Annotated in this window: 48 protein-coding genes and 2 tRNA genes (1 of these 50 running past the window's edge); 29 read left to right on the top strand and 21 right to left on the bottom strand. The window is 52.6% G+C overall.

All coding sequences use genetic code 11. The features are described from left to right. Together rimI and Q4C79_RS02405 are read left to right on the top strand one after the other, a co-directional pair. Positions 1-127 carry the 3' portion of a ribosomal protein S18-alanine N-acetyltransferase gene (rimI, locus tag Q4C79_RS02410; RefSeq protein WP_303089438.1) on the top strand. 323 nt of this gene lie to the left of the window's left edge, so the window shows 127 of its 450 coding nt (coding positions 324-450); the start codon falls outside the window, past its left edge; it ends in the stop codon at positions 125-127. After that, positions 121-942, top strand: coding sequence for a uracil-DNA glycosylase family protein (locus tag Q4C79_RS02405; RefSeq protein ID WP_303089437.1), 822 nt, complete (start codon positions 121-123; stop codon positions 940-942). The genes rimI and Q4C79_RS02405 overlap by 7 nt, the downstream gene beginning before the upstream one ends. Before the next feature lie 129 nt (positions 943-1,071). On the opposite strand, the gene Q4C79_RS02400 is transcribed toward Q4C79_RS02405, so the two are convergent. The 6 genes from Q4C79_RS02400 to Q4C79_RS02375 form a co-directional block, all read right to left on the bottom strand. Next, positions 1,072-1,203, bottom strand: coding sequence for a hypothetical protein (locus Q4C79_RS02400; protein WP_303089436.1), 132 nt, complete (start codon positions 1,201-1,203; stop codon positions 1,072-1,074). 214 nt (positions 1,204-1,417) lie between these two features. Continuing rightward, complete coding sequence (locus Q4C79_RS02395; protein WP_303089435.1) at positions 1,418-2,407, bottom strand: peptide ABC transporter ATP-binding protein; 990 nt, start codon at positions 2,405-2,407, stop codon at positions 1,418-1,420. After that, positions 2,407-3,402: an ABC transporter ATP-binding protein gene (locus tag Q4C79_RS02390; protein ID WP_303089434.1), complete on the bottom strand. Its 996-nt coding sequence runs from the start codon at positions 3,400-3,402 to the stop codon at positions 2,407-2,409. Before Q4C79_RS02390 ends, Q4C79_RS02395 begins: the two co-directional genes overlap by 1 nt. Continuing rightward, positions 3,402-4,307 (bottom strand): ABC transporter permease, encoded by a 906-nt coding sequence (locus tag Q4C79_RS02385; RefSeq protein WP_303089433.1) that lies wholly within the window; start codon positions 4,305-4,307, stop codon positions 3,402-3,404. Before Q4C79_RS02385 ends, Q4C79_RS02390 begins: the two co-directional genes overlap by 1 nt. A 24-nt stretch (positions 4,308-4,331) precedes the next feature. Continuing rightward, positions 4,332-5,345, bottom strand: a complete 1,014-nt coding sequence (locus Q4C79_RS02380) for an ABC transporter permease (RefSeq protein WP_303089432.1) — start codon at positions 5,343-5,345, stop codon at positions 4,332-4,334. A 128-nt stretch (positions 5,346-5,473) separates the two neighbouring features. Further along, the gene (locus Q4C79_RS02375) at positions 5,474-7,114 is read right to left on the bottom strand and encodes an ABC transporter substrate-binding protein (RefSeq protein WP_303089431.1); all 1,641 of its coding nucleotides are present in this window, start codon (positions 7,112-7,114) and stop codon (positions 5,474-5,476) included. 378 nt (positions 7,115-7,492) lie between these two features. On the opposite strand from Q4C79_RS02375, the gene ppk1 reads away from it, so the two are divergent. Further along, positions 7,493-9,550, top strand: coding sequence for a polyphosphate kinase 1 (ppk1, locus tag Q4C79_RS02370; protein ID WP_303089430.1), 2,058 nt, complete (start codon positions 7,493-7,495; stop codon positions 9,548-9,550). A 216-nt stretch (positions 9,551-9,766) separates the two neighbouring features. Here ppk1 and Q4C79_RS02365 read toward each other — a convergent pair whose 3' ends face one another. The 3 genes from Q4C79_RS02365 to Q4C79_RS02355 all read right to left on the bottom strand — a co-directional run bounded on the left by Q4C79_RS02365 (position 9,767) and on the right by Q4C79_RS02355 (position 11,944). Beyond that, a complete protein-coding gene (locus tag Q4C79_RS02365) occupies positions 9,767-10,492 on the bottom strand; it encodes an amino acid ABC transporter ATP-binding protein (protein WP_303089429.1) in 726 nt (241 codons plus the stop codon). A gap of 2 nt (positions 10,493-10,494) precedes the next feature. After that, positions 10,495-11,286 carry a 16S rRNA (adenine(1518)-N(6)/adenine(1519)-N(6))-dimethyltransferase RsmA gene (gene rsmA, locus Q4C79_RS02360; protein WP_303089428.1) on the bottom strand — a complete coding sequence of 264 codons (792 nt, stop codon included), beginning with the start codon at positions 11,284-11,286 and terminating at the stop codon, positions 10,495-10,497. 247 nt (positions 11,287-11,533) lie between these two features. Then, positions 11,534-11,944 carry a YqaA family protein gene (locus tag Q4C79_RS02355; protein ID WP_303089427.1) on the bottom strand — a complete coding sequence of 137 codons (411 nt, stop codon included), beginning with the start codon at positions 11,942-11,944 and terminating at the stop codon, positions 11,534-11,536. Between the two features lie 193 nt (positions 11,945-12,137). Here Q4C79_RS02355 and iscR point away from each other — a divergent pair, with 193 nt between their 5' ends. The 7 genes from iscR (at position 12,138) to iscA (ending at position 16,205) form a co-directional block, all read left to right on the top strand. Next, positions 12,138-12,575: a Fe-S cluster assembly transcriptional regulator IscR gene (gene iscR / locus Q4C79_RS02350; RefSeq protein ID WP_303089426.1), complete on the top strand. Its 438-nt coding sequence runs from the start codon at positions 12,138-12,140 to the stop codon at positions 12,573-12,575. Between the two features lie 34 nt (positions 12,576-12,609). Continuing rightward, positions 12,610-13,824: an IscS subfamily cysteine desulfurase gene (locus tag Q4C79_RS02345; protein ID WP_303089425.1), complete on the top strand. Its 1,215-nt coding sequence runs from the start codon at positions 12,610-12,612 to the stop codon at positions 13,822-13,824. An 86-nt stretch (positions 13,825-13,910) separates the two neighbouring features. Continuing rightward, positions 13,911-14,684: a DUF695 domain-containing protein gene (locus Q4C79_RS02340; RefSeq protein ID WP_303089424.1), complete on the top strand. Its 774-nt coding sequence runs from the start codon at positions 13,911-13,913 to the stop codon at positions 14,682-14,684. A gap of 153 nt (positions 14,685-14,837) precedes the next feature. Then, a complete protein-coding gene (gene iscU, locus Q4C79_RS02335; protein ID WP_303089423.1) occupies positions 14,838-15,221 on the top strand; it encodes a Fe-S cluster assembly scaffold IscU in 384 nt (127 codons plus the stop codon). A gap of 22 nt (positions 15,222-15,243) precedes the next feature. Next, positions 15,244-15,510, top strand: coding sequence for a DksA/TraR family C4-type zinc finger protein (locus Q4C79_RS02330; RefSeq protein WP_303089422.1), 267 nt, complete (start codon positions 15,244-15,246; stop codon positions 15,508-15,510). A gap of 44 nt (positions 15,511-15,554) precedes the next feature. Then, on the top strand, positions 15,555-15,803 hold the full coding sequence (locus Q4C79_RS02325) for a recombinase RecA (RefSeq protein ID WP_303089421.1): 249 nt from the start codon (positions 15,555-15,557) through the stop codon (positions 15,801-15,803). An 81-nt stretch (positions 15,804-15,884) separates the two neighbouring features. Next, a complete protein-coding gene (gene iscA / locus Q4C79_RS02320; RefSeq protein WP_303089420.1) occupies positions 15,885-16,205 on the top strand; it encodes an iron-sulfur cluster assembly protein IscA in 321 nt (106 codons plus the stop codon). Between the two features lie 240 nt (positions 16,206-16,445). On the opposite strand, the gene clpX is transcribed toward iscA, so the two are convergent. Beyond that, a complete protein-coding gene (clpX, locus tag Q4C79_RS02315) occupies positions 16,446-17,714 on the bottom strand; it encodes an ATP-dependent Clp protease ATP-binding subunit ClpX (RefSeq protein ID WP_303089419.1) in 1,269 nt (422 codons plus the stop codon). A 507-nt stretch (positions 17,715-18,221) separates the two neighbouring features. Between clpX and Q4C79_RS02310 the strand changes: the two genes are divergently transcribed. Next, positions 18,222-19,172, top strand: a complete 951-nt coding sequence (locus Q4C79_RS02310) for a D-alanyl-D-alanine carboxypeptidase family protein (RefSeq protein WP_303089418.1) — start codon at positions 18,222-18,224, stop codon at positions 19,170-19,172. Between the two features lie 191 nt (positions 19,173-19,363). Here the strand turns inward: Q4C79_RS02310 and ppsA are convergent, their stop codons facing one another. Beyond that, the gene (ppsA, locus tag Q4C79_RS02305; RefSeq protein ID WP_303089417.1) at positions 19,364-21,763 is read right to left on the bottom strand and encodes a phosphoenolpyruvate synthase; all 2,400 of its coding nucleotides are present in this window, start codon (positions 21,761-21,763) and stop codon (positions 19,364-19,366) included. A 438-nt stretch (positions 21,764-22,201) separates the two neighbouring features. On the opposite strand from ppsA, the gene Q4C79_RS02300 reads away from it, so the two are divergent. Further along, a complete protein-coding gene (locus Q4C79_RS02300) occupies positions 22,202-23,020 on the top strand; it encodes a pyruvate, water dikinase regulatory protein (RefSeq protein WP_303089416.1) in 819 nt (272 codons plus the stop codon). Positions 23,021-23,223: 203 nt separating this feature from the next. Here the strand turns inward: Q4C79_RS02300 and rnr are convergent, their stop codons facing one another. Next, positions 23,224-25,704: a ribonuclease R gene (gene rnr, locus Q4C79_RS02295; RefSeq protein ID WP_303089415.1), complete on the bottom strand. Its 2,481-nt coding sequence runs from the start codon at positions 25,702-25,704 to the stop codon at positions 23,224-23,226. Positions 25,705-25,786: 82 nt separating this feature from the next. Here rnr and Q4C79_RS02290 point away from each other — a divergent pair. The 3 genes from Q4C79_RS02290 to Q4C79_RS02280 all read left to right on the top strand — a co-directional run bounded on the left by Q4C79_RS02290 (position 25,787) and on the right by Q4C79_RS02280 (position 26,380). Continuing rightward, positions 25,787-25,873: transfer RNA gene (locus tag Q4C79_RS02290), tRNA-Leu, on the top strand. 39 nt (positions 25,874-25,912) lie between these two features. Beyond that, positions 25,913-25,999 (top strand) — tRNA-Leu (locus tag Q4C79_RS02285). Between the two features lie 78 nt (positions 26,000-26,077). Further along, the gene (locus tag Q4C79_RS02280; RefSeq protein ID WP_303089414.1) at positions 26,078-26,380 is read left to right on the top strand and encodes a hypothetical protein; all 303 of its coding nucleotides are present in this window, start codon (positions 26,078-26,080) and stop codon (positions 26,378-26,380) included. A gap of 292 nt (positions 26,381-26,672) precedes the next feature. On the opposite strand, the gene Q4C79_RS02275 is transcribed toward Q4C79_RS02280, so the two are convergent. Beyond that, entirely contained in the window at positions 26,673-28,001 is a 1,329-nt protein-coding gene (locus Q4C79_RS02275; RefSeq protein ID WP_303089413.1) for a metabolite/H+ symporter, read from the bottom strand. A 228-nt stretch (positions 28,002-28,229) separates the two neighbouring features. Between Q4C79_RS02275 and glnD the strand changes: the two genes are divergently transcribed. The 6 genes from glnD to Q4C79_RS02245 all read left to right on the top strand — a co-directional run bounded on the left by glnD (position 28,230) and on the right by Q4C79_RS02245 (position 36,785). Then, entirely contained in the window at positions 28,230-30,785 is a 2,556-nt protein-coding gene (gene glnD / locus Q4C79_RS02270; RefSeq protein ID WP_303089412.1) for a [protein-PII] uridylyltransferase, read from the top strand. Between the two features lie 130 nt (positions 30,786-30,915). Next, the gene (locus Q4C79_RS02265) at positions 30,916-31,125 is read left to right on the top strand and encodes a heavy-metal-associated domain-containing protein (protein WP_303089411.1); all 210 of its coding nucleotides are present in this window, start codon (positions 30,916-30,918) and stop codon (positions 31,123-31,125) included. 11 nt (positions 31,126-31,136) lie between these two features. Beyond that, a complete protein-coding gene (locus Q4C79_RS02260) occupies positions 31,137-31,802 on the top strand; it encodes a YitT family protein (RefSeq protein WP_303089410.1) in 666 nt (221 codons plus the stop codon). Positions 31,803-31,951: 149 nt separating this feature from the next. After that, positions 31,952-34,111, top strand: a complete 2,160-nt coding sequence (locus tag Q4C79_RS02255) for a cation-translocating P-type ATPase (protein ID WP_303089409.1) — start codon at positions 31,952-31,954, stop codon at positions 34,109-34,111. A gap of 258 nt (positions 34,112-34,369) precedes the next feature. Then, positions 34,370-36,253: a YqiA/YcfP family alpha/beta fold hydrolase gene (locus tag Q4C79_RS02250; protein WP_303089408.1), complete on the top strand. Its 1,884-nt coding sequence runs from the start codon at positions 34,370-34,372 to the stop codon at positions 36,251-36,253. A gap of 241 nt (positions 36,254-36,494) precedes the next feature. Beyond that, a complete protein-coding gene (locus tag Q4C79_RS02245; protein WP_303089407.1) occupies positions 36,495-36,785 on the top strand; it encodes a PepSY domain-containing protein in 291 nt (96 codons plus the stop codon). An 87-nt stretch (positions 36,786-36,872) separates the two neighbouring features. Here Q4C79_RS02245 and trxA read toward each other — a convergent pair whose 3' ends face one another. The 6 genes from trxA to metZ form a co-directional block, all read right to left on the bottom strand. After that, on the bottom strand, positions 36,873-37,202 hold the full coding sequence (gene trxA / locus Q4C79_RS02240) for a thioredoxin TrxA (RefSeq protein WP_303089448.1): 330 nt from the start codon (positions 37,200-37,202) through the stop codon (positions 36,873-36,875). 90 nt (positions 37,203-37,292) lie between these two features. Continuing rightward, positions 37,293-38,834, bottom strand: coding sequence for an ABC transporter ATP-binding protein (locus Q4C79_RS02235; protein ID WP_303089406.1), 1,542 nt, complete (start codon positions 38,832-38,834; stop codon positions 37,293-37,295). A gap of 10 nt (positions 38,835-38,844) precedes the next feature. Beyond that, complete coding sequence (locus Q4C79_RS02230; protein WP_303089405.1) at positions 38,845-39,867, bottom strand: ABC transporter permease; 1,023 nt, start codon at positions 39,865-39,867, stop codon at positions 38,845-38,847. A gap of 21 nt (positions 39,868-39,888) precedes the next feature. Next, positions 39,889-40,947, bottom strand: coding sequence for a microcin C ABC transporter permease YejB (locus Q4C79_RS02225; RefSeq protein ID WP_303089404.1), 1,059 nt, complete (start codon positions 40,945-40,947; stop codon positions 39,889-39,891). A 71-nt stretch (positions 40,948-41,018) separates the two neighbouring features. Continuing rightward, a complete protein-coding gene (locus Q4C79_RS02220) occupies positions 41,019-41,225 on the bottom strand; it encodes a DUF2788 domain-containing protein (protein WP_303089403.1) in 207 nt (68 codons plus the stop codon). Between the two features lie 37 nt (positions 41,226-41,262). Further along, positions 41,263-42,432: an O-succinylhomoserine sulfhydrylase gene (metZ, locus tag Q4C79_RS02215; RefSeq protein ID WP_303089402.1), complete on the bottom strand. Its 1,170-nt coding sequence runs from the start codon at positions 42,430-42,432 to the stop codon at positions 41,263-41,265. A gap of 38 nt (positions 42,433-42,470) precedes the next feature. Here metZ and Q4C79_RS02210 point away from each other — a divergent pair, with 38 nt between their 5' ends. From Q4C79_RS02210 to Q4C79_RS02200, 3 genes are all read left to right on the top strand, one after another. Beyond that, the gene (locus Q4C79_RS02210) at positions 42,471-42,731 is read left to right on the top strand and encodes a hypothetical protein (protein WP_303089401.1); all 261 of its coding nucleotides are present in this window, start codon (positions 42,471-42,473) and stop codon (positions 42,729-42,731) included. A gap of 122 nt (positions 42,732-42,853) precedes the next feature. Beyond that, positions 42,854-45,043: a TonB-dependent siderophore receptor gene (locus tag Q4C79_RS02205; protein WP_303089400.1), complete on the top strand. Its 2,190-nt coding sequence runs from the start codon at positions 42,854-42,856 to the stop codon at positions 45,041-45,043. A 120-nt stretch (positions 45,044-45,163) separates the two neighbouring features. Beyond that, positions 45,164-46,936, top strand: a complete 1,773-nt coding sequence (locus Q4C79_RS02200; RefSeq protein ID WP_303089399.1) for an ABC transporter ATP-binding protein/permease — start codon at positions 45,164-45,166, stop codon at positions 46,934-46,936. Between the two features lie 283 nt (positions 46,937-47,219). Here the strand turns inward: Q4C79_RS02200 and cysM are convergent, their stop codons facing one another. Further along, positions 47,220-48,116 (bottom strand): cysteine synthase CysM, encoded by an 897-nt coding sequence (gene cysM / locus Q4C79_RS02195; protein ID WP_303089398.1) that lies wholly within the window; start codon positions 48,114-48,116, stop codon positions 47,220-47,222. 90 nt (positions 48,117-48,206) lie between these two features. Continuing rightward, entirely contained in the window at positions 48,207-49,628 is a 1,422-nt protein-coding gene (locus Q4C79_RS02190; protein ID WP_303089397.1) for an efflux transporter outer membrane subunit, read from the bottom strand. A gap of 732 nt (positions 49,629-50,360) precedes the next feature. Between Q4C79_RS02190 and Q4C79_RS02185 the strand changes: the two genes are divergently transcribed. The 5 genes from Q4C79_RS02185 (at position 50,361) to Q4C79_RS02165 (ending at position 57,166) form a co-directional block, all read left to right on the top strand. Continuing rightward, complete coding sequence (locus Q4C79_RS02185) at positions 50,361-52,550, top strand: TonB-dependent hemoglobin/transferrin/lactoferrin family receptor (protein WP_303089396.1); 2,190 nt, start codon at positions 50,361-50,363, stop codon at positions 52,548-52,550. 72 nt (positions 52,551-52,622) lie between these two features. Next, positions 52,623-53,663 carry a ChuX/HutX family heme-like substrate-binding protein gene (locus tag Q4C79_RS02180; protein WP_303089395.1) on the top strand — a complete coding sequence of 347 codons (1,041 nt, stop codon included), beginning with the start codon at positions 52,623-52,625 and terminating at the stop codon, positions 53,661-53,663. Positions 53,664-54,126: 463 nt separating this feature from the next. Continuing rightward, entirely contained in the window at positions 54,127-54,915 is a 789-nt protein-coding gene (locus tag Q4C79_RS02175; protein WP_303089394.1) for a hemin ABC transporter substrate-binding protein, read from the top strand. A 250-nt stretch (positions 54,916-55,165) separates the two neighbouring features. Continuing rightward, positions 55,166-56,107 carry an iron ABC transporter permease gene (locus tag Q4C79_RS02170; protein WP_303089393.1) on the top strand — a complete coding sequence of 314 codons (942 nt, stop codon included), beginning with the start codon at positions 55,166-55,168 and terminating at the stop codon, positions 56,105-56,107. Between the two features lie 312 nt (positions 56,108-56,419). Beyond that, the gene (locus tag Q4C79_RS02165) at positions 56,420-57,166 is read left to right on the top strand and encodes an ABC transporter ATP-binding protein (protein WP_303089392.1); all 747 of its coding nucleotides are present in this window, start codon (positions 56,420-56,422) and stop codon (positions 57,164-57,166) included. Positions 57,167-57,671: the final 505 nt, after the last annotated feature.

The following is a 57,671-nucleotide window of genomic DNA, read 5'->3' as shown; positions in this document are numbered from 1 at the left end:
TGCCGGCAATCAAGCGGCACAAACGCTCTACCGCCGCTACGGCTTTCACGAAAGCGGGCGGCGTCCCGCTTATTACCGTAGCGAAAACGGGCGTGAAGACGCTGTTATCATGGAGAAATTATGTTAAGCAGCCGCTATCTTTATCTGCACGAAGCCCTCGGCCTCGGCCCGATGTGGTTGAAGCGCGATGCCAAAGTGCTCGCCACTCCGCCTGCCGCCCGCACCGTTGATACCGTATCAGCCCCGATACCTGCTGCCGAACCGCCGCATGCGCCGCAAGCAACAGCCGAACACCGTGAACAAGCCACCCCTGCTGCACAAAACACACCCGCAGCCGTGCGTACCGCAGCCGCTCCTGTCAACAACGCCCGCGCCGCCGCCTTGGCCGCAGTCGGCAGCCACATTGGTGCGGCCGAAGACAAAAGCCAGGAAAACCAACCGGCCGCAAAAACCACTAATGAGCCGCTCCCTCCGGCACACGATATCGCCTATTACCTCGAAACGCTTGCCGGGCGCATTGCCCCGGCCAAACTGATGGTCGTAAGCATTTGCCCTTCTCCGCAAGACAAAGTTGCCGGCAAACTGTTTAGCGGCGCTACCGGCCAACTGCTCGACAACATGCTGGCCGCCATCGGGCTGGCCGCCGCGGATGTCCACAAAACCAGTTGGCTGGAGATGCCGACTTACGAAGCCGAGCCGCCGGCGGAAATCATTGAACGCGCCCTGCCGCGTATGCAAGCCGAATGCGCCTTAAGCCGGCCGCAAGCGCTGCTCCTGCTTGGTCGCTTCTTTGCCGCCGACGGGCGCAAGCCGCTGGTTGAAAGCTTGGCCGGACACTTACCGGTATTTTATGTTCCCCATCCCGCCCAATTACTGCGCCAGCCACAGCTCAAGGCCGATGCTTGGAGGGAGTTGAAAAAACTAAGAGATAAATTGAAATAGGCTCCGCTTCTATCAACAATGCCTGTCTGAAAAAGTTTTCAGACAGGCATTTTGACAAACAAAAACCGCTCGGAATACGGTGATTCGGAGCGGCTGCCTCTATCTATTTAAGTAAGTATAAGGTACGGCTTATTGCGCTTCAGGAGCACCGTTGTGTTTCGGCAGGAAACGTTCGATACCGAACTTCTTGCAGCCTACATAAACGAATAAAGCGAGATAAGCAGAGAAAGAGATAACGCCGATAACGGCGAAGATTGGCATGAATTTTTCGATCATTTTATTTAGTCCCATAAGTGTTTGTACAAGGTCTTTGCCTTGTTGTAATTGGGAGAATACCGTGATGTTTCCGGTTCTCCACCCCTTTTATATATACGCCGTTTTCTGCTTGGCGTTTAGTTTAGTATGAAACAATTTCAAAAAATTATCAAGCCATTTATCGGTGATTTTTACCTTTTATCGATTTATTACAACAGTTTTACACAGCGATCTCTTCCAGCCGCAAACAGGCCACTTTGCGCCCCTGCCATTCGCGCAGTTCGGGCACTTCCTGCGCGCAGCGAGCTTGGGCGTGCGGGCAGCGCTGGTGTAGGGCGCAGCCGCTAGGCGGATTGAGCGGGCTGGGCAGTTCGCCGGCGAGTTTGAGCTGCACTTTCTGCTCTTTCAAGCTCGGTGCGGCGGAAAGCAGCGCCTGGGTATAGGGGTGCAACGGCTTGGCGAATACGGTTTCGCTGTTGCCGTGTTCCACCACGCGGCCGAGATACATCACCATGATGTCGTCGGCCACATGCTCGACCACCGATAAATTATGCGAGATAAACACATAAGCCGTGCCGTATTGCTCCTGCAAATCCATAAACAGGTTGAGCACCTGCGCCTGAATGGAAACGTCGAGCGCGGAAGTCGGCTCGTCGGCCACCACGATTTTGGGGTTGAGCATCATGGCGCGGGCAAGGGCGATGCGCTGGCGCTGGCCGCCTGAAAACATATGCGGATAGCGCGAGGAATGCTCGGGTCGCAGGCCGACGGTTTTCATCATTTCCACCGCCCGCTCGTAACGCTCTTTTTTGCTCAGTTTGGTGTGGATGGCAAGCGGTTCCATCAGTTGGAAGGCGATGGTTTGGCGCGGATTCAGGCTGGCATACGGGTTTTGAAACACCATTTGGATTTCGGTGCGCATTGCTTTCAGACGGCCTGAACCCAATTTGGCGGTTTCGGTGCCGTTGATGGCCAGGCTGCCGGAAGTGGGCGTTTCAATCAGGGTGAGCTGGCGAGCCAGCGTGGATTTGCCGCAGCCGGATTCGCCCACCACCGCCAGCGTTTTGCCTGCCTGAAGCTCGAACGATACGCCGTTTAGGGCTTTCACCACTTTTTTCTCTTTGCCCAAGCCGCCGCCGACCGGATAGTGGCGGGCTAAATCGTGGGCTTCCAAAACGGTTTTTGCTTCAACGGTTTTTACTTCACTCATCAGGCGGCTCCCTTGGCTTGCAGTTCGGTTAGGCTGCTGCTGATGCAGCGTACTTTACCGTAGCGGCTGTTTAACACGGGCGGCGGGGTTTGGCAGGCTTCGCGGGCATAAGGGCAGCGTGGCGAGAGCAGGCAGCCGGCCGGGCGGTCGTATTGGCTGGGCACCACGCCGGGCAGCGATTTCAGACGGCCTTTTCCGTGTGAAAACTCGGGAATGGATTGCAATAAGGCTTCGGTGTAAGGATGGGCGGGTGTGTCGAATATATGCGGCACGCTGCTTTGCTCGACCACTTGGCCGGCATACATCACCGCTACATGCTCGGCGTGTTGCGCCACCAAGCCCAAATCGTGGGTAATCAGAATCATCGCCATCTTGCGCTCTTGTTGCAGGCGGTGGAGCAGATCCATGATTTGCGCCTGTACGGTTACGTCAAGCGCGGTGGTCGGCTCGTCGGCAATCAACAGTTTCGGCTCGCAGGCCAGCGCCATCGCAATCATCACGCGCTGGCTCATACCGCCCGACAATTGGTGCGGATAGGCTTTCAGACGGCCTTTGGCATCGGGAATTTCTACCAACTCGAGCAGCTCGACCGCCCGCGCCTTGGCCGCCGCGCCTTTCAGCCCCAAATGCGCCTTGAGCACTTCGGTAATCTGCATTTCGATGGTGAAGCTCGGGTTGAGGCTGGTCATCGCGTCTTGGAAAATCATTGAAATATCTTTGCCGATGATCTTGCGCTTTTCTTTGGCAGAAAGTTTCAGCATGTCTTTGCCGTCGAACAGCATTTTATCGGCCCGGATGGCGGCGGTATTGGGCAACAAACCCATCAGCGCCATCATCGACACCGATTTGCCCGAGCCGGATTCGCCCACCACCGCCAGCACTTCGCCCGACGATACTTCGAGGCTCACTGAATCGACCGCGCGAAAAGCGCGCGTGCCCTGCCCGAAAACCACTTGCAGGTTTTCGATGGTTAATAAAGGTTGTTTCGCTTCCATCACGACACCTGCTTCAGTTTCGGGTCGAGCGCGTCGCGCAGGCCGTCGCCCGTAAGGTTAATCGACAAGGCGGCGATAAAAATCGCCAAACCGGGGAACACGGCCATCCACACGTTGCTTTGGATATATTGCCGCGCATTGCCCAGCATCGCGCCCCATTCGGCGGAAGGCGGCTGCACGCCCAAGCCCAAAAAGCCGATGGCGCCCGCTTCGAGAATGGCGGTGGAAAAAATCATGGTGGCCTGCACAATCAGCGGCCCCATGCAGTTGGGCAGCACGGTAATCAGCATCAGGCGCGGCAGGCCGGCGCCCATCACACGGGCGGCGGTAACGTAGTCTTTTTGCAATTCCACCAGCGCGGTGGCGCGGGTGATGCGGATAAACGGCGGCATACACACCAGCGAAATCGCCAGCACGGTGTTGGTCATCGAGGGGCCGAGAATCGCGGCGATGATGATTGCCAGCAGCAGGCCGGGGTAGGACATCAAAATATCGTTGCCCAACATGATGATTTTACCAATCGTTCGCGGCCAAAAAGCGGCAATCATGCCCAAGGTAACCCCTACCAACATCGCAATCAGGGTAGCCGCCAGGCCGATCAGCAAGGAATAACGGCTGCCGTACAAAATACGCGACAAAGTATCGCGCCCCGCATCGTCGGTACCGAAAATAAATTCGGATGTGCCGCCAAACAAAATGGGCGGCAACTGTTCTTTGCCGGCATGCAGGATATTCGGATCATAAGGCGCGATCAGCGGAGCAAAAATGGAAGCCAATACCATTAACGCCAACACCAGCAGGCCGACGGTCGCTCCGCGGTTTTTGAGGAATGCGCTAACAAATTGCTGCCATTCGGAGGGCGGCGTCACGGCGGCGGCAACGGAATGATTGGTTTGTGCAGACATAAAAAATCCTTTGGAATACAGGTATCAAGCGTGGCGGATGCGCGGGTTAATCAAACCGTAAGTAATATCGACCAACAGGCTGATAAACATCAGCGCGGTCGCCACCAGCAAAATACCGTTTTGCACAATCGGGTAATCGCGGCTGAAGAAACCGTCGAGCAGCCAAGTACCGACACCCGGCCAGCTGAAGATGGTTTCGGTGAGAATCGCACCGGCCATCAGCGTGGCCATTTGCAGGCCTACCACAGTCACCACGGTAATCATGGTGTTGCGCAACACATGCACCAGAATAATCCGCGCAGGCGAGAGGCCTTTGGCTTTGGCGGTACGCACATAATCTTCGCCCAACACTTCGAGCATAGCCGAGCGCGTCATGCGGGCGATCATGGCCAACGGAATGGTGGACAACGCGATAGAGGGCAAAATAAAGTGTTTAACCACATCCCACAAAGCCCCCGGAACGCCCGACAAAGCGGCGCCCAACAGCCATGATCCGTAAACCGGTTCCACATCAATATACTTAATCACATTGATTACCCCCGATACCGGCAACAAACCGAGATAATGGGCAAAGATACCGGTAAGAATCGGGCCTAACAGATAAATCGGCATCGAATAGCCGGCCAGCGCGCCGCTCATCAGAATGTAGTCGAGCCAAGTACCCCGCTTTAATGCGGCAATGATGCCTAAGCTCACGCCGACAACCGTGGCGATAAGCATAGCGCATAAGGCCAACTCCAGCGTGGGAACGAAATGATGGAAAAAGTCTTCCAATACCGGCGTGCGGGTGCGGAAAGTTTGGCCGAAATCACCGCCGAGCACCTTCATCAGATAATCCCAATACTGCACGATAATCGGTTTGTCCAAACCCAAGCGCTGCATCATGGCTTCGCGTACGGCCGGATCAACCGAACGCTCGCCCATCATTACAGTAACCACATCGCCCGGCACCAGCCGTATCAGGGTAAAAGTAGAAATCGTCAAACCGATATAAATCGGCACCATTAATAAAATTCGTCGCAGAATATAAAGAAACATCGGCGTAACTCTTAAGATGATGATTGGGTTTGCGTTTTCTTTTCAGACAGGCATTTCGTTCAGGATGCCTGTCTGAAAAGAAAACACCGTCTGCCTGCGCATAGCAGCCAAACGGTGTCGTCCGAGGTTTATTCCACGCTCACGCCTTCGAAGCGCGTCGAACCCAAAGGCTCCAATACATAGCCTTTTACGTTTTTGCTCAACAGAGCGTCGGTAACCGAGTGGGCGATCATCATCGCCGGTTTTTGCTCGGCCATCACTTTTTGGGCGGTCATGTAATAAGCGGTACGTTGCTCTTTGTCGTTCGTTTCACGCCCGCTAACCACGGCTTTATTGAACGCTTCATTACAGAACTGGCCGTAGTTGCTGCCGCCGACTGCCTGGCAGCTGAACAGATTGCCGAACCAGTTATCCGGATCGCCGTTATCGCCGGTCCAGCCGATCAGCATGGTTTCGGCCTCGCCTTTTTTGGCGCGGGTCAAATATTCGCCCCATTCATAAGTAACCAACTTGGCGTTCACGCCCACTTTTGCCCAATCGGCCTGAATCATCTCGGCCATCAGCTTGGCGTTGGGGTTGTAAGGACGTTGTACCGGCATATACCACAATTCAAGCGTTTGGTTTTCGGCGCCCGCTTCTTTCAGCAGCGCTTTGGCTTTTTCAGGATCATAAGCCGACGGCTTCAACGCGGCATCCACGCCCCACTGGCTGGGCGGCAGCAAACCGGCCGCACGCACACCGGCGCCTGCATAAACCGCTTTCAAAATCGCATCTTTGTCCACCGCCAAATCCAAAGCCTCGCGTACTTTGGCATCGCCGAGTTTGCCTTTTTTCACGTTAAAGGCCAGATAGCCGGTGTTGTAACCTTGTGCCGATTCAACGGCAACTTTGCTTGATTTTTTAGCCGCTTCCACTTCGGCCACTTTGTTGTAACGCGACAAATTGCACTCGCCGGCTTCCACTTTCTGCGCGCGCACGCCGGAATCTTTGGTGATGGCGAAAATCAGATTATCGATTTTCACCTGATCTTTATTCCAATAATCGGGGTTTTTCACGTAACGGATTTGTTGGTCTTTCTGATAAGACTTCAGCATAAACGGACCGGTACCGACCGGTTTGGTATTGATATCCGCCTGTTTGCCTGCTTTTTCCAACTGGCCGGCATATTCGGCGGACAAAATATAAGCAAACGGCATGCCGAGGTTTTGTACGAACGGCGCATTCACTTTCTTCAAGGTGAATTTAACGGTATGGTCGTCCACTTTTTCGACGGAAGCCACATCTTCGGTCAAACCCATATCGGAAGCATAGGGGAATTCGGAGGGATAAGCTTTGTTATAGGCGAAATCTTTGTTCAGCATCCGCTGGAAGGTGAATACCACGTCATCGGCATTAAAATCACGGGTAGGCTTGAAGGAATCGGTAGTTTGGAATTTCACGCCTTTGCGCAAATGGAAAGTATAGGTTTTGCCGTCTTCGGAAACATCCCATTTTTCTGCCAAACCCGGTTCGATGTCGGTACTGCCGATTTTGAATTGAACCAAGCCGTTATAAATCGTATGCGCCGCCGCATCGAAGGTTGTGCCGTCGGTATATTGGCCGGGGTCGAAGCCGCTTGGGCTGCCTTCCGAGCAATAAACGAAAGTAGCGCTGCCGCCGGAACCTCCCGAGCTGCCTGCCGCCGCATCCTGTTTCTTCTCACCACCGCAAGCGGCCAAGCCTAAAGTAAGCGCCGCCAAGGCGGTTAATTTGAATAATGGTTTTTCCATTTTACTATTCCTTCCGATTGTTTATTAGAGTTTGCTTACACAGCCAGCCATAAAGCTGCCTTTTGTTTACAATTCATTACGGTCTCAAAAATATATCCTTTAAATTCGGCGATAGCAAGCATTTTTTTGCGTGATTACAGGATACTACAAATCTTCCTGCCCCAAACCTTCACCTATTACTTCTGTCTTTGATTTAATGCAAATGCCTGTCTGAAAATAACCCAACGAAAAATTATGCAAGCATATTGGTTCGTCATCTTAAACAGGCCGAAAAACACGGTATACTTAAAGATTATTTGCTTAGGCGTGTTATCGACAGGCCTAGAATATTATCGAAAAAACTTTAATTTATTTAATATTTAATTTAGAGGAATCGTCATGCCGCAGTCCAACCGTCTTCTTTGCCGCGAATTAAGTCTTTTAGCCTTTAACCGCCGCGTATTGGCACAAGCGGAAGACAAAAGGGTACCGCTATTGGAGCGTTTGCGTTTCCTCTGCATCGTCTCTTCCAATCTCGACGAATTTTTTGAAGTGCGTATGGCCTATCTGAAACGCGAGCATAATCTGCGCCCGCAGTTGATTCTCGACAGCGGTATGACGCCCGCTGAGACCATACTGGCCGCCAGTGCCGAGGCTCACGCCATTATTAAGGAGCAATACGCTCTCTTCAATCAGGAACTGTTACCGGCGCTGGCCGCCGAAGGCATTCATTTCTGCCGCCGCCGCACTTGGACGCCCGAACAACGTACTTGGCTTGAGCGATATTTCGACGACGAACTGCTGCCCATTCTCACCCCCATCGGCCTGGATCCTTCGCACCCCTTTCCCCGCCCGTTGAACAAATCCCTGAATTTCGCCATCGAGTTGGAAGGCACAGACGCCTTCGGTCGCGCCTCTGGCATGGCTATCGTACAAGCGCCGCGCATCCTGCCGCGCATCATCAAACTTCCGCAGGAGTTGTGCGACGGACAAGATTGTTTTGTCTTTTTATCTTCCATCGTGCACGAATATGCCTATAAGCTGTTCCCCGGTATGCAGATTAAAGGTTATTACCAGTTCCGCGTTACCCGTGACAGCGATTTGAGTGTCGATGAAAGCGATTTGAAAAACCTGCGTACTGCCATTCAGAGCGAATTGCGCGACCGTGATTATGGCGACGGCGTACGGCTGGAAGTTTCCGAAAACTGCCCTATGCACATCACCGCCTATTTATTGAGCCACTTTAAACTCGACCCTTCCGCCCTTTATCAGGTAGACGGCCCCGTCAATCTGGTTCGGCTGATGACGGTTCCGGATATGGTCGAGCGTGCCGATTTGAAATTTCCGCCCAAAACCGCCAGCATTCCCAAGCAGTTACGCAAAAGCCTGTCGGTATTGGACGCCATCAGGGAACAAGACATCCTGCTGCACCATCCTTATCAATCGTTCCAGCCGGTAGTCGACTTTATCCGCGAAGCCGCACACGATCCCGATGTGGTCGCGATTAAAATGACGATTTACCGCACCGGTTCCAATTCAGAACTGGCCGCATCACTGATGGCCGCCGCCCTTGCCGGCAAACAAGTTACCGTGGTGGTAGAGCTGATGGCGCGTTTCGACGAAGCCAACAACGTCAACTGGGCGCAGCAACTGGAAAACGCCGGCGCGCATGTGGTTTACGGCATATTCGGTTACAAAGTGCACGCCAAAATGGCGCTGGTGGTACGTCGCGAAAACGGCCGCCTGAAGCGATACACCCACTTGGGTACCGGTAACTACCACCAAAGCACTTCCCGTATCTATACCGACTTCGGCCTGCTCACCGCCGATGAAGCGATTACGGCTGATGTAAACACTTTATTTATGGAAATCACAGGCTTGGGGCAACCCAAACGCTTGCAAAAAGTGTATCAAAGCCCGTTTACCCTTTATCCGATGCTGATAGCCGGCATCCGCCGCGAAATCGAACATGCCAAAGCCGGTAAAAAAGCACTGATCCGCGCCAAACTCAATTCATTGATTGAGCCCACCATCATCGAAGCACTTTACGAAGCCAGCGCTGCCGGCGTGGAAATCGATTTAATCGTGCGCGGCATGTGCGCACTGCGCCCGCAGGTAGAAGGCCTGTCTGAAAACATTCGCGTACGCTCGATTATCGGCCGCCAGCTCGAACACGCCCGCGTATATTATTTCTATAACGACGGCGAAGAAAACCTCTATATTTCCAGTGCCGACTGGATGGGACGCAACTTCTTCCGCCGCATCGAAACCTGCACACCGATTGAAAATGAAGAAGCCAAAATCCGCGTGCTGCGCGAAGGTTTGATTATGGCGCTGGAAGACAACCAAAAAGCTTGGGAAATGCACGGCGACGGCAGTTACACCCGCATCGAATGCGGCGAAGGCGTCATTCCCGTTGATTTGCAAGAAGATTTATGGGAGAAATACGGACAATAGGCTGATATAGCGGATTAAATTGATTTTCGATACAAGGCAGCAAGCTGCAGACAGTACAAGTAGTACGGCAAGGCGCAGCAACGCCGTAGCGAAAGTTAAGTTAATCCCCTATACAATAAAACCGGTCTGTACAACGCCATACCCCACCTTCCCCTCAACACAAAATGCCTGTCTGAAATATTTTTCAGACAGGCATTTGGTTTTTAATACAGTAACTTAGTGCTTAATCTGTGCCAGAAACTGCTTGGCACGATCGGTTTGCGGATGATTAAAGAAGCTTTCCGGGTCTGACTCTTCCAAAATCTGGCCGTGGTCGACAAAGATAATGCGGTCGGCCACTTCGCGCGCAAAACCCATTTCATGGGTCACACACATCATGGTGATACCGGTTTTGGCCAAGTCTTTCATCACCTTCAATACCTCGCCCACCATTTCCGGATCAAGCGCCGAAGTCGGTTCGTCGAATAACATCACGCGCGGCTCCATGGCCAATCCACGCGCAATCGCTACACGCTGCTGCTGGCCGCCCGACAATTCGCTGGGCAAAGCATCTTTTTTATGCTTCAAACCCACTCGGTCAAGCAACTCCACCGCCTTTTTCTCAGCGTCGGCCCGGCTTTGCTTCTTCACCTTCATCGGCGACAAAATAATGTTTTCCAACACCGTCAAATGCGGATAAAGATTAAAGTGCTGGAACACAAAGCCCACTTCGGTACGGATTTTGTTCAAATCGGTTGCCGGATCGGCCACATTCACGCCGTCTACCCAAATTTCACCCTGCTGGATCGGCTCAAGCTGGTTGACGGTACGGATAAGCGTAGACTTGCCGCTACCCGATGGGCCGCAAACCACCACCACTTCACCCGCTTTAATTTCCAAGTTCACACCATTAATCACATGCAAATCTTTGAAATATTTGTGTACATTTTTAAATTGGATCATGCTTATGCCTTTACAGACAGGCTTTTGCCTGCCAGGTAATTACTCAGTTTCACATACAGCTCGGGCGCGATATGCTCCGCCCTGTCTTGCGGGTTGATGCCCACCGCCTGCAAATCCTCATCACCCGCCAACTCTTTCAGATTATTGCGTATCGTTTTACGCCGCTGATGAAAAGCCTGTTTCACCAGTTTGGCAAAATGTTCGAAATCCTGTGCCACCCCAATACGGCCGGGCAAAGGAATCATGCGCACCACCGCCGAATCGACTTTCGGCGCCGGATCGAACGACTCCGGCGGCACGTCTATCAAATGCTCCATTTCGAAAAAATATTGCAGCATCACGCCCAAACGACCATAATCATTGGTTTTCGGCTCCGCCACCATGCGCTCTACCACTTCTTTTTGCAACATGAAATGCATTTCCGCCACTTCGTCGGCCACTTCGCTTAAGCGAAACAGCAAAGGCGTGGAGATATTGTAAGGCAGGTTGCCGACGATTTTTTTCCGCCCGGGAACCGACCGGAAATCAAATTGCAGCACATCACCCTCGTGTATCACCAACTTATCAGCAAACGACAGGTTTTTCAGCCGCGCAATGATATCGCGGTCGATTTCCACCACATGCAGCCTATCCAATTTGCGCGCCAAAGGCTCGGTAATCGCCGCCAAGCCGGGGCCGATTTCGATTACCGTATCACCCGGTTGCGGGCGGACGGCGTTCACAATATCGGCGATAATGCGGGTATCTTGCAAAAAATTCTGCCCGAAACGTTTGCGGGCTTTATGTTCTTTCATGCCGTTCTTCTAAAGAGCGAAAAGTCATCCGGTATTATAACGGCGTTTGTATAGCGGAAAAACTTATTTTTACCTCAAAACAGCAAGCCGCAGACAATACAAGTCGTACAGCAAGGCCGCAGCAACACCGTGGCAGAATAAAGTTTTTTCGCCATAAAAAGCCAAAACAGCATTTATGGCCGGATCTGTAAAATGCCTGTCTGAAAACCAAATTCAAGGTTTTCAGACAGGCATTCGTTTATCAAACCTAAACCGCCTTCAAAGCCAGCCACACCACCACCGCATACCGCCCCGCTTTACCGATAAACAACGCCAGCAAGCTCAGCCACACATTCAACCGCAACCAGCCCGCCGCAATCGGTAGCGCATCCCCTACCAAAGGCACCCACGCCAACACCAGCATCCATGGACCGAAACGTCGCAGCCTATCTTGTACCTGTTCGCTCGGCTGATATTTTTTCGGCAACAACCACCCCATACCGTAAGAAATCATACTGCCCGCCACATTACCTAGCGTCGCAACCGCCAATGCCGTCATCCAAACATTCGGCGAATTGTAAACCAAAGCAGCCAGCCCCGCCTCCGACGTACCCGGCAATATCGTTGCCGAAGTCAAAGCCGAAAGCGCCAATGCGGCATATTGCCAAAACAAATCCATTTCGTATTATATTTTATGAAGTACAAAGCAGCGATTATAGCCCGAAGTACCAATCAACCCGATAGCTTTCATCTTGCGCCCACGCCAATACTTGACTAAATCACTCGGATATACGACAATTCCTCCCACGCAGCACCCGAACACACCACATAATACAAAATACTCATAATGATTTAAGTAAAGGCAAACCGCCATGCGACTGACAACCAAAGGCCGATTCGCCGTAACCGCGATGCTGGACTTGGCCATGCATTCGCCCCACGGCGCGGTCAAACTCAATGCCATCAGCGAACGGCAACGAATTTCGCTCTCCTATCTCGAACAATTGTTCAGTAAATTACGTCGCGCAAGCTTAGTAGAAAGCATACGCGGGCCCGGCGGAGGTTATATTCTGGCAACCCCTGCCGACCAAATTAATATCGCGCAAATCATCGCCGCCGCAGAAGACAGTTTGGATGCCACCCAGTGCAGCAGCAAAGCGAACTGCCACAATGGTACCCCCTGCCTCACCCACCAATTGTGGGAAGATTTGAACCAAACCATCAATGATTATTTGAGCAGCATCACCCTGCAAAGCGTGTTAAATCAGCGCGAAGACAACCGCATTATCAATTTCCAATCCAAACCATAATTTGATAACCACAAATATCGGAAGAACACCAACCATGAGCATCAAAACCCCGATTTACCTTGATTACGCCGCCACCACACCCGTCGACCCGCGCGTGGCCGCCAAAATGATTCCTTATTTGACCGAACAATTCGGCAACCCCGCTTCCAACAGCCACAGCTTCGGCTGGACGGCCGAAGAAGCCGTAGAAAACGCCCGCGCCGAAATCGCCAAACTGATTAACGCCGACGCCAAAGAAATCGTGTTTACCAGCGGCGCCACCGAATCCAACAACCTCGCCATCAAAGGCGCGGCGCAGTTTTACAAAAGCAAAGGCAAACACCTCATCACCGTGAAAACCGAACACAAAGCCGTGCTCGACACCATGCGCGAACTCGAACGCCAGGGCTTTGAAGTAACCTATCTGGGCGTGCAGGAAAACGGCCTGATTGATTTAAACGAACTCAAAGCCGCCATCCGCGACGACACCATCCTGATCTCCGTGATGTGGGTCAACAACGAAATCGGCGTGATCCAAGATATTCCCGCCATCGGCGAAATCTGCCGCGAAAACAAAATCATCTTCCACGTCGATGCCGCCCAAGCCGCCGGCAAAACCCCGATTGACGTAGAAGCCGCCAAAGTCGACCTGCTCAGCCTTTCCGCCCACAAAATCTACGGCCCCAAAGGCATCGGCGCCCTGTATGTGCGCCGCAAACCGCGCGTGCGCCTCGAGGCCCAAATGCACGGCGGCGGCCACGAGCGCGGCTTCCGCTCGGGCACCCTGCCCACCCACCAAATCGTCGGCATGGGCGAAGCCTTCCGCCTCGCCCGCGAAGAATTGGAACAAGACCGCACCCATGCCCTCAAACTGCGCGAAGTGTTCTTAAAAGGCATCGAAGGCATCGAAGAAGTGTATATCAACGGTGATTTGGAACGGCGCGTGCCCACCAACCTCAACGTGAGCTTCAACTTTGTCGAAGGCGAAAGCCTGATTATGGCCGTGAAAGAGCTGGCCGTATCCAGCGGCTCGGCCTGCACTTCGGCTTCATTGGAACCCAGCTACGTTTTGCGCGCCCTCGGCCGCAACGACGAACTCGCCCACTCTTCCCTGCGCATCACCTTCGGCCGCATGACCACCGAAGAAGAAGTGAAATTCGCCGCCGAACTGATCAAATCGAAAATTGGCAAACTGCGCGAACTCTCGCCTTTGTGGGAAATGTATCAAGACGGTATCGATTTGAGCACCGTAGAATGGGCAGAGCATTAAGCAGGTAGGACAATGTGTTAACCGAGAATGGTAAAATCGCTTATAATCCAAGCAACAATATTTACTATTAACGGTGTCCGCACATTATGGCAAACCAAGCTACCTACTATCACTACCACGCTATTTTTTCCAGCGGAGCGCCCTGCATCGTCAGCGTCCGCACCGATTTTGCTGCAAATGCGCCGTTAAACGGCCTACCGGTTTTATGTAGCGTCGTTTTCGGCTATCAAGGCGACACCGCCAGCGGCCTGCCAAACAGCGATGATGCTAGGAAACTGGAAAAAATAGCCGGACAAATCAGTGAACATGCCGCACAAAACCGCAGCGGCTTATGGGTAGGTTCTCTGACCAGCGGTCACCGGCGGGTGGAGTTTTTCTATGCCACCGATGCGGATTTGTTCCATAAAAACAATGCCGCCTATTTAAACAGCCTGCCTGAGATTGATTTCCAAATAGCAGGTAATGCCGAAGAAGATGCAAAATGGTTGTTTTACCGCAACAGCTTATTGCCCAGCCGCAAGATACAGGCTTATGAACGCAATCAAGGCACTATAGATGCCATGATTGCTCATGGAGACAATCTGGAGCAATTGCGTCCGATACACCACTATATTTATTTCGACAGCTTAGAAAATGCCCAAGCCTATACCCAAGCCGTCAGCCGGCTCGGAAATTATTTGAGTGACATTATTCAGTCTGCCGACCACACCGAAGCCTATCAAGTCAAACTTACCCATATCGGCTCCATCCATGCCGACAAACTGGCACAAACCGCTGCCGATTTGGAGGAATTGGCCGAACAATTCCAAGGCCAATACGATGATTGGGAAGCATTATTGGCCCGCCAGGCAGGCTCTTAAAACCAAACGATGCAGGATAGTTTAAAGGTTTACAAGAAGTTATTGAAGAAAACCATCCTGCCCCCATGTGATAAACCAATACCGTGTTCACCACGGAACATGCCGATTACCCTAGGCGGCATGTAAACCACCACACAACAAGGAACCCATACCATGGCATACAGTGATAAAGTAATCGACCACTACGAAAATCCCCGCAATGTTGGTTCGTTCGAAAAAGGCGACGATTCCGTCGGTACCGGCATGGTCGGTGCTCCTGCCTGCGGCGATGTGATGAAACTGCAAATCAAAGTGAACGACGAAGGTGTCATCGAAGATGCCAAGTTCAAAACCTACGGCTGTGGTTCGGCTATCGCCTCTTCTTCATTGATTACCGAATGGGTAAAAGGCAAAAGCCTAGATGAAGCCTTGGCGATTAAAAACAGCGAAATCGCCGAAGAGCTGGAATTGCCGCCGGTAAAAGTACACTGCTCCATTCTGGCCGAGGATGCCATCAAAGCAGCGGTAGCTGATTACAAAAAGAAACACAATTCTTAATGTTTTCAGACAGGCATTTATAATGGCCGGCGGTTGGGCACCCGATGGTGCGGAACAGGCACAAATCGACGCTTCTTTAGATGATGCACTGGCGTTTGCCCGCCAGCATCTGCCGAGCGGCGACAGTGCACATGAATGCGCGGAATGCGGCGAATCCATTCCCGAGGCTCGCCGTACTGCACTACCCGGCGTACAATTGTGCGTCTCCTGCCAAGAAGAAGCGGATAAACAGCAGTTTTTCCACGCCGCTTATAATCGGCGCGGCAGTAAAGATAGCCAACTGAAATAAAGTGTATGCCTGTCTGAAAATATTTTATTTTTAGGATGACTCCCATGCCGTTTACCGAAAAGGAAACCCAATCTTTATTGGCCGAAAAAGGCATAGGTAAAACCGTGTTATTGCGTTTGCAACAAATGGGCTTGGACGATACCGCCAAACTGGCGCAGGCCGATGTTCACGATATTTTGCAGCAAGGTTCAGCCCTAACCGGCTCTAGCTGTTGGAAAAACAGCCCGCAAGCCAAAGCCGCTATTACAGCAGCCGTAGCATGGGCGAAACGGCAACAAACAATTGATGCTTGAAAAGCAACAACCGTATTAATAGATACTGTCTTTCCTGAATATATAATTGATTCAAGACGTTCTCCATTAAGGATTCAGACCATGATCACCCTAACCGAAAAAGCTGCCAACCATATCCAAACCTTTTTGACCAAGCGCGGAAAAGGCGAAGGTATCCGCTTGGGCGTAAAAACCAGCGGCTGCTCCGGCATGGCTTATACCTTGGAATTTGTCGACGAGGTACAACCGGAAGACATGGTATTCGAAGGCCACGGCGTGAAAGTGTTTGTCGACCCCAAAAGCCATGTTTACTTGGACGGCACCGAATTGGACTACACCAAAGAAGGTTTGCAGGAAGGCTTCAAATTCCAAAATCCGAATGTAAAAGACGAATGCGGTTGCGGCGAAAGCTTTCACGTTTAAACCTTCTGATAACTAAAATGCCTGTCTGAAAACTGCTATTCCTAGTTTTTCAGACAGGCATTTGTATATTTGATAAAACGAAAAAGTCAGTTCAAACCCGAGCATGGCGTAGCTTTTTAAGCTGCCACAATCAATTTTGCAAAGACCCCAAAACGCTTAACGATAATAATTTCAGACAGGCACGGATAGATGTTGTATCCGAATGCCTGTCTGAAACCTTACCACTAAAATTCGGGCTGATTAAGCAGCCGATGGAATAAACTCCGTCCCATCTTCGCGCAGCATCAACGGCTGTTTGCCACCATCAATCACCTCGGCAGTCACCACCACTTTTTTTACTTCCTTCAAGCTCGGCAGCAGATACATGGTTTCCAACAGCGATTGCTCAACGATGGAACGCAGGCCGCGGGCACCGGTTTTGCGCGCCATCGCGAGTTTAGCGATGCTGGATAAAGCGGATTGTTCGATTTCCAATTCCACCCCTTCCATCGCAAACAATGCCTGGTATTGTTTCACCAACGCATTTTTCGGTTCGGTAAGAATATTGATTAATGCCGCTTCATCCAACTCCGCCAAGGTGGCAATCACCGGCAAGCGGCCGATTAACTCGGGAATCAGGCCGAATTTAATCAAATCTTCCGGCTCTACCGTTTGCAGCAATTCGGTAACTTTGGCATCTTCGTCTTTGCTGTGCACCGCCGCACCGAAACCGATACCGCCTTTTTCGGTACGTTGGCGGATCACTTTTTCCAAACCTGCAAACGCTCCGCCGCAAATAAACAGGATATTGGTGGTATCAACCTGAATAAATTCCTGATTCGGATGCTTGCGGCCGCCTTGCGGGGGAACACTGGCCACAGTACCTTCCACCAGCTTCAGCAAAGCCTGTTGCACACCCTCGCCTGATACGTCCCGAGTAATCGACGGGTTGTCACTCTTGCGCGAAATTTTGTCGATTTCATCGATGTAAACAATACCGCGCTGCGCCTTTTCCACATCAAAGTCGCATTTGCCCAAGAGCTTGGTAATAATCTGCTCCACATCTTCGCCCACGTAGCCTGCCTCGGTCAGCGTGGTGGCATCGGCCATCACAAATGGCACATCCAATTTTCGCGCCAAAGATTGCGCCAATAAGGTCTTACCCGATCCGGTAGGGCCGATAAGCAAAATATTACTTTTCGATAATTCTACGTTTTCATTGCTTTTCGGATGACGCAAACGCTTGTAATGGTTGTATACCGCCACCGCAAGCGCCTTTTTCGCCTGTTCCTGACCAATCACATGGTCGTTCAGATTGGCCACGATTTCCGCAGGAGTCGGTAATTTGGCTGAAATAACATGCTCTGCTCCTTTGGCCGTTTCCTCCGCTTCCTCAGCGCTGCCACCCAGCATTACGCCGCACGCTTCGACACACTCATTACAGATATAGGCGTGCTCCCCCTCGATTAAATTTTTGACTTCATGTTCTGGTTTGCCGCAAAACGAGCAGCTACGGTTTTCTGTGGTCATGCTGAATCAGGTCCGCTAATAAAATAATGGTTAGAATAAATCCGGTGTGCCGGAATAGAATAAATGTGAGAAGATTGAAATTGAAAATCTACTATTTATAAACATAACGCTCGGCCGGAAAAAACTAAGTATAAAGAGTATCACGCATTTTTTCAAACTCACACCTTAAGCTCTTTTTATGCTACATTCAGGGCAAAGCCATGAAAGTAAATGAAAAGATATGCATTTAAGACTTTACAGAGTCCTTTCGTTTGTTTAAAAATACGCCCTAACCAGCTGTTGCCGCCTGAATAAATAGAAATATGATTCGATCGGCAATGTAAATTCTTCAATGCCAAGCTCGGAGCCGGTTATCATAAAATATGGCGGTTGTTCTTGATATATCAATTCCCAAGCAACCTTCTACCGAATAACGAGCCTTATCCAATCCTAATAACGGTATAGTTGTATCCAAACCGTTCAGGTTTTGGACTTTCTTTGATTAAGCTATTAATCCGGAAGAGAATTATGTTTATTTCCCGTATCAATAAAACTGCTGCCACCCTAGGCGTGGGCTTGATGTTAGCCATTAGTGCCGCACCGGCTGCTGCCGATGATTTAGACGTGTTGGGTCAGTTTTTGCAACAAAATTTCCCTGATGAAAAAGATCCTCTGGGCGCGTTTCTGGTTGAAAACCCCAACGCCCAAATCAGTGAACAAGCTGCCATCGCCGGCCCCTTGCTCTCTTCTCAAGCCGCTTTGATTATGAACAACAGAACAGGCGAGATCCTTTACCAGAAAAATATTAATCGTGTGATGCCCATTGCTTCGATTTCCAAGCTCATGGCTGCTATGGTAGTACTGGACGGCAAACAAAATATGAACGAACCAGTAACCATTACCGAATACGAGATCGACCGCCTCAAAGGTACCGGTAGCCGTTTATCCATCGGCACCACGCTGACCCGCCGAGAATTGCTGCATCTTGGTTTGATGAGCAGCGAAAACCGTGCGATTCATGCGCTCGGTCGTACCTATCCCGGCGGTATGAGCGCTTTTGTATCGGCCATGAATGCAAAAGCTGCATCTCTTGGCATGAACAACACCCGTTTCTATGAGCCGACCGGCTTGGATTCGCGTAATGTTTCTACCGCCAGCGATTTGGGTAAATTGGTCAGCGCAGCCAGTGACTATCCTGTCATCCGCCGGGACAGCGTTTCCAATTTTGGCTCGGTCTACACAAGTTCGGGGCGTCAGCAAAGTTATAAAAATTCCAATGCCTTAGTGCGCGAGGGCTCTTGGAACATTGACTTGCAAAAAACCGGCTATATCCGTGAATCCGGCCGTTCTATGGTGGTTAAAGCACGTATTAACAATCAACCCATTACCATCGTTCTGCTTAACTCCCCCTCTTCTTCTACCCGCGTGAATGATGCGCGCCAGATTGAATCTTGGGTAAACCAGCAACGCCGCTCTTAAAATGGATGAGTTAAATCGCCTGTAAAAGCGGCTAAACAATCCATATCAATGCATAAATGCCTGTCTGAAATAATATTTTTTCAGACAGGCATTTAGTATTCCCCCTATAGTATGAATCGTAAATCTATAAAAAATAAAACCGCTGCCGTGTGAACAGCAGCGGTTTCTTTCAGTTCATCTCGTTGTATTTATCAGCTAGCCTTCTGATTTTTCAATTCATTGGCCAAATACAACCAAGTTTCAATCACCGTATCAGGGTTGAGTGACAAGCTGCCGATCTCTTCTTCCACCAGCCATTTGGCGAAATCAGGATGATCAGACGGGCCTTGACCACAAATACCAACATATTTGTTATGCTTACGACAAGCTGAAATCGCCAAGTGCAGCATCACTTTTACCGCCGCATTGCGTTCATCGAAGGTCGCTGCAATCGGGCCGCCGCTGTCACGGTCCACACCCAAGGTTAATTGGGTCATATCATTAGAACCAATAGAGAAGCCGTCGAAATATTGCAGGAATTGTTCGGCCAGCAATGCATTGCTCGGTACCTCACACATCATAATCAGGCGCAAACCGTTTTTACCGCGCTCCAAGCCATTTTCTTTCAAAGCTTTAATGACTTGCTCTGCTTCAGACAGGGTACGCACAAACGGAATCATGATTTCCACATTGGTCAAACCCATGTCATCACGCACATATTTCAAAGCCTTGCATTCCAGCGCAAAACACTCTTTGAAATCGTCGGATACATAACGTGCGGCACCACGGAAGCCCAACATCGGGTTTTCTTCATGCGGTTCGTAACGGCTGCCGCCAACCAAACCGGCATACTCGTTGGATTTGAAGTCGGACATGCGCACGATAACTTTGCGCGGATAAACCGAGGCAGCCAATGTAGCCACACCCTCTGCAATCTTGTCTACATAGAAATCCACCGGTGAAGCATAGCCTGAGATACGATCTTGGATTTCTTCTTTGATATCCTCATCCTGATCATCGAACTCCAACAGAGCTTTCGGGTGAATGCCGATTTGGCGGTTAATGATGAACTCCATACGTGCCAAGCCGATACCGTCGCTCGGCAAACCGGAGAAAGAAAACGCCAACTCGGGGTTACCTACGTTCATCATGATCTTAGTCGGAGACGGCGGCATATTATCGAGCGCCACCTCATTAACTTGTACATCGGCCAGACCGTTATAAATAAAACCGGTATCACCTTCCGCACAAGACACGGTTACTTCCTGGCCTTGCTGTAACACTTCGGAGGCATTACCGCAACCGACCACTGCCGGAATGCCCAACTCGCGCGCAATAATCGCGGCATGGCAGGTACGGCCACCTCGGTTGGTCACGATAGCTGCTGCACGTTTCATTACCGGCTCCCAATCGGGGTCGGTCATATCGGTAACCAAAATATCGCCTGCTTCCACCACATCCATTTCCGCAGCGCTTTTCACCAAGCGAACTTTACCTTGGCCGACTTTCTGACCGATTGCACGGCCTTCAACCAGAACCTCACCTTTATTTTCAATACTGTAGCGACGCAATACACGGCTACCGTTCTCTTGGGATTTCACGGTTTCCGGACGCGCCTGTAAAATATAAAGCTTGCCGTCTACACCATCGCGGCCCCACTCTACATCCATCGGGCGGCCATAGTGCTCTTCAATGATTAGCGCATATTTAGCCAATTCGGTGATTTCCTCATCGGAAATAGAGAATCTTTTACGCTCATCGGCAGGTACATCTACCACTTGTACCGATTTGCCTGCTTCCGCTTTATCGGTAAAAGTCATTTTAATCAGCTTAGAGCCCATGGTTTTACGCAGAATAGCCGGTTTGCCTGCTTTCAGGGTCGGTTTGTGCACGTAAAATTCGTCGGGGTTCACAGCACCTTGCACTACTGTTTCACCCAAACCGTAAGATGCGGTTACGAATACCACATCTTCAAAACCCGACTCGGTATCGATAGTGAACAATACGCCGGAAGCACCGCTATCCGAACGCACCATGCGCTGCACGCCTGCAGACAGGGCCACGATATCATGGGCAAAGCCTTTGTGTACGCGGTAAGAAATAGCGCGGTCATTATAGAGCGATGCGAAAACGTGTTTCATTGCTTCTTTTACGTTTTCCAAGCCATTGATATTGAGGAATGTCTCCTGCTGGCCGGCAAACGAGGCATCCGGCAAATCTTCAGCGGTAGCGGAAGAGCGCACGGCTACGGAAATTTGGTCGGTACCGGCATCAGCCACCATTTTTTCCCAAGCTGCGGCAATTTCATTATCCAACTGCTCAGGAAATGGCGTATCCAAAATCCATTGGCGGATTTCTTTTCCGACACGCGCCAACTCGACCACATCATCGACATCCAGAGCAGCCAATGCAGCAGAAATGCGTTCGCTCAGGCCGTTATGCGCCAAAAATGCGCGATAGGCTTCGGCCGTAGTGGCAAAACCGCCCGGCACTCTCACTCCCTTCTCAGACAGTTGGCTGATCATCTCACCCAGAGAAGCATTTTTGCCGCCGACGCTTTCAACATCGGTCATACGCAGATTTTCAAACCAGATAACGTAATTTGCAGACATTGTTCCATCCAAGTTTCAAAGTTGAATAAAAGGTAAATCTCGAACACCCATTCTAACCAGACCACCGCAGTATGTCATGTATTTTTAAACCGTTTTGGTGTAAAAAGCGATACTTAAAATTGCGGCTTTAGCGATTGTAGTAATATGAAATATTACTTCAAACAACCGGAATGATTTCGTTAGTCTTTGTAAAATAAGAGTTATCACAAGCCAAACTTTAATTTTGGCGTGTAACATTTCTCTTATTTATTAAAATATTATATCAATAATAATAAAATATTAAAACATTATTCTTATTTTAAAAACCATAAAAATAACTGTAACCATATGTAGCAATAAAAAACCTTTTTGAGTAAAGCGCTTTCTCTCGCCGTCGCCCTTGGTTATGATACGGGTTTTAACCATTTACATCCATTTAGTAAGAAGAGTGAGGAACCTATGGCGCGCCGCCACGCTTTTTTCATTTCCGACCGTACCGGCTTAACTTCCGAGAGCATGGGCGAAGCCTTGCTTGAACAATTCGAAGGCATTCAATTCAAGCGTACCACTTACCCTTTTGTCGATACCGTGGAAAAGGCACGGGTAATGGTGCATATCATAGAAAGCACGGCCGAGCAGTCTGCCGCCCGGCCGCTGGTATTCAGCAGTATCATCGATCCGCAAATCCGTGAAATCGTAAAAAGCAGCTCCGGCTTGCATCTGAGCTTCTTTGACGCTTTTTTGAACCAGTTAGAAACCGAGCTTGGCGTACCTGCACGAAATTCGGTAGGCAAACACCACAGCATCGCCGATATGCAACGCTATGAAGCGCGCATTGACGCGGTCAACTTTTCGCTCAATCATGATGACGGTATCAGCGATAAAGATTTAAAGAATGCCGATGTAATCCTCATGGGCGTTTCGCGCAGCGGCAAAACACCCACTTGCCTGTATCTGGCACTGCAATACGGCATCCGCGCGGCCAATTATCCGCTGACGCCCGACGATTTGGAATCCACCGACTTGCCGCGCATGGTGAAACCTTACCGCCAAAAACTCTATGGCCTCACCATCCAACCCGAGCGTTTGCAGGAAATCCGCCAAGAGCGCCGCCCGGATTCCACTTATTCCAAACTCTCGACTTGTAAAAACGAAGTCGCCGATGCGATGGCCATGTTCCGCCGCCACAATATTCCGTTTGCCAATACCACCAATCAGTCGGTGGAAGAGTTGGCAGTAAACATTATGCAGGCTTGCCAATTGAAGCGGCGTTTTTAATGCAAAGCAGAACAAATGCCTGTCTGAAAACTACTTTTATAAGTTTTCAGACAGGCATTAATCTTTAAATAAACTCCAATCTTATAGTTATATAGCGGATTCAATTTATTTTCGATACAAGGCAGCCAGCTGCAAACAGTCTTCCTCAAAAAAACAACCCGAACCTCATAGCGGATCGGGTTATTTATTCATTACGACTTTATTTATTTACGTTTGCCGCGGCTTTTTGCCGCTTTCCGGCTGCCGTTTTCTGCACTCTTCTTTTTCACCAAAGTAATTTTGCCATCCACCATTTGCAGACTTTGTTGCTGAACTGTCGACGCAGTAGTTTGCTTGTTGCGACCGCCTTTGCCTGCCGGTTGGCTTGCACTTTTACCGGTTTCTTTGCTGCTTTGTGATGCAGTTTGCGCCTTAGCTTTGGCTTTTTTGCTTGTAGACTTAATTGTCTCTGCTTCAGCAACGCTGCTTTTGCGAGAGGCTTTGCGACCTTTTTTACCGACAGTACCGCCGCTAACCAATACCAAATCAATTTTGCTGGTATCCAAATCGGCACGGGCAACCTTTACCGTGACACGCTCGCCCATGCTGAAACGCACGCCGCTGCGCTCACCTTCTATCGCCATAATTTCCGGCAGATAATTGAAATAATCTTCACCCAAATCACTGATGTGTACCAAACCTTCGATATGGATATCGTCAAGGGTAACAAACAAACCGAAATTAGTCATGCCGGTAACCTTGCCACCGAATACTTCGCCTATCTTATCCTGCATATAATAGGTTTTCAGCCAATTTTCCACATCGCGGCTGGCATCATCCGCCCGCCGCTCGGCAAATGAAGTGTGTGCGCCGGCTTGCGCCCAGGATTGCGGTTGGTATTTCTGCTGCAACAATACCGCCTTAATCGCACGGTGCACCATTAAATCGGGATAGCGGCGAATGGGCGAAGTAAAGTGGGCGTAATGCTCGTAAGCCAGGCCGAAGTGGCCTTCGTTATGCGCTTCGTACATAGCCTGCTGCATCGAGCGCAGCAGCATGGTTTGCAGCAATTCCTGATCTTCACGGTCTTTGATTTTGGCCGCAAGTTCGGCATAGTCTTTCGGCGTAGGTTTATCACCGCCGCCCAAAGAAAGTCCCAGCCGACCGAGTTGTTCGCGTAAAGTGCTCAACTTCTCGGGCGTCGGGCCTAAGTGATTACGGTAAAGTGCACCGTGTTTGTTTTTCAATAAGAAATCCGCCGCACACACATTGGCTGCCAACATGCATTCTTCAATCAGCTTATGCGCATCATTGCGCACCACCGGCACAATGCGTTCGATTTTGCCGTTGTCATCAAAAATCATCTGGGTTTCGACGGTTTCGAACTCCATCGCCCCGCGTATCCGCCGTTTTTTCTGCAACACGCCAAACAATTGGTAAAGCGCGCCCAATTCTTTTTTAAACGGATGATTGCCGCTTTGTTCCAACCATTCCCAAACTTGATTGTAGGTAAGGCGTGCATGTGATTTCATCACCGCCGGATAGAATCGGTAGTCTTTTACATTACCAGCATAGGTGATTTCCATATCGCATACCATGCACAAGCGCTCGACTTCTGGATTGAGCGAACAAATGCCGTTGGACAAATTCTCCGGCAGCATCGGAATCACCCGGCGCGGAAAATATACGCTGGTGGCGCGCTCGTAGGCATCGTGATCAATGGCATCACCGGGGCGCACATAATGGCTGACATCGGCAATCGCCACCACCAAGCGGAAATTTCGACCGATTTTTTCTGCATACACCGCATCATCAAAATCGCGGGCGGTTTCGCCGTCTATGGTTACCAAAGGCAATTCGCGCAAATCTTCGCGGCCTTTACGGTCGGCAGCACGTACTTTATCGGGAATTTTCTCGGCGGATTTCAGACAAGCATCACTGAATAGATAAGGCAAGTGGTGTTTGCGTACCGCAATTTCGATTTCCATACCACTGTCGGCATAATCACCCAGCACTTCAGTGAGTTTGGCCACCGCCGGATGATGGTTTTCAGGATAACTTTCAATCACCGCCATGATAACCTGGCCGGTTTTCGGCTGTAGTTCCGCTACCGAATCGGGCTCCAACAGAATCGGCTGCGTCAACCGCTTGTCTTCCGGCTCCATAATGGCAACGCCGCGTTCGACATAAAACCGTCCGACCACATCGGTGTTGGCCCGTTCGATGATGTCGAGCACCTGACCTTCGCGACGGCCGCGTCTATCCACACCTGCGGGGCGTACGGTAACGATATCGCCGTGCATCAGCCCGCGCATCTGGCGTTCGTACAAAACAAAATCACCCTGTCCGGTCGGAATCAGCGGCACGGCAAAACCGAAACCGTCTTTATGCGCTTCGATTCGGCATTTCACCAATTCCAGTTTATCGGCGACACAAACCGCACCGCGGCGGTTAATCAATACCTGGCCGTCGCGCGCCATCGCTTTGATGCGGCGTTCGAAAAACTCATATTCGGCCTCGGTAATCGATAGTTTTCCGGCCAAATCCGGTATTTTCACCGGTACGCCGCTGTCTTCCAGTACGCTGATAATCCATTCGCGGCTGGGCAGAGGTTGGTCATAGCGCTGTTGCTCGCGCGCGAGAAAGGGATCTTTTTCCCGAAGATTTAAAGTATTAGTATTTTTTTTCATTTCAACGATTGACATCCATGTCCTAGGATATATAATGCACAACTTCGTTAAGGTTAAGTAAGTCAGCACTTTAACCCAAACCGAAAATTAAAGCAAAGCCCAGGTGGCGGAATTGGTAGACGCGCTAGCTTCAGGTGCTAGTATCCTCACGGGTGTGGAAGTTCGAGTCTTCTCCTGGGCACCACTTTGCTGAAGTCAAATATACTGGCTGATTTAATATTTTGCCCAGATGGCGGAATTGGTAGACGCGCTAGCTTCAGGTGCTAGTATCCTCACGGGTGTGGAAGTTCGAGTCTTCTTCTGGGCACCAAATTTCCGAAAACCGGCTTGCTTCAAAGCCGGTTTTTGTTATTTTTCTTTTCCATTTGCCTGCGTAAAGCTGTTTACCATGTTTGATTTGTTAAACCAAAAAATCCACAACGCCGATTACGCCCGCCTAATCGGCCGGCACAGTAGCGATTTCAGCCCACAAGAAACGGCCCTATTGCAGGAAATTTTACAGCAGTTTGAATTTGATGTGGTACAACAGCAGGCTTTGGTACAAGCGGTGATGCAGCAGGCTAAATTTGATCCGAACGCATTGCACATCGAAGACGACGATGAAGATATTACCGGCGTATGCCCGCATTGTATCAATCCGCCCATGCCGCCTTTGCGCGATTATTTTGAGTGGCGCAAAAGCAAAGCCTGATTGGCGCGGTTAGGGCAAAATTTGTTTGCCCGCTGCAATGGATAATACCGTTTCGATAGAAAGCAACAAGCCGCAGACAGTACAACAAGCAATACGATACCGATTCTATTGTTGCTTTAGCGGCTGATAAAATCTTTCTCTTGGAACGAGGGGTAGCAGAACCGTAGCGAAAGTTCGTTTAATCCGCTATTTTTAAAGTGCCGTTCCACATCATCCGGCCGGTTTGCCCTGTAAAAAATAAAATGCCTGTCTGAAAATATTTTCAGACAGGCATTTCTTCAATCCGCCTTCATTATTCCTTTACCGCCAACAAATCGACGTCTTTGGTTTCGTGCGTCAACAACAGAGCGATGATGGTCAGCAAGCCGTTTACCGCCAAATAAATGCCCACACCCATCAGGCCATAGGCCTTATTCAACTCAATGGCGACCATGGTAGCGACAGACGCACCGACAATGGCAGCGAAATTGTAGGCCAGCGACGCTCCGGAATAACGTACTTCAGTAGGAAACAATTCCGGCAGGAAAGCAGCCATCGGGCCGAACGTCATGCCCATCAGCGCCATGCCGACAATCAGAAACGCCAACACACTGGCCGGTGTACCGTGGTGCAGGAAGGCTGGCAGGGTCAGCCCCAACAGAATAATTCCGGCGGTTACCACCAACAACAGGCGGCGACGGCCGATTTTATCGGCTAACACGCCGGAAATGCTGGTAAAAATACCGAACACTACCGCACCGATCAGCAAAAAGCCGGTAAAAGTATTGGCCGGAATACCCAGCCCCAGCGGGAACCCTGCATCCGACAATACCGGCTTTCCTTTCGAATAAACCTGCACGAAAGCAGTCATGATGTAGAACAAGACATAAGTTGCCACCATGATGAAGGTGCCCTGTACGATCGGTTTCCAATGCCGCAACAAAACGGTTTGCACCGGCGCTTTGACTGTTTTGCCTTCTGCTTCTGCCTCACGATAGACATGGCTTTCATGCAGGGTCAGCCGCATCCACAGGCCGACTACCACCAAAACCAGCGATAGGACAAACGGAATCCGCCAGCCCCATTCCACCAATGCTTCCGGCCCGATCAGCCAACTGATGGCAAAGAATATGCCGTTGGCCAGAAACAAGCCGATGGGGGCACCCAACTGCGGAAAAGTACCGAACCAAGCGCGCTTGCCTTCCGGTGCGTTTTCCGTTGCTACCAGTGCCGCACCGCCCCATTCGCCGCCTAAGCCCAGTCCTTGCCCGATACGGCAGATGCACAACAACAGCGGCGCCCACAATCCGATGCTTTCATAAGTAGGCAGCAGGCCGATGGCAACCGTCGACAAACCCATGGTCAGCAAAGAGGCGACCAGTGTTTTCTTACGACCGATTTTGTCGCCGAAATGGCCGAACACGGCCGAACCGATCGGGCGGGCAAAAAAAGCCAACGCCAGCGTGGAGAGCGACAGCAACGTAGCAGCACCGGGATCGCTTTTATCGAAAAACTGAGTGTTAAACACCAATACCGCCGCAGCGGCGTAAATATAATAATCGTAGAATTCAATGGCGGTGCCGATCATGGAAGCCACCGCAACCTTATAGGGGTTGTTACGCAGTTGAACAGAATCTGACATGAGATATTTTCAATATTATAAAAAGTTAGAATTTTTTGCCTGCTTGACCTTCGCTGGCAAAACCTAATGAAACGGAACGTACGGCAGCAATACATCAAACCACGGCCCAACGCCCGCCCAAAATCCTTGTATTGTAAACCATTCTCAGCAAAGGCATAATGCCTGTTGCCATCATTACCGGCCTTATTCTCGAATAATGCCTGTCTGAAACCCACCCGGAGAAACGGTATGACTGTTGTCCAATCCGCCGCCCAAGAATTACAACTGAAAAAACAATTCGCCATCGACGCTTACCGCACCTCGCGGCAACCCGCCCAGTTTTTCGAACGCTATACCACCGCGCTCGACCAGTTGCTCAGCACTTTATGGCAGGAATTTTTCAGTGGCAGCCGGCTGGCGCTGCTGGCCACCGGCGGCTTCGGTCGTGCGGAAGTTTATCCGTTTTCCGATGTCGACCTGGCCATCGCCGCTCCCGATACTTTAACCGAAGCCGAACAGGAACAAATCAGCACCTTCGTACAAACCTTGTGGGACATCCAGCTGGCACCCGCCATCAAAACCGGTTCGCTGTCCGAACTCTGCCAAAGCGCGCTCGACGATCTGACCGCCGACACCGCTTTTATCGAAGCACGCTTCATCTGCGGCAATCACCAGCTGGCCGACCAATTGCTGCAACAGCTCTCCCTGCAACGCAATACCGCCCTTTTCATTGAGGGCAAACTTCTGGAAATGCAGCAGCGGCACAACAAACAGCAAGGCTCCGGCGCGGTTTTGGAGCCCAATGTCAAAACCTGCCCCGGCGGCCTGCGCGATATGCACACCATGTTGTGGCTGGCCAAAGCGCAAGGTTTGAATGCCAATATCCAGGCCTTGATTAATAACCGCGTACTCACCCGCGCCGAGGCCGGCCATTTGGTCAACAGCCACAAGCAGCTGGCGAAAATCCGCATCGAGCTGCATCTGGCCGCCGGACGCGAAGAAGACCGCTTGGTTTTCGACCTGCAATCGTTGGTTGCGGAAAACATGGGCTTGCGCGACGACGACAAACGCAAAAAAAGCGAAAAACTGATGCACCAGCTTTACCGCGCCACCAAAACGGTCAAGCAGCTCAACGGCATCATCATCCCCATGTTGCGCGGCCGGGTATTTTCCATTCTGCCGCGCGTGGTGCACCAAATCGATGAAGACTATTATCAAGTCGGCAACCAAATCGCGGCCTACGATAAAGAAATTTTTAAAAAGAAGCCGGAACACGTTTTCCGCATCATCGAAATCGTGCAAAAAAGCAACGGCATCATCACCATCGCGCCGCGCACGCTGCGCACCTGGTGGGAGGCCGCCCGCAAAATCAACCGCCATTTCTACAATCAGCCGGAAAACCGCAAACGCTTCATCGGTTTTTTCAAAGAAGGCACCGGTCTCACCCACACCATGCGTTTTCTCAACCTTTATGGCGCGCTCGGCCATTACCTGCCCGCCTGGGGCAAAATCGTCGGTTTGCTTCAGCATGATTTGTTCCACATCTATCCGGTGGACGACCACATTCTGATGGTTTTGCGCAATATGCGCCGCCTCGCGCTGGACGAACATGTGCACGAGCTTCCGTTCGCCTCCGGCCTGATGCATTCGTTCGAACCCAAATATGTTTTATATCTGGCAGCAATGTTCCATGACATCGCCAAAGGCCGGGGCGGCGACCATGCCATCCAAGGCATCGCCGATGCCCGCCAGTTTGCAGCCGACCACTTTATGAACGAAGAAGACAGCGAATTGCTGGCTTGGCTGGTGGAAGACCATCTTCTGATGTCGCTCACCGCCCAAAAAGAAGACATTCAAAATCCCGATGTGGTGAAACGGTTCTGCGAGCGTGTGAAAACCCCGCAGCGGCTGCGTGCGCTTTATCTGCTGACCGTGGCCGATATCCGCGGTACCAATCCGAAAATCTGGAACTCTTGGAAAGCCAGCCTGCTGGAAAGCCTGTTCAACTCCGCCAACCGTTATTTTGCCGGCGGCGAAAGCAACCGTGCCATCATCGCAAGCCAACGCCAAATGAGTGCAATGGATGCACTCACCGATGCCGGCTACGATGCCAAACAGCAACGCCGCCTGTGGCAGGCGCTCGGCCCCGCCTATTTCGTGCGCCACGAAGAAAACGAGATTCTGTGGCATTTGCCGCAGATTATCGACGATGTGGAAATGCCGAAAATCGCCGTCCGCCGTTACGACGCGCCCAATACTTTGCAGGTAATGGTGTTTATGCCTAACGCCGAGCGCCTGTTTACCCGTCTGTGCCGCATTTTCAGCCATCACGGGCTCGATATTATGGCCGCCCGCGCCTTTGTTACCGAGCACAACTACATTCTCGATACCTTTGTAATACAGTTCCCCGAAAACAGCGAAACCGCTGATTACCAACGTATCCAGCGCTCGCTCGAGCACGAACTGAACGGTTTTCTGCAAGGCGTATTCCAAGACGACAATATCGCCTGCGGCCTGCGCAGCCGCCGTGCGCGCCACCTGCCGATTGCGCCAAGCATCAGTATTATCGGTAACGACGATGCACCGGGCTGGCACACCATGCACATCGTTGCCATCAACCGCCCGTATTTGCTGGCCAATATTACCGAAATCCTGTCCGACCACAACATCAGCCTGCGCTATGCGAAAATCGCCACGCTCGACGAACGGGTGGAAGACAGCTTTTTGCTGTTTAGCCGCGACTTGGACAATCCGAAAAAACAACTGGAATTGAAACGCGCCGTATTCGAACAACTGGCCAATTAAACCGGTAATAAAATAAATGCCTGTCTGAAAAAATAAAATGCGTTTTCAGACAGGCATCTACGGTACTTGACCTTTACCCCGTGTTAAGCCGTATGCTTCCTTTCATTCTATCTTCCACTAGGAGAACACCATGCAAACCCTTACCCTCAAAATCGACGGCATGACTTGCGGCGGCTGCGTGAAAAGCGTTACCAACGTATTGCAAAATCTGGACGGCGTAGAAAAAGCCGAAGTGAGCCTGGAAAACGCCGACGCCACCATTAGCTTTGATGAAAGCAAAATCCAGCCCGCCGCCTTAATCGAAGCGGTGGAGGATGCCGGCTTCGACGCTGCGCTGTAAGGCTGCTGCACGTGAATAAGACCAAACGTATCCTGCCGCTTACCCCTTGGTCGGCGCCAAGCCCGTGGTCGCTGCGGCCGAAATCCTTATGGGTATTGTGTTTCGCGCTGGTATTGTTCGGTGTGGGCGAAGGCATGCTGGTTAGCGCACAACTCGGCTCCACGCCGTGGACGGTGTTGGCGCAAGGCATTTCGCAACAAAGCGGATTGGGCATCGGCACGGTTACCTTTCTCATCAGCGCGGCGGTATTGGCCTTGTGGCTGCCCTTGCGGCAACGGCCAGGCATCGGCACGATTTTGAATATGATCATCATCGCTGCCGTATTGGGCTTATTCGTGCGCATCGTTCCCCCGCCGGCGGATTTTGTCTGGCGGATCACATTGTGCCTCGGCGGCATCGTTACCATCGGCACCGCTTCGGCTTTCTACCTCACTTGCTATCTCGGCGCCGGCCCGCGCGACGGTTTGATGGTGGGCTTGTGCCGGGTAAGCGGCTGGCGGGTCGGTATCGTGCGCACACTGCTGGAAGGATCGGTCTGTCTGGCCGGCTGGCTGCTCGGCGGTGTCTTGGGATTGGGCACGCTGTTGTTTGCCTTCGGCGTCGGCTGGGTGGTGCAAGGCTGTTTGCAATGGATTGCCAAACGCTATCCTCAGCAGGATTCTCCTGTAAAACCTTGAAGGGCAGTAATAGGCAAAACGGCGGGGTTAACCCGCCGTTGCTATTTGTCACCATCCCTTGCCGGTTGAAACCTGTTGACCTTAACCCTAGGTAAAGTCTTAAAGTAAGCACATTGCATCAAAAACCGATTCCCCAAAGGACACGCATCATGCAGCAAAAAGCCCGTTTCCAAATCGGCGGCATGACTTGCCAAGCCTGCGCCAGCCGCATTGAAAAAGTATTGAACAAAAAAGATTTTGTCAGCCAAGCCGGCGTGAACTTCGCCAGCGAAGAAGCGCAAGTAGTGTTTGACGACAGCCGTGCCGGTGTGGCCGATTTAATCGGCATCATCGAAAAAACCGGTTTTCAGGCCGCCTTGAAAACCGACGATATGCCGGCAAGCGATAGCGAAAGCCCCGTCAATTGGCGCTTGTGGCTGCTGCTTGCCATCAACATACCGTTTCTGATCGGCATGGCCGGTATGCTACTCGGCCGCCACGACTGGATGATGCCTGCTATGTGGCAGTTTGCGCTCGCCAGCGTGGTGCAGCTTTGGCTGGCGGTACCGTTTTACAAAAGCGCCTGGGCGAGCGTCAAAGGCGGGTTGGCGAATATGGACGTACTCGTAACCATCGGCACGGTAGCGATTTATCTTTATTCGGTATTCATGATGTTCCACCACCGCGGCATGGGGCACGACGGCATGGCGCACGTTTATTTCGAAGCGGGTGTGATGGTGATCGGCTTTGTCAGCCTGGGTAAATTTCTCGAACACCGCGCCAAAAAATCCAGCCTAAACAGCCTTGGCCTGCTGCTGAAACTCACGCCGCGCCAAGTAAACGTAGAGCGCAACGGCCAATGGCAAAGCCTGCCGCTTGACCAAGTGCAAATCGGCGATTTGATCCGCGCCAATCACGGCGAACGCATCGCCGCCGACGGCGTGGTGGTACGCGGGAGCGGCTGGACCGACGAAAGCCACCTCACCGGCGAATCCCGGCCCGAAGCCAAAACCGAAAACAGCAAAGTACTGGCCGGCGCATTGGTTACCGACGGCAGCATCGTTTACCGCGCCCGCGAGCTCGGCAGCCAAACCCTGCTCGGCGACATGATGGCCGCACTCTCCGAAGCGCAAGGCAGCAAAGCGCCGATTGCGCGGGTGGCCGACAAAGCCGCCGCCGTGTTCGTACCCGCCGTAGTCGGCATTTCCCTGCTCACTTTTGTTTTGACTTGGTTAGTCAAAGGCGATTGGATACCGGCCTTGATGAACGCCGTGGCGGTGTTGGTGATCGCCTGCCCGTGCGCACTCGGTTTGGCCACACCCGCTGCGATTATGGTCGGCATGGGGCGCGCCGTAAAACACGGTATTTGGTTTAAAGACGCCGCCGCCATGGAAGAGGCCGCCCATGTCAACGCAGTGGTACTGGACAAAACCGGCACGCTTACCGAAGGCAAACCCGAAGTAGCCGCGGTGTTATGCCTGTCTGAAAACCTCGGTGAAAACGAACTTTACCGTCTCGCCGCCTCGGTCGAACAAAACGCCGCCCATCCGCTGGCGCGCGCCATCGTTCAGGCCGCCTTGTCGCGCGGGGTCTCTTTAGCCGAAGCCCGCAACGCCAAAACCGAAGCCGGTGCCGGCATCCGCGCCGATATCGACGGCATCGGCGAAGTGAAAGTAGGCAAACCGGACTACTGCGGCTTTATCCTGCCCGAAGAGGCCGATCCGGTATGGCAAATCGCCAGCATCGTCGCCGTCGCGGTAAACGGACAGGCCGTCGGCGCCTTTGCCTTGGCCGACCGTTTGAAAGCCGACAGCCAACAAGCCATCCGCCGCCTGCAAGCGCACGACATTGATGTATACATCATGAGCGGCGACCATCAAGGCACCGTGGCCTACATCGCCGGGCAACTGGGGGTCGCCCACGCGCTGGGCAACATGAGCCCGCGCGACAAAGCTGCCGAGGTGCTGAAACTGAAAGACAACGGCCACACCGTAGCGATGGTCGGCGACGGCATCAACGACGCCCCGGCTCTCGCCGCCGCCAACGTCAGCTTCGCCATGAAAGACGGCGCCGACGTGGCCGAACACACCGCATCGGCCACCCTGATGCAACATTCTGTCAACCAGATGGTCGACGCCCTATTGATTTCGCGCGCCACTTTGAAAAACATCAAGCAAAACCTGTTTTTCGCCTTTTTCTACAACGTTTTGGGCATCCCATTGGCCGCACTCGGCTTCCTCAGCCCGGTGATTGCCGGTGCCGCGATGGCTTTGAGTTCGATTTCGGTATTGGGTAATGCTTTGCGATTGAAACGGCTGAAGATAGAGTAAACCCCGGGCAATAAACCCATGCCTGTCTGAAAACAAGCGCGCAGGATTCTGCGAAGCTCAAAGTTTTCAGACAGGCATTTTTTTGGATAAAACGATAAACATTATGGTATCGACATGATTTAACACAGCATCACACAAACCTCCTTTCTCTACACACCATTAATTAAGTTAGATAATTTTTGAACTTATTTAATTTAAATATGCCAATATGGAGCATTTATTCAAAATGAATTTTAAACCGAAAGGAGACTTAACATTATGGCAACAACCAGCGCAACACAAAATCCGGACAATCAAAACAGTGCTTCGGTTTTAAATCAAGCCAACCTAGCAGTATCCGGCTTGGTTAGCAGCCCTGAAGCAACTGAAATAATTAAACCCAGTGCGACCGAAATCGAAGCGTTAAAAACCTATATCAGCCAAAACAACGATCTGGCACAAAAAAATATCTTAGCCAGCTATGCTAAAGACAGTGACGGCGACGGTTTAATCGACAAACAAGACGGCAGCCCCAATAGCTGGAACGTATCGGATCGCGATTTGCGCATGTTAATGGCTTTATCGGACCGGCCCGGTGATTTACAGGATGTCGCCGGCCACAAAAGCAGACTCGAAAATATCTTCAATGAAAAACTTTCCGGTCAGGACTTTGATACCTTAATCAATGAAGTCAACAAAGGCCAGCTTGCCGGCCAAGCGGATGCCAAAGAGCTGAGTGGAAATTGGGATTTGTTAGACAGAGTGCATACCGAAAGCGGGTTGGATTACGCAATTTTCGGTAACGGTAAAACAGAAAACGGTTACCAAAACGTAGTGGTGACTTTTGAAGGAACGAAAACAGATACTAATCATGACTATAAGAACGATGCTCTGATTCTTGCAGGAATGATACTCCCCCAAACACAGGATCTGGAAAAAGTCGCACAGGAAGTGGCCGCTTATCATCCCGATAAAGTTTATGCAACAGGCCACTCTTTAGGCGGCTACTTGGCCCAGTATTTCGCTGCTTATACCATGCAAAGCCAAACCGAGTGGGCGGAAAGTTTTGTCCGCAGCGTTTTGTTCAATCCGGCCGCACTGAATAATACTAATTTACTAATTAATAATAACAGTTTAAATAGCGCCGTTGCCAATACCCGCGCATTTCTGAAAACAGATATTACCGATAACGGCGATATTCACCAGAAAACCAAATCTTTGGTGATCGAGGGTGACTGGGTAGACTGGGTAAATAAAAATATGCTCAGGAACATTTTCGAAAGCAGCGTCTATAAGCCCACTATTTATTTTCCCAATGTGGTGGAACCAATTCCCTACTTCATCATGCCCGACCTCCGCAACAACCCGCAGCATCTGCTGGATAAATTCTTTTACAATACGCCCGAGCTGGAAAAACAATTCTCGCAAGGCTATCGCGTTGATGCGCACTATCAGGCTGAAGACGATGATCTTGACGGTTTGGCCAATGTGCATGAAAAACACATCGGCACCGCCGTGGACAATGCAGACAGTGATGGCGACGGATATTCGGATTACATCGAAGCGGCGCTGGCATCGAATGCTCTTGATTCCGCCATCTTACCGTCTATCCCTGTAGCGTCGCAAAACAATACAGCAACCCAACCGGAAGTATCCGCCTTGAACTTGCAAAATGATGAAAATACAAGCAATAGCATCATTTCCGAGTCACTGTTTAACGCTAATGGCTTAATCACCGGCGTGAAAATCATCGGCACGCAAGCCGATGATGTCATCACCGGCGGCGAAGGCGATGACATTCTGCAAGGCGGTTCAGGCAGTGATACCGTTACCGGCGGCGCCGGGCGTGATACTTTTGTTTTCCACGCCGGCGATGTTGATGATCAAAAAGCCGATATCCTGACAGATTTCAATCCGCAAGAAGATCTGCTGGATGTCAGCAATTTACGATCACTATTCGAAGATCACGGTAATGATTTGCAATGGTCACAAATTTTGACGGACAGTACGGCTACCGTGGATACCAATCAATCACACCTGATTCTTAACAGCGAAGAGAAAACCCTTTCTTATCAAGCCGCAGGCAGTGAGACAACGGTGGTAATCGCGCACTTCGACGCCAACCAAGCTGCCGCCCTAACCGCAGCCAACTTGATCGGTTAAGCCGCAATCGGCTTAATAAATACTGAATCTGCATCGCTTCGTGTAAAGTGGATTCATACATACAAGGTATGTTGGTTCTGTAAAAGTTGCCAGTAGCATGTGCTGCTTGGCAACTTTTTCAAACAAACAGATTACATTTTTTTACAAATTGCTAATTCTCAGCCAAATCCACTTTCCTATAATGTCTGCCAATCCGATAAGCCATCGGCCTATCGCTTCTCAAACCATTAAAGGAAATACCATGAAAAAAATATTACTGACTGCCGCCATGATTACCCTGTCTGCCGGAGCCTTTGCCGGCGACGACCGCATTGAGCGCGAAATGCACCAAGATGCTTCATTCGAACAAAACCGCACCAAAGCCGTACAAATGTTGGAAGCGCGCGGCTATCAAGTACGCAAGATTGATGCGGACGACCACCAAGGCAAACCAGTCTTCGATGTGGAAGCTTACAAAGGTAATAAAGAATTCGATATCAAACTCTCTTATCCTGATTTGCGTATTTTGAAAGAAAAAGAAGACCGCTTTTAAGGCCGATTGAGCGGCAACAACAAAATGCCTGTCTGAAAACTTTTTCAGACAGGCATTTTAAATACCCGTGTATTGCAGAAGTATTGCTTACAAAGAAGCGTTTACAAAAGCCATCAATTGGGTTTTAGCCAATGCGCCTACTTTGGTGGCGACGTTTTGGCCGTCTTTGAATACCATCAACGTCGGAATACCGCGTACGCCGAATTGGGCGGGGGTGTTCTCGTTTTCGTCGATATTGATTTTAACCACTTTCAGCTTACCTTCGAACTCAGCGGCCACTTCGTCCAGAATCGGGGCGATCATTTTGCAGGGGCCGCACCACGGCGCCCAGAAATCCAACAATACCGGTACGTCGGATTTCAATACATCTTGTTCGAAACTCGCATCGGTAGCATGTACGATCAAATCGCTGCTCATCATTATTTCCTTTCGTTTTTCCAATGGTTGGTGTGTGCGTATGCCCGCACCTTGTGCTTGCAGCTAGAATAGGGCTTTACCGCCCGAATTTCAAGCCCTGTGATGCATCAATAGCTTTTGGGTATAGTCTGCATAGGGATGGGCAAAAACCTTTTCGCAATCGCCCTCTTCCACCACTGCGCCGTCTTTGAGCACCATCACACGATGCGACAGTGCGCCGATAACGGCCAAATCGTGGCTGATAACAATCAGGCTTAGGCCGTAAGTTTTTTGCAAACGGGCCAGCAGCTTCAGAATTTCGCGCTGCCACTGCACATCAAGTGCGCTGGTCGGCTCGTCCAATACCAATACTTTGGGCTTGACGATAATCGCACGGGCAATCGCCAGGCGCTGGCGCTGGCCGCCGGAAAATTCGTGCGGATAGCGCGCCAGTATCTCGCCTTCCAGCCCCACTGCCTGCAACACTTCGCGAACCCGCGCCTCAATTTCAGCCTCGCCGAGGTTTTTTTCGTATACACCCAAGGCTTCGGAAACGATATCGAGCACCGTCATGCGCGGATTGAATGCGCCGAACGGGTCTTGAAACACCATCTGAATATCGCGCCGGCTCGCCGGCGACCACGGCCTGCCGTCGAGCACCACTTGGCCGCAAGCCTCCATCAAATGCAGCAAAGCCTTAGCCAACGTGGTTTTTCCGCTGCCGCTCTCGCCGATTACCCCCAGAGTTTCGCCGCTTTTCAAATTAAAGCTCAAAGGCTGCAAAATGGTTTTTTGCTCTTTTTTAAACCAACCGGTTTTGCGGCTCACCGTTACTCCCAGCCCTTCGGCCTGCAATACGGTCGGCGCGTTTTCAGACAGGCATTCGATTTCGCGCTTGGGCACCGCATCCAGCAGCAGGCGGGTATATTCGTGTTGCGGGCGATCGAAAATATCGGCCACCGCGCCCTGCTCGACGATTCTGCCGTAACGCATCACCGCCACATCATCTGCAAAGCGGCGCACCAAATTCAAATCGTGGGTGATGTATAAAATGGTCATATTGCGCTCGCGCTGCAAACGGTCGAGCAAATCCAATATTTGTGCCTGCACCGCCACATCGAGCGCAGTAGTCGGCTCGTCGGCAATCAGCAGCTTCGGCTCGGCTGCTACCGCCATCGCAATCATCACCCGCTGGCGCTGGCCGCCGGAAAGCTGGAAAGGATAGGCAGATACTTTTTCTTCGGCATCCCGTATACCGGTTTCTCGCAACAAATCAACGGCTTTTTGCCAAGCGGCGCGCTTGTCCAAACCCAGATGCAAAATCAGCACTTCGGCAATCTGCCGGCCAACCTGCATCACAGGGTTGAGCGCCGTCATCGGTTCTTGAAACACCATGCCGATATCGCGGCCGCGCAGTTTGCGCAGCGATTTTTCCGGCAAAGCCAGCAGATTTTCGCCCTGAAAACGGATTTCGCCTTGCAGCGACACATCGGGATTGAGCCGCATAATGCCTTGCGCCAGCACGGTTTTGCCGCTGCCGCTCTCCCCCACCACCGCCAGTTTGCGGCCGGTTTTCACCTGCAAATGAATGTCGTGCAATACCGTATTGCCGGGGAAAGCGGCATGCAGATGTTCGATTTCCAGAATGTTCATGCCATCCACCTTATTTTCTGCCGCGTACATCAAATGCATAACGCAAACCCTCGCCCACCATCACCAGAAGCAACAGCATCATGGTCAGCGTACCGAAAGCCGGCAAGCCTATCCACCAAGCATCGAGGTTCTCTTTGCCTTGCGAAAGCAATTCGCCCAGGCTCGCCTGCGAAGTAGGCACGCCCAAACCCAAAAAATCAAGGCTGGTTAGGGCCAATACCGCGCCGGAAATGCGAAACGGTAAAAAGGCCAATACCGGCGTGAGACTGTTGGGCAGAATGTGCCGCCACATAATCGCGCGGTTGCCCACGCCCATGCTTTTGGCCGCCAATACATAATCGGCCTGGCGGTTTTTCAAAAACTCGGCGCGCACGTAATCCGACAAACCCATCCAGCCGAATAAGGAAAGCAGCAACAGCAATATCAGCAGGCTGGGATTAAAAAACGACAGCAAAATAATCAGCAGATACAATTCGGGCATACCGCCCCAGATTTCCATAAGACGCTGCATCACCAAATCGACTTTGCCGCCGAAATAACCCTGTATCGCACCGGCCAGCACGCCGATAATCGTGGTAATCACCGTTAACGCCAATGCAAACAGCAACGAATCGCGGAAACCGTATACCAAGCGCGCCAGAATATCGCGGCCGCGGTCGTCGGTACCCAGCCAGTGGTTGGCCGAAGGCGGCGCCGGGTCGGGCGCGGTATCGAAGTCGTTTAAGGTGTTGGCAGCGTAGGGGTTGAGCGGATAAACGGCGCTGTTACCGTTTTCGGTGATGTTTCTGCGGATGAGCGGGTCGAAATAATCGGCCGGCGTTTCGAAATCGCCGCCGAAATCGCGGTCGAGATAGGTATTGGCCAACGGGAAATAATATTCGCCCTGATAGTGTATCCACAAAGGTTTATCGTTGCTCCACAACGGCGCGAGCAGCGCCAACACAAACAACACGGCCAGCAGACGCAGTGAAAACCAGCCGCGCTTGTGCCGTTTGAATGCCTGCCAGACAGGTGAAGAAAAGATTTTTCGCATCAACATCTACCCCTTGCGCAATTATTTCTGCCCGCCGAAATGAATGCGCGGATCCACCCAAGAATAAGAGATGTCCGACAATAATTTCGCTATCAAACTCATCAGCGTGAACACATACAGCGTGCCCATCACCACCGGATAATCGCGTTTCATCACCGCTTCGTAAGAGAGCAGGCCCAAGCCGTCGAGCGAAAACAGGGTTTCGATCAACAGGCTGCCGGTGAAAAACGCGCCGATAAAAGCGGCGGGAAATCCGGTAATCAGCGGAATCATGGCGTTGCGCAATACATGGCGGGTCAGGATGTGTTTTTCAGACAGGCCTTTGGCACGCGCGGTATACACATATTGGCGGCGGATTTCTTCGAGAAATACGTTTTTGGTGAGCACCGTCATCACCGCCAGATTGCCGACCACCGAAGCGGTAATCGGCAACGCCATGTGCCAGAGATAATCGGCGATTTTGTGCGGCCAACTGAAGCTTGCCCAATCGTCGCTCACCAAGCCTCCTTGAGGAAACCACGCCCAGAAGCTGCCGCCGCCGAACAACACCAGCAACACCAAACCCAATACAAAAGGCGGAATCGTATAGCCTACCAGAATCACGAGACTGGTGGCCGCATCGAAACGGCTGCCGTCGCGCACTGCTTTGGCAATGCCCAACGGAATACAAATTAAATAAGTCAGAAAGAAAGTCCACAAACCCAGGCTCATCGATACCGGTAGTTTTTCCTTCACCAATTCGAACACCGTTTGGTGGTGGAAAAAGCTCTCGCCCAAATCGAAACGTAAAAAGCGCGCTATCATATCAGTGAAACGTTCGAGCGCCGGTTTGTCAAAACCGTATAAGGCTTTGATTTTCTCCATATCCTCTGCACTCAGCCGGCTGCCGCCGCGCTGCAACATCGATGAAGAAGTGGCGCTGCCGCCCGCTTCGCCCATAACCGTACTTTGCGTCAGTTGGGTAACCATCTGCTCGACCGGCCCGCCGGGCACGAATTGGATCACGGCAAAAGTAATCGCCAGAATGCCGAACAGTGTGGGAATCAGCAGCAGCAGTCGTTGCAAGATGTAGCGCAGCATAAGCAATCCGAAACAGTATAAAAATGCCTGTCTGAAAAAAGCCTTGATTGCTTTTCAGACAGGCATGGTGATTATTTGCTCAACACAAAAAATTCGACTAATACGTTTTTGAAAATAAAACCGAATATGCCCAATCCCAATACCAAAAACAGAATAAACATACCCAATTTACCGGCTTGGGATTTTTTACCCAAATCCCAGATAATGAAGCCCAGGAAAATAATCAATCCGGTCAAACCGATTTTTAACGACCACGAAGCAAACGTTGCCTCATCCATGTATTCATCCTTCAATCAAATCGTTTCAGACAGGCATTTACGCCATCGCCTGCGCCAAATCGGCAATCAAATCATCGGCATATTCCATGCCTACTGCCAGCCGCAACAAACCTTCGCGAATGCCTGACTCATATTTGGCCTCCGCCGCCATTTTACCGTGGGTGGTGGTCCAAGGATGGGTGATGGTGGAACGCACATCGCCCAGATTGGCGGTGCGCGAGAAAATCTGTACGCTGTCCATCAACTTCCATGCCGCCTCTTGGCCGCCTTCCACTTCAAAAGCCACCACAATACCGCCGGCGCGCTGCTGCTTTCTCACCAATTCCGCCTGCGGGTGATCGGCAAAACCGGCGTGGTAAACATTCAATACCTGCGGCTGTTCACGCAACCATGCCGCGATTTTATCCGCATTGGCGCATTGTTTCTCCATGCGAACGAACAAGGTCTCCAAGCCGCTCAGCAATTCCCAAGCATGAAACGGCGACATCGACAAACCGGCGCTGTTCATATAAAGCTGGATTTTACCCATCAGCTCGCGGCTGCCGCTCACTACCCCGCCCTGCACCCGGCCGTGGCCGTCGATGGCTTTGGTCGCCGACTGCACCGACAAATCGGCGCCCAACAGCAACGGACGCTGCAAGGCAGGCGAACAAAAACTGTTGTCCACCACCAAAAGCGCACCGGCAGCATGGGCGATTTCGGCGAGCGCCGCCAAATCGGCGATTTCGTTCAAAGGATTGGACGGCGTTTCCAAAAACAGCATTTTGGTATTTGGCCGCAACGCCGCCTGCCATTCGGCCAAATCGGTTTGCGACACCAAAGTCACTTCGATACCGAAACGCGTGACATGGTTCATGATAAACCCCATGGTGGTACCGAACAGGCTGCGGCTGCAAATCAAATGGTCGCCCGCGCTCAGAAAAGTCAGCATCGCCGCCTGAATCGCCGCCATGCCGGTGGCCATCGATACCGATTGCTCGGCGCCTTCCAACAGCGAAATACGCCGATTAAACGTCTCTACCGTCGGATTGGCGGTACGGCTGTAAGTAAAGCCCGGCTGCGCGCCGGAAAACAGCGCCGCACCTTCGGCGGCGGTGTCGAACATAAAGCTGCTGGTTAAAAACAAGGCCTGATGGTGTTCGTTATATTCCGTTTGTAATTTAGCACCGCGAATAGCCAGTGTTTCGGGGTGTAGCGCTTGCGACATAACAATTATCCTTAGCGAATCTATCGTACAGCGGCAAAATGATGCGCCGCGGCAAGCGCCGCACCATTTCCACCATTTTTGCAAAAACCGAAAAGCGTGCCGGTGTTGTACGACACGCTCTGAACAAGATGCTTGTATTTTGCGCCTGTTTGCCGCCGTTTTCAAGGCAAAGCGCCGATTTTCTCGCTTCTTTCTGCCTTTTTTCCGTTATCCCGGGTACTTGCCACTTTCTGCCAATATTACAAAAAAATATTTTCTTTTTTAACAAACTACTAACAAGAAAAGAGCTTATTAATTAATGGTAATTATTATTATTTTTATTTAAAATAGAATAAATCCATTATATAAATCCCTTATGTTGACGGAACTCCTTTTTCCGCCGTTTTTTCCACTTCCCTTTCGAATACCATTTAAAGAAGATATGCTAATCACACGCCTCACCCCTTGTGCGCTGGCCGTATTAAGCCTCAGCGCAGCCGCTCCGGCATTTGCCGATGAAAGCAACAGCGCCTCCCCCACCCAACTGGAAACCCTGCAAGTACGCGCCAAACGCCTGACCATGGAAACGGGTTATAAAGCCGAACGCAGCGACATCACCGGTGTCAACACCTCCATTCTGGATACCCCCTACAGCATCGACGTGGTCACCCAACAGCAGCTGGAAGACAAACAGCCGCAAACCCTGGAAGATGCGGTAACCGGTATCAGCGGCCTGCACCAAGGCAATAATCTGGCCGGCACCCTAGATGCCATCGTCAAACGCGGCTACGGCGGCAACCGCGATCATTCCATCATGCGCAACGGCGTCGAATCCACGCAAGCGCGTAACTACACCGCCACCGCCGAACGCGTCGAAGTATTGAAAGGTCCCGCTTCCGTACTCTACGGCGTGCAAGACCCCGGCGGCGTGATCAATATCGTTTCCAAAAAACCGCTTTATAAAGCCGAAAACAGCATCAACGCCTCTATCGGCACCCAGAACCAACGCCAAATCGGCATCGATCTTACCGGCCCGATTGCCGACAGCGGCTTGGCTTACCGCTTTATCGCCGATTACAGCGGCAAAAAACACTGGCGCGATCACGACGGCGAACACGCAAAATACCGCCAAAGCATCATCGCACCCTCGCTCTCTTGGCAAAACGAAAACACCAAACTCTTGGCGGCTTACGAGTATCAAAACTACTCGATACCGTTCGACCGCGGCACTTACCTCGATTTGAACAGCAACAACCAAGGCTATGCCAGCTACGGTAAACCGATCGACATTCCCGCCGAACGCCGTTTGGACGAAAACTTCAATATTTCCGATGGTTACGCCCACAACCTGCAATTGAGCGGCGAACACAAAATCAATAACGACTGGACCCTGAAAGCCACCTACGGCTACAGCACCAACCATTACAGCGACTGGCAGGCCCGGATTACCGCCTACAATGCCGCCACCCGTACCGTTACCCGCCGCATCGACGGCACCCGGCCGTCCGACCATACCGGCCACAGCCTCAATCTTTCCGCCAACGGTATCGTCGACCAAGGCGAAAACATCACCCACAAACTGCGTATCGCCTTGCAGGCACAAGACAACAAACTCACCCTCGGCGACATGTACCGCAGCGCCAATATTGCCGGCTTCAGCATCGATGACCCGCAATACGTCGGCCCCAGCCTGATCGAAAGTTCGGGTACCAGCATCCGCAATTCCGAAAGCGACCAATACGAGCGCCTGAAAACCGCCGCCCTCTTGGTGCAGGACAATATGTACGTAGGCGACAAATGGATTATCTCCGGCGGCCTGCGCGGCCAGTATTACCGCAGCATTTCCGGCAAAGGACGCGGCGATAGTTATTTCCGCAACTACAGCGAAGGCTTCCGCCTGCTGCCGCAATTGGGCGCGGTGTATCTGATCCGCCCGGATTGGTCGGTATACGGCAATTACTCGGAATCGCTGAACCCCAACGCCTCGCGCGGCACCGACTTTAACGGCGCGGAAATACCGCCCGAACTCGCCCGTTCGTTCGAATTGGGCACCAAATACAACGGCGACAACCTGAGCGCCAACTTCGCCCTCTTCCACATCACCAAACGCAACGTTGCCGGTACGGTGGACGACGAAACCCGCATCATCGGCAAAAACCGCTCTTACGGCGCAGAGATTGATGTAAACGGCAAGCTGACCGACAAACTCGGCATCTCCGCCAACTACACCTACACCCACACCAAAATCCTGCAAAACGACAGCAATCCGCTGATTGTCGGCCAACCGTTCGACAGCGTGCCCGAACACGAAGCCGGCTTAACCTTCACTTACGACTTCGGCCAAGCCGCCGGCGGTAACTGGCGCGCCGGCGCCGGTGCACGTTATATCGGCAGCTGGGGCGTCGGCAACGATGCGGGCGGCTGGTTCACCCTGCCCTCGGCGACGATTTACAACGCCTTCGTTTCCTACGACACCAAAGTCGGCAAATACCCGCTCAACATCCGCCTCACCGGCAAAAACCTGAGCGACAAGCTGTATTACGTGTCCAGCACCGGCTCCAACAGCACCATGCCTTTCCTCTCCATCGGCGATCCGCGCAGCATTACCCTGGGCGCCAAACTGAGCTTCTAACTCCCGGCGGCGCCGGCCCGACCGGGCAAGGCCGGCGCCAAACGTCATCCTGCCCGATACAACGGCATATGCCTGTCTGAAAACTTTTCAGACAGGCATTACCCTTAATTAAGCAAAACTATGGAAAAATGGCAAATCGAACTGCACGCTACCCCCATGTGGCTGTTGCAGACTTTCGGCGGCGTATTAGTAGCGCTTGCCCTCATCATCGCCCTGAGCGGCAAAACCCGCTTCGGCAAACAATTCTGGCACGTTTTAAAACCCTGCCTCGACAAAAAAAGCAGCCGCAAAGTACTGCTGCTGGCAGCCCTGATGATCGTTCTGCTGCTCACCGAAATCCGTCTTAACGTATTAAACACCTTTTTCTACAACGGCTTATACAGCGCCCTGCAAGACCAAAAAGCCCAAGCTTTCTGGTTTTTCGCCCTGATTAACGCCGGCGTGGTCATCCTGCGCACCCTCAACGGCATCATCAACGACTTTCTCGACCAATCGCTCGCCATCAAATGGTCGGAAAAACTCAACAGCGTGCTCACCGAGCGCTGGCTGGCCGATAAAAACTACTACCGCCTGCAAATGCGCCGCCACACGCCCGACAACATCGACCAGCGTATCCAGCAAGACGCACAAGACTTCATCACCACCACCATCGAATTCATACGGGGCATGCTCAATTCCGTCCTCTCCGCCATCGAATTCACCATCGTATTGTGGGGGCTATCCGGCATTCTTTCCTTATTCGGCGTCGAAATCCCGCGCGGCATCGTATTTTTCGTATTCATCTTCGTACTGCTCTCCACCGTTGCCGCCATGTGGATAGGCAAACCCCTCATCCGCTACAACTACGACAACGAAAAACTCAACGGCAACTACCGCTACGCCCTCATCCGCATCCGCGACCATGCCGAAAGCATCGCCTTTTACAACGGCGAATGGCAGGAAAAACAGCAATTGGGCGAACGCTTTCGCGCCATCATCCGCAACCGTTGGAAAATCACCCGCCAGAGCGTCGGCCTTAACGGCTTCAACGACCTGCTCACCCAAGGTGTACAACTTTTGCCGCTGATGCTGCAAGCTCCCCGTTTTTTCGCCGGCCAGATTAAAATCGGCGATATGCACCAAACCGTACAAGCCTTCAACCGCCTGCAACGCGCCCTATCGTTCTTCCGCAATTTCTATGAAGAATTCACCGTCTACCGCGCCCGCCTCGAACGCTTGAGCGGCTTTCTGGCCAGCATGGACAACCCGACACCGCTGCACCGGCCCGATATCGAAGAAGCCGACGACGGCAGCATCTCATTAAACGGCGTTACCCTTTACCGCAACAACGGCGACATCTTGCTCGACAACATCCGCCTGCAAGCGCAAAGCGGCGATGCCCTGTTGATCCAAGGCCCCAGCGGCTGCGGCAAAACCTCGCTGATGCGCGCCTTGGCCGGTTTGTGGCCGTTCGGCAGCAGCGGCAGCATCCGCCGGCCCGCGCCGCAAAATTTGCTGTTCGTACCGCAACGCCCCTACACCCCGCAAGGCAGCTTGCGCCAAGCCATTTGCTACCCCGACATCGATCCGCATCATCCCGCGCTGGCAACCACCCTCGCCGACTGCCGTTTGGAGCACCTGATTGAAAAACTCGATCAAACCGACGACTGGCAACACAGGCTCTCACCCGGCGAACTGCAACGCATCGCCTTCGTCCGCATTCTGCTCAGCGCCCCCAAAGTCGTGCTGCTGGACGAAGCCACTTCGGCGCTGGACGAACCCACCGAAGCCATGCTCTACACCCTCATCCGGCAGCGCCTGCCCGATACCATACTGATCAGCATCGGCCACCGCAACACCCTGCAAGCCTTCCACAACCAAAACATCCGCGTCGGCGAAACCGCCTGCCCGTGAATAAGGCCAAATGCCTGTCTGAAAAAACGTTTCAGACAGGCATTCTTATTATTTCCTTTATATTCAAGCAAACCAAGCAGCCACGCGTTTTCATGGAAACGGCAAACACACGTGCAAATCCAATCCGAAAGTCATTCCCTATGCCAAGTCATAAAATGCCTGTCTAAAAACCGTTTTCAGACAGGCATTCCTATTCAGACTTAACCCAAGCATCTTTCATTCCGCCGGTTCCAAGATACCTGCATCAAGCTCGGGATAACAGTGTGATCAATCAACACACAGTTTAATCATCCTGCGCACCAAACAAACCGGTAGACAAATAGCGGTCGCCCCGGTCGCAAACAATACACACCACCTGCGCGCCGGGATTTTCTTCGGCAATCCGCACCGCCGCCATCGCCGCCGCACCGGAAGAAACACCGGCAAACACCCCTTCTTCCCGCGCCAGCTTACGCATAAAACGTTCGGCATCCTGCTGGTTGACATCCAAAATCCTGTCCACCCACTGCGCCTCGAAAATGCCCGGCAGATAAGCCTGCGGCCAGCGGCGGATGCCGGGAATCGAAGAAGCCTCATCCGGTTGCAAACCGATAACCTGAATAGCGGGATTCTGTTCCTTCAAATATTTCGCCACGCCGCTGATGGTGCCGGTGGTGCCCATCGAGCTGACGAAATGGCTGATCTTGCCCCCGCTCTGTTGCCAAATTTCCGGCCCGGTGCTCAGATAATGCGCCATTTTATTATCCGGATTATTAAACTGGTCGAGTACTTTGCCCAAGCCCTGCCGCTGCATTTCCAGCGCCTGATCTCGCGCCGCCTCTATACTTTCCGTTTCCAGCAAAGCCGCGCCGTATGCCGCCATCGCATCCTTGCGCTCTTGGGTGGAATTTTTCGGCATCAGCAAAATCATGCGGTAACCCAGCATGGCCGCCGCCATCGCCAGCGCGATGCCGGTATTGCCGCTGGTGGCCTCGATCAACGTATCGCCCGGCCGAATCTCGCCGCGCCGCTCTGCCTCGATAATCATATGGAAAGCCGGCCTGTCTTTCACCGAACCGGCCGGATTATTGCCTTCCAGCTTGGCCCACACCGTCGAATTTGTGTGCGCCGCCACGCGTTGCAGTTGCACCAAAGGCGTATTGCCGATGCAGTCGGCCAAAGTTTGCATAGATTGTGTCATTAAAAATTCCCGAAAATAAAGTGAGTATAAACAACAGGCCAATGCCTGTCTGAAAAACAAAAAACCGTTTCAGACAGGCATTTTACGGTTTCACCGATTGCTTGAGCCTTCCGCCGGAATACTGCCGCCCAAAGCCGCAATCAGGTTCACGCTGGCGCTGTATTGGCTGCTTTTCACGCTCCACCAGCTGCTCTCGGCGCTCAAACGGCTGCTGCGTGCGGTGAGCACCTGAAGATAGCTGGCCACACCGGCTTTATATTGATTCATCATTATGGTTTCCGCCTTTCTCGCCGACTCCAGCGCTTCGCCTTGATAACGCGCCTGCTCAGCCAAGCGTTGTTGCGCCGCTAGGTTGTCTTCTACTTCCTGAAACGCGGTAATCACCGTTTGCCGGTAGGCCGCAACCGCCGCCTCATAATCCGCCCGTGCCTGAGCGGTGGCGGCACGGCGCTGCCCGCCGTCAAACAAGGTCGCCGCCAATTGCGGACCGACCGACCACACCAAATTCGGCAAATTCAATAAATCGGCAAAGCTGCTGCCGCGAAAACCGATGCTGCCGCCCAGCGTTAACGACGGAAAATAAGCAGCCTGTGCAACACCGATTTGCGCATTGGCTGCCGCTACTTCACGCTCGGCTTCGGCAATATCCGGCCGCCGTTGCAACAAACCGGAAGGCAGCCCGGCAGGTATCTGCGGCAGACCCACTTCCTCATGCCTGCTATCCAGCGAGAAAGCCGCCGGCGCTTCGCCCAGCGCCGCCGCAATCGCATGCTCCAATTGCGCACGGCTCAAGTGCAAAGCCGCCTGTTGTGCCTGCAAGGTTTTCAGCTGGCTGTTGGCCTGCTCCACCGTACTTTGGTCGGCGATGCCGGCGCGGTATTGGTTTTGCGTTAACTGCAAAAACTGCTTCGTATCCTTCACATTCTGCTGCAAAGCAGCCAGCTGGCGGTCGGCCACCACCAATTTCAGATAAGCATCCGCCAATTGCGCCTGCGCCGCCAGTTTCGCCGCCGCCAGCGCCGCCGCCGCCGCATCGGCCGAAGCCCTTCCCGCCTCGGTTTGGCGGCGCACGCTGCCCCATAAATCCGGCAGCCAAGATACGCTCAAACCCGCCGCATCAACAGTACCGTACACCGCCTCGCCGTTACTGTTGGCACGGCTGCGGCTGCGCGAAGCATCCGCGCCCACCGTCGGGTAAAAACCCGCTTCGGCTTGGCGCACCGCCGCCGCAGCCGAACGGTATCGCGCCTCGGCCTCGGCAATACTGAAGTTCTGGCGGTTGAGCTTGTCCATCAAACCGTTGAGCACCTCATCATCGTAAACCGTCCACCAACGCGCACTGTCAACCGACCGCACCGCAGCCGGCTGCCACAAAGCCCCGCCCGCCTCCGCCTGCTTGAACGCAGAGGGCACGTTCAAAGACGGCCTTTGATAATCCGACCCTACCGCACAAGCGGCAAGCGTAGCAACCAGCACACCGGCGGCAGCTAATCGTGCAAATAAAATATTCATAAAAACGGTTTTTCCCAAATCATCCGAACGGCACCGATGGTTACACAAATCAGTGTCAAGCTCAACCGTCAGCACCCATCCACCACCGTTTTGCGTGTTAAGAAACCACACCGGAAGCAGTGAATTTCTGATGTATTTTCTTCCACGCTGTTTGCTTCTCATAAGAATCAGGCAGATAAATGAAACGTTGCAAAATGCCTGTCTGAAAATTTCAACATACAACTTGTGCAAAACGCGGGCCATGTTGAAAACGCACCGCTTCATGCCAGCACCTGAACAAATATTCATTTCATATAAAGCCGGCAAATATTGTCAAACCGGCACTTCTCTGTATCCACTCATTTGTTTCATCAAAGCAAAAACAGTTAATCAAGCTAAGCAATAGATTAATATAGCGGATTTAATTAGCTTTCGATACAAGGCAGCAAGCCGCAGACAGTACAAGTAAGTACGGAACCGATTCTGTTGCCGCTTTAGCGGCTTACAAAATCGTTCTCTTCGAGCTAAGGCGCAGCAACGCCGTAGCGAAAGTTAAGTTAATCCGCTATAAAAAATTTTCTCCCTTTCCATATCAATGCCTGTCTGAATTTCTGATTATACAGCTTAAATATGAATGATTCCTGTTTACAAATAGGAATCATTATTGTTATTATTTTATTGAACTTTGATTTGTGTTAGTTAAAAAGCAAACAAAAGCTGCTGATTATTTTTGCAGAACCGCCTGGAGGACTCATGAAACTCAAACCGACCGTCTACGCCGTCGCCATCTTGTTCAGCGCCCTGCCTTATGCCGCTGCCCAAACCGCCGAATTGGAAACCGTTACTGTAACCGCCGACCGCAACGCGCAGAAGCTCGACCGAGCCGCGCCGAATGTGGCGGTGGTGTCGCGGCAAACCCTGAATCAGGCTGCGGCTGCGAATCTGGATGATGTGTTTTTATACGAGCCGGGCGTGTGGGTGCCCTCCGACAACACCCGCCGCGGTAACGCGGGCGTAAATATCCGCGGCATCGACGGTAACCGCATCCTGATGATGGTGGACGGCGTGCGCCTGCCGGAGGCGTATGCGGGCGGCGGCAGCAACGGTGCGATTTCGGGCCGCGATCTGGTCGAACCCGATACGCTCAAGCAGGCAGACATCGTGAAAGGGCCGTATTCCGCGCTCTACGGCAGCGATGCGCTGGGCGGGGTGGTGAATCTGGCCACTTATTCGCCGCGCGATTTCGTCGATGCCGACAAGCCTTATCACTTCGGCCTGAAATACGGCTACCGCAGCCGCGACAACAGCCACGGCCTAACCGCCACGGCGGCGGGCTACACCGAAAACGCCGAGGGTCTGCTGATGCTCACCCGCCGCCAAGGGCATGAAATCAAAAACAAAGGCAGCGTCGATACGCGCGACAGCAGCCGCACCAAAAACAATCCGCAAGACAACAACGGCTACAATATTTTGGCCAAAGGCAATATCGGCAACGAAAACCACCGCCTCGAAGCCGTGCTCGAGCAGTTTTACCGCAAAAACGAAACCGATTTGCTCAACACGCTGGGCAGCAGCAGCGTGGTGCGCGGCCCGACCACGGTTATCACCACGCAGAGCCTGGCCGAAGCGTATGATTCCGCCCGCCGCCAACGCTTCGGCTTGGGCTACCGTTATATGGGCGGAGGCCGTCTGAAAGAAGCCGAGATCATGTTTTACCGCCAGCAGCTCAAAGCACAGGACGATGCGGTGAACACGAGCGAAACCGCGATTAACGGCCGCACCGTCGGCAGCGGCGTCCGTTATTCCGACTACGGCTTCGACCAAACCGCCAACGGTATCAGCAGCCGTGCGGTGGCCGAGTTTGACACAGGCCGTCTGAAACACACGGTGGTGGCGGGGGCGGAATTCAAACACGTCGACACCGAGCGCAGCCGCGACAGCCTCACGGTTAATTCGGACGGCAGCACCAGCAAAAGCTATGCCGGCAGCCTCTATCCCAATAAAACCTTCCCCGACAGCAAACGGCGCACCTTCAGCGTGTATGCGCAAGACAGCATCGCCTTTGCCAACGGCGTGGTGCTCACGCCCGCGCTGCGCTACGAATACGAAAAGCTGAAGCCGCAAATCGACCAAGCCTATCTGAACGCCAACCCCGAAAGCCTGCCGCAAAACTTCAGCGACAGCGCAATCACCCCCAGCCTGCGCCTAAGCTGGCCGATGGGCGACGCATTCACCGGTTTCGCCACCTATTCGCAGGGCTTCCGCACGCCGCCGTTCGATTCGGCCACCATGTCGTTTTCCAACACCCAATACGGTTACCAAATCGTGCCCAACAATAATCTGAAATCGGAGCGTTCCAACAGCTTTGAATTGGGTTTGAAATACAAAGGCGAAAACAGCAAGGCGCAAGTAACCGCGTTCTACAACCGCTACCGCGACTTCATCAACCGCCAACTCATCGGCACCGAAAACGGTGTGCTGGTGTATCAATACGGTAATCTCGACAAAGTGAAAACCTACGGTATCGAAGCGGCCGCTTCCCACCGTTTGAATGATGCCTGGCATCTCAACGGCAGCATCGCCTGGATGCGCGGCGAAGACGGCGAAGGCAAGCCGCTCGACACCGCCTATCCGCTCAACGGCGTGCTCGGCTTGGATTATGTGCAGGAAAAATGGGGTGCAGGCGCCAAGCTGCGCTGGGCGGCCAAGCAGAAACGCGTGAGCGACGAAAGTTTCTTCAAAACGCCGGGCTACGGCGTGTGGGACATCGGCGCGTGGTACAAACCGGTGAAAAACGTCGAATTGGGGCTGAACCTCTACAACCTCGGCAACAAAAAATACTGGCAGCACGTTGATGTGGCCGGCATGGCCGATACCGGCGTGATGGATTTGTACAGCATGAGCGGCCGCAACGTGGCGGCCACGGTACAGGTGAAGTTTTAACGGCAAACCGTTTTTTCAGACGGCCTTTGCGGTATGGGACAGGCCGTCTGAAAACATGAAAGGAAACAACTGATGAACCTCTGGCAACAATACCAAGCCAACAAAGCCGGCAAACAAGGCGTTTATTTTCCCCGCGAAGGCGCGGCCGAACTGGGCGTGAGCGAAGGCGCATTGATGGCCGACGCGCCCGAAAGCGTTTACCTCGGCGGCAAAGAAAACATCCGCGACATCGTATTGAAACTGCACACCTTGGGGCGGGTGCAGTGCGTGGTGCGCAACAGTGTGTGCGTACACGAAAAACAAGGCATTTATGAAAACGTGAGCATGGCGCCCACTTCCGGCATCGCCCTCAATATCGGCGGCATCGACCTGCGCATCTTCCCCGCGCGCTGGCATCATGCGCTGGCCGTTACCACCCGCGACGGCGGCAAGGTTTCGCGCTCGGTGCAGTTTTACGACGAATTCGGCGTGGCGGTGCAGAAAGTGTTTTTAAAAGAAGAGGGTAAAGAAGCCGAATGGCAGGCGCTGCTGGCCGCTTTCGGCCGCAGCGGCAAGCCCGCGTTCCAAAGCGGCGGGCTGCCGCCCGTGGAAGCCGCCGCCGCATTAACGCCCGAAAAAGAAGCCGCGTTTCAAGAGCGTTGGAACGAACTGAAAGACGTGCACCATTTCGGCGGCCTGCTCGAAACTTTCAATCTCGACCGCCAAACCGCCTACCGCCACGCCCCCGCCGGCGCCACCCGTCTGCTCACGCAGGAAGCGTGGCAGCAGGTGCTGGAGCAGGCGAAAGAGCAAGGCTTGGAAATCATGATTTTCGCCGGCAACCGAGGCATCGTGCAGATTCAAACCGGCAAAGTGCACAACCTCGTGCGCGCCCGCGGCTATCTGAACATTCTCGACGGCCAAGAAGAAGGCTTCAGCCTGCACCTGAAAGACGACGAAATCGCCGAAACCTGGGTAGTGCGCCGCCCGATACGCGACGGCTTCGTTACCTGCGTAGAAGGCTTCGACAGCCGCCGCAAAACGGTGATTCAGATTTTCGGCAGACGGCAGGAAGGCGAACCCGAACTGGCCGCTTGGCGGGAAATCACCGACCGCTTGTTGCAGGCCGTCTGAACGGCACAATCGGTTTGGCTTTTGTGCTTGGTGAAAGGTAAGCCTGCGGCTTACTGCCCTCTCCCTAGCCCTCCCCCACGGGGGAGGGAACAGGTTGCTGAATAATCAATCATGCATGGCGGTTTCCAACAATCCATTCCCTACCCTGTGGGGACTAGGAAGCGAGCAACAAACCGCAGGTCTATTTTCCTGCGCCGCCAAAACAACCGATACGTAACAAGCTTTCAGACAGGCCTTTGCACCGAACATGCCTGTCTGAAAAAAGAACGGATTGCCGAAATTAGCAAATACGGCTGCTATTCCAGCAACCTTATTCCCTCCCCCGCGGGGGAGGGCTAGGGAGAGGGCAACAAATCTCAGATTTGTCTCCCCGCGCCGCCAAAACAACCGATACGTAACAAGTTTTCAGACAGGCCTTTGCACCGGACATGCCTGTCTGAAAAAAGCAAAGGAAAGCATAGCCATGAAAAAATACTTGCTCGCCGCCGTTTTACTTGCCGCCCTGCAAACCGCGCAGGCACAGCGCATTGTGGTGCTGTCGCCCGATGTGGCCGATATTGCCGTGGCGCTGGGCGCGGCCGGCGAAATCGTTGCCCGCGACCAAACCAATCAGAATCCCGCGCTGAAAAACAAACCGAGTATAGGCATTTACCGCCAGCTCTCGGTCGAACCGATTATCGCCGCCAAACCCGATTTGGCGGTCGGTTCGTGGATGGTGCAGCCCGCCGCGATTTATGAGCGCCTGAAAAACGCCGGCATCCGCGCCGTCAACATTGCGCCAAACGACAGCATCGCCGCCTATCCGCAAAGCATCCGCACGCTGGGCAGGCTGGTTAACAAAACCGCCCAAGCCGATGCGCTGGCAAACAAATGGCAGGCCGAAATGAAACAACAGCCCGCCAGCGGCAAGCGTTATCTGTTCAGCTACGACGGCCGCATTGCGGCGGGGCGCAACACCGCCGCCGACGAAATCATCCGCCGCGCCGGCGGCACCAACGCCGCCGCCCATATCGACGGCATGAAACCGCTCAACCGCGAAGCGTGGCTGGCCGCCAAACCCGATGTGATTGTGATTGCCGGCCACAACGCCAAAGTTATCGGCGGCGTGCAACAGTTTGCCGCGCGCCCCGAAGTGGCCGCCAGCCCCGCCGCCAAAAACGGCAGAATTTACCTGTGGCCGGCCAACGATATGTTCCGCTACGGTTTGGATACGCCGCAAGTGGTGAGAAAACTGCATGATTTGGCCAAATAACCATCAGGCCGGGAGCTTTATAAAAAGGCGCCTCCCCCCTGAAAATGTTTTTATCCCGTCATACTCGTGCCCAACCCGAGTATCTGTATATTTCTTTTGAAACCAAAAGATGCCCGGGTCAAGCCTGAGCATGACGTAGGGGTTTGAAGATGTTGCAAGGAATTTGGCAAAGGTTCCAGGCCGTCTGAAGACCCTGTCGAAGGTATTCAGACGGCCTGTTAATCCGCTATTTACCCATTATTTCAATATCATGAAACCCGTTCCCTTGATGCTCGCTTTAACCGCCACCGCCGCCTTAATCTGGTTTTGCACCGGCATCGGTTTCGGCGAATGGCAAATGCCGCACCAAGCGGACGAAACCGTGCGCGCCATCCGCCTGCCGCGCGTGTGGACGGCGTTGCTGGTCGGCGCGGCGCTGGCGGCGGCGGGGGCGGCTTTGCAGGCGCTGTTTGAAAACCCGCTGGCCGACCCCAGCCTGATCGGCACCTCCGGCGGCGCGGCCTTGGGCGTGATCTGCGTGCTGGCTTTCGGCATCGGCGGCATCGGCGTGCCGCTGGCGGCGTTTGCCGGTGCGCTGGCGATGTGCCTGTTGATTCTGGCGGCGCATAAGCTGCTGGGCGGCGGCACGCTGGGTTTGCTGGTGTTGGGTTTTGTGTTGAGCGCGTTTTCGGCGGCGCTGGTGAGCCTGATTCTGTTTTTGTCCGACGATTTGGTGTTGCGCAGCGCCACCGTTTGGTTGTCGGGCAGCTTGGCCGAAGCGGGTTTTACGCCACCCGCTTATGCCGCAGGCGCGATGCTGGCGGGTTTGGCGCTGCTGTTGGGCGCGGGCAGAAAGCTGGATATTCTGATGCTGGGCGAAGACACCGCCGTGAGCATGGGCATCTCTGTGGCGCGCGTGCGCCTGCAAACGGTGGCCGGCGCCGCACTGCTGACCGGCGCGGCGGTGTCGCTGTCGGGCATCATCGGCTTTCTCGGCATGATGATTCCCAATGTGCTGGCGCAAACGGTGGGCGGGCGGCGCAGCAAGCTGATGGTGCTGTCGGCCTGGCTCGGCGCGGTATTCTTGTTGGCGGTGGACAGCACCGCCCGCTGGTTTGCCTATCCGGTGGATTTGCCGGTGGGCATCGTGATTGCGCTGCTGGGCGGACCGTTTTTTATGTGGTTGTTTCTGCGGCCGTTGCGCGGCAGTTGAGGCCGTCTGAAAAGATTCAGAATACCCGTCATACTCGGGCTTGACCCGAATATCTGTCTGTTTCTTATAGAAAAAGAAAATGAGATCTTTGCAAAATTCAAATTGCTATCTAAAAAATCTGAACTCCGTCATTCCCGCGTAGGCGGGAATCCAGACGCTTGGCATCTAAGTATTTGTTTAATCAATGCTTCAATATTTCCATCTGGATTCCCGCCTACGCGGGAATGACGGAATCTAAGCATTTCAGACGGCCTTAAGGTATTTTTGCAAAGGTCTCAAAATGTCATTATTTATTCCCCAATCCAACCGATTATGGACAACATCTCTTTTTCCATCCGCAATTTAACTGTTTCCGCCCGCGGCAAAACCCTGCTGTCGCTGGCCGGGCTGGACATTCCGCACGGCTGCCACACCGCTGTCATCGGCCCTAACGGCGCGGGCAAATCCACCTTGCTCAAAGCCTTGATCGGGCAGGCAGGGCAAGGGGAGATTACGTTGTTCGGCCAGGCCGTTGCCCCGCAGTTGAAACAGGGCAAGGTGGCCTGGGTGGGGCAGCACGGCAGTTACCGGATGCCGCTTACCGTGCGCGAATACATCACCTTGGGGCAGAAAAACAGCGGCAAACTGTTTCAGACGGCCGCCAAACTGCTGCCCGAAGCGCAGGCGCTGCTCGAAGATTTCGACCTTGCCGGTTTGGCCGGCAAACGCATCCACGACCTTTCCGGCGGCGAACAGCAGCGCGCCAACATCGTGCGCGCCCTGCTGCAAAACGCCCCCGTGCTGCTGCTCGACGAGCCGTGCAACCACCTCGATATCCGCCACCAACACAGCCTGATGCGCTACCTAAACCGCCACACGCAGCGTTTCAGCGCACTGATGGTGCTGCACGATTTGAACCTGGCCGCGCAATACGCACAGCACATCGTGTTGTTAAACCAAGGAAAACTGGTGGCCGCCGGCACGCCCGAAGCCGTGATGCGGCCGCAGTTGCTGGCCGAAGTGTATCAATGGCCGATACGCTGCCTCGGCGAAGGCAAAGAGCTTTATTTTAAAATCTAACTCTAATGATGCGCTCAAGAAACCGGCCGCTTGCTTTTCAGACAGGCATTCCGAATGTTTTCCCTCCCCACCGTTTTCATTGGAAAGTTTACTCCCTGATTTATCCGATTATCTGTTAGGTATTCAAAACCACAAAATGCCCGAAACAAGCAAGCAATGCCTGTCTGAAAAACTTTTTCAGACAGGCATTGTTGTTCATTCAGGTAATATTGGTACTGATGCTTGAATCAGGATTTCTTATCTCCCTATGCCTGAAACTTTTGCAAAAAGCCGTTTTAATCCTGAATGGATTCATGTTCCATCATACTCGGGCATGGCGCACGTGTTTGAACGTATCGAAAAGAATTTTGCAAAGGTCTCGATATGCCTGTCTGAAAACCGAAACCCGTAAAAAATACGGTGCCCGCATTAGGGTCTGTCGACAATTAACCGGCGAAGCGGTTTTTTGAGGCTTGAATTGACAATCTAAGTGCAACAAATGCGAAGAGGTGCCCATAAAGCAGTA

This window comes from Neisseria sp., from assembly GCF_030523955.1.
GTDB lineage: Bacteria > Pseudomonadota > Gammaproteobacteria > Burkholderiales > Neisseriaceae > Neisseria.
Note: the sequence above shows the minus strand (reverse complement) of the source record. Positions and strands in the feature narration are given on the sequence as shown.

Excerpts from the sequence above, each read along its gene's own strand:
- metZ (WP_303089402.1), bottom strand. The coding sequence starts at position 42,432 with ATGTCGCAAGCGCTACACCCCGAAACACTGGCTATTCGCGGTGCTAAA.
- Q4C79_RS02245 (WP_303089407.1), top strand. The coding sequence starts at position 36,495 with ATGAAAAAAATATTACTGACTGCCGCCATGATTACCCTGTCTGCCGGA.
- trxA (WP_303089448.1), bottom strand. The coding sequence starts at position 37,202 with ATGAGCAGCGATTTGATCGTACATGCTACCGATGCGAGTTTCGAACAA.
- Q4C79_RS02165 (WP_303089392.1), top strand. The coding sequence starts at position 56,420 with ATGGACAACATCTCTTTTTCCATCCGCAATTTAACTGTTTCCGCCCGC.
- Q4C79_RS02265 (WP_303089411.1), top strand. The coding sequence starts at position 30,916 with ATGCAAACCCTTACCCTCAAAATCGACGGCATGACTTGCGGCGGCTGC.
- Q4C79_RS02400 (WP_303089436.1), bottom strand. The coding sequence starts at position 1,203 with ATGCCAATCTTCGCCGTTATCGGCGTTATCTCTTTCTCTGCTTATCTC.
- Q4C79_RS02310 (WP_303089418.1), top strand. The coding sequence starts at position 18,222 with ATGTTTATTTCCCGTATCAATAAAACTGCTGCCACCCTAGGCGTGGGC.
- Q4C79_RS02250 (WP_303089408.1), top strand. The coding sequence starts at position 34,370 with ATGGCAACAACCAGCGCAACACAAAATCCGGACAATCAAAACAGTGCT.
- clpX (WP_303089419.1), bottom strand. The coding sequence starts at position 17,714 with ATGACCACAGAAAACCGTAGCTGCTCGTTTTGCGGCAAACCAGAACAT.
- ppk1 (WP_303089430.1), top strand. The coding sequence starts at position 7,493 with ATGCCGCAGTCCAACCGTCTTCTTTGCCGCGAATTAAGTCTTTTAGCC.
- Q4C79_RS02205 (WP_303089400.1), top strand. The coding sequence starts at position 42,854 with ATGCTAATCACACGCCTCACCCCTTGTGCGCTGGCCGTATTAAGCCTC.
- Q4C79_RS02170 (WP_303089393.1), top strand. The coding sequence starts at position 55,166 with ATGAAACCCGTTCCCTTGATGCTCGCTTTAACCGCCACCGCCGCCTTA.
- Q4C79_RS02200 (WP_303089399.1), top strand. The coding sequence starts at position 45,164 with ATGGAAAAATGGCAAATCGAACTGCACGCTACCCCCATGTGGCTGTTG.
- Q4C79_RS02175 (WP_303089394.1), top strand. The coding sequence starts at position 54,127 with ATGAAAAAATACTTGCTCGCCGCCGTTTTACTTGCCGCCCTGCAAACC.
- Q4C79_RS02185 (WP_303089396.1), top strand. The coding sequence starts at position 50,361 with ATGAAACTCAAACCGACCGTCTACGCCGTCGCCATCTTGTTCAGCGCC.
- Q4C79_RS02210 (WP_303089401.1), top strand. The coding sequence starts at position 42,471 with ATGATGCGCCGCGGCAAGCGCCGCACCATTTCCACCATTTTTGCAAAA.
- Q4C79_RS02275 (WP_303089413.1), bottom strand. The coding sequence starts at position 28,001 with ATGTCAGATTCTGTTCAACTGCGTAACAACCCCTATAAGGTTGCGGTG.
- iscA (WP_303089420.1), top strand. The coding sequence starts at position 15,885 with ATGATCACCCTAACCGAAAAAGCTGCCAACCATATCCAAACCTTTTTG.
- Q4C79_RS02235 (WP_303089406.1), bottom strand. The coding sequence starts at position 38,834 with ATGAACATTCTGGAAATCGAACATCTGCATGCCGCTTTCCCCGGCAAT.
- Q4C79_RS02380 (WP_303089432.1), bottom strand. The coding sequence starts at position 5,345 with ATGTTTCTTTATATTCTGCGACGAATTTTATTAATGGTGCCGATTTAT.
- Q4C79_RS02355 (WP_303089427.1), bottom strand. The coding sequence starts at position 11,944 with ATGGATTTGTTTTGGCAATATGCCGCATTGGCGCTTTCGGCTTTGACT.
- Q4C79_RS02280 (WP_303089414.1), top strand. The coding sequence starts at position 26,078 with ATGTTTGATTTGTTAAACCAAAAAATCCACAACGCCGATTACGCCCGC.
- glnD (WP_303089412.1), top strand. The coding sequence starts at position 28,230 with ATGACTGTTGTCCAATCCGCCGCCCAAGAATTACAACTGAAAAAACAA.
- Q4C79_RS02340 (WP_303089424.1), top strand. The coding sequence starts at position 13,911 with ATGGCAAACCAAGCTACCTACTATCACTACCACGCTATTTTTTCCAGC.
- Q4C79_RS02255 (WP_303089409.1), top strand. The coding sequence starts at position 31,952 with ATGCAGCAAAAAGCCCGTTTCCAAATCGGCGGCATGACTTGCCAAGCC.
- Q4C79_RS02345 (WP_303089425.1), top strand. The coding sequence starts at position 12,610 with ATGAGCATCAAAACCCCGATTTACCTTGATTACGCCGCCACCACACCC.
- Q4C79_RS02230 (WP_303089405.1), bottom strand. The coding sequence starts at position 39,867 with ATGCGAAAAATCTTTTCTTCACCTGTCTGGCAGGCATTCAAACGGCAC.
- ppsA (WP_303089417.1), bottom strand. The coding sequence starts at position 21,763 with ATGTCTGCAAATTACGTTATCTGGTTTGAAAATCTGCGTATGACCGAT.
- Q4C79_RS02375 (WP_303089431.1), bottom strand. The coding sequence starts at position 7,114 with ATGGAAAAACCATTATTCAAATTAACCGCCTTGGCGGCGCTTACTTTA.
- iscU (WP_303089423.1), top strand. The coding sequence starts at position 14,838 with ATGGCATACAGTGATAAAGTAATCGACCACTACGAAAATCCCCGCAAT.
- Q4C79_RS02180 (WP_303089395.1), top strand. The coding sequence starts at position 52,623 with ATGAACCTCTGGCAACAATACCAAGCCAACAAAGCCGGCAAACAAGGC.
- Q4C79_RS02190 (WP_303089397.1), bottom strand. The coding sequence starts at position 49,628 with ATGAATATTTTATTTGCACGATTAGCTGCCGCCGGTGTGCTGGTTGCT.
- Q4C79_RS02390 (WP_303089434.1), bottom strand. The coding sequence starts at position 3,402 with ATGGAAGCGAAACAACCTTTATTAACCATCGAAAACCTGCAAGTGGTT.
- iscR (WP_303089426.1), top strand. The coding sequence starts at position 12,138 with ATGCGACTGACAACCAAAGGCCGATTCGCCGTAACCGCGATGCTGGAC.
- Q4C79_RS02395 (WP_303089435.1), bottom strand. The coding sequence starts at position 2,407 with ATGAGTGAAGTAAAAACCGTTGAAGCAAAAACCGTTTTGGAAGCCCAC.
- Q4C79_RS02225 (WP_303089404.1), bottom strand. The coding sequence starts at position 40,947 with ATGCTGCGCTACATCTTGCAACGACTGCTGCTGCTGATTCCCACACTG.
- Q4C79_RS02365 (WP_303089429.1), bottom strand. The coding sequence starts at position 10,492 with ATGATCCAATTTAAAAATGTACACAAATATTTCAAAGATTTGCATGTG.
- rnr (WP_303089415.1), bottom strand. The coding sequence starts at position 25,704 with ATGTCAATCGTTGAAATGAAAAAAAATACTAATACTTTAAATCTTCGG.
- Q4C79_RS02220 (WP_303089403.1), bottom strand. The coding sequence starts at position 41,225 with ATGGATGAGGCAACGTTTGCTTCGTGGTCGTTAAAAATCGGTTTGACC.
- Q4C79_RS02300 (WP_303089416.1), top strand. The coding sequence starts at position 22,202 with ATGGCGCGCCGCCACGCTTTTTTCATTTCCGACCGTACCGGCTTAACT.
- Q4C79_RS02330 (WP_303089422.1), top strand. The coding sequence starts at position 15,244 with ATGGCCGGCGGTTGGGCACCCGATGGTGCGGAACAGGCACAAATCGAC.
- cysM (WP_303089398.1), bottom strand. The coding sequence starts at position 48,116 with ATGACACAATCTATGCAAACTTTGGCCGACTGCATCGGCAATACGCCT.
- rsmA (WP_303089428.1), bottom strand. The coding sequence starts at position 11,286 with ATGAAAGAACATAAAGCCCGCAAACGTTTCGGGCAGAATTTTTTGCAA.
- Q4C79_RS02325 (WP_303089421.1), top strand. The coding sequence starts at position 15,555 with ATGCCGTTTACCGAAAAGGAAACCCAATCTTTATTGGCCGAAAAAGGC.
- Q4C79_RS02405 (WP_303089437.1), top strand. The coding sequence starts at position 121 with ATGTTAAGCAGCCGCTATCTTTATCTGCACGAAGCCCTCGGCCTCGGC.
- Q4C79_RS02385 (WP_303089433.1), bottom strand. The coding sequence starts at position 4,307 with ATGTCTGCACAAACCAATCATTCCGTTGCCGCCGCCGTGACGCCGCCC.